Raw genomic sequence first — 56,404 nt, 5'->3', positions numbered from 1 at the left:
CTCGCTCAGCTCGATGTCGGAGACCTCGGTCCCGCCGTCGGCCGAGCGGAAGGTGCCCGTGCAGATCGTCGTGGACCCCGAGTTGGTGCCGCCCGTGCGCGTGCAGGAGTCGAGGGTGAACGTCCCCTCGACCCCGTTGGCCAGGACCTCCCGGGGTTCCAAGTAGTCGGTCCGGATCATCGTCCAGCTCAGAATCACCAGTACCGCGGCGCCGACCACCGCGGTGCCCAGCTTCGCGGTGTGCGTCTGCCGGGGCTCCGTCCGGGACCCGCTCATGAAATGTTCCCCGATCAGGTTCGTAACCCGCTGCCCCCATCAGGGGCTTTGCCGGGGGACATCGTAGCCGTGCGCTCGGCCGCGTCCCGATCGGTAGGGTGGCGGGTTCCCCGGCCCGGGCAGGCCCGGCCGGAGCCGCGCCACCGCCGGGGCCGTTAACCGGCCCCGGCAAACCCGCCGGCCCGGCGGGGCGGGACAGGCGCACCGGAGGAACCGGCACCTGCCGCGCCCGCGCCGGGAGGGAATTCGGCTCTTCCTCAGCCGCCGATGGCCGACATCGGTCGGGACGGCTGCAGGAAGCTGGGGTCGTTGATGCCGTGGCCGGGGAGTTTGGTGGCGACGGCGGCGCGCCAGCGTTCGGCGATCTCTTCGTCGGTGCCGCCGCCGCGCAGCAGCGGGCGCAGGTCGGATTCCTCGCGGGCGAACAGGCAGTTGCGGATTTCGCCTTCGGCGGTCAGCCGCACCCGGTCGCACGCGCCGCAGAAGGGGCGGGTGACCGAACCGATCACGCCGACGGTCTCGGGGCCGCCGTCGACGTAGAACAGTTCGGCCGGTGCGCTGCCGCGGGTGTGTTCGTCGGCGGGGGTGAGGTCGAAGGCGGTACCCAGGTTCTCCAGGATCTCGTCGGCGGTGATCATGGTGTCGCGGCGCCAGCCGTGCTGGGCGTCCAGCGGCATCTGCTCGATGAAACGCAGTTCGTAGCCGTGGTCGAGGCAGTAGCGCAGCAGGTCGCAGGCTTCGCCGTCGTTTATGTCGCGCATCAGCACGGTGTTGACCTTGACGGGGGTCAGCCCGGCTGCGGCGGCGCCGGCCAGGCCCTCAAGCACGTCGGGCAGCCTGCGGCGGCGGGCGAGCTGTTCAAAGACCTCGGGGTGCAGGGTGTCGAGGGAGACGTTGACCCGGTCCAGGCCGGCTTCGGCCAGGGCGGGCGCGATGCGGGCAAGTCCGATGCCGTTGGTGGTCAGGGCGGTCTTCGGGCGCGGCTGCAGGGCGGTACTGGCGGCGACGATGCCGGTGAGGCCGCGCCGCAGCAGCGGTTCGCCGCCGGTGAAGCGGATCTCCTCGATGCCGAGCATGGTGACACCGATGCGGATGAGCCGGTTCAGCTCGTCGTCGGTCAGGACTTCGTCCTTGGGCAGCCACTCCAGCCCTTCCGGCGGCATGCAGTAGGTGCAGCGCAGGTTGCAGCGGTCGGTGAGCGAGACCCTCAGGTCGGTGGCGACCCGTCCATAGGAATCGGCCAGCATGGGGCGTCACCTCTCAGTTTCGGCGGCTGTCCAACTTCAGCGGCACGGGTGCGTCCGCGGTGGCGTTCCTTGGATGGTTCCCGGCACGGCGCCACCTCAAAGATGCCCGATTGGCCGCATATGTAGAAGCTGTGGAGGTATCGGCGATTATTCCGTTCAATGGATCAGCGTCCGACTTGTGATATTACGCGGCAGCCGCTGTCCTGTATACGATCCGGCGTACAAGTGCGGCACTTCCGACACTTCCAGACCCGCCCGCGTCTCCGGAACATCCAGCACACAGGCGCATCGGCCGTCGCATGGCGCCTCGTTTGCGACCGACCGGCACCGCACGGCCGCCGACCGCTCCTTGTCCACCCCCGTACAGCACCCCGCACCCATCGAACAGGAGTGCACACTGTGCGTAACCGGCAACATCCGGGGGAACGTGTTCCGGCATGGATGTCACCGAAGTCCTGCTGCCCGGCGTGGGCATCCGCTACGAGTTCACCACCTCCCGCGGGGCGCGCATCGGCGTGGTCGCCCGCCGCAGCGGCGACGCCGAACTCCTCGTCTACGGCAGCGGCGACCCCGACACCCCGCGCCACCTGCTGCACCTGGACCGCGACGAATCCGAGGCGGTCGCCGAGATGCTCGGGGCACCGCGCATCGCCGAACGCTTCGCCGACCTCACCCGCGAGGTCCCCGGGCTGGTCTCCGGCCAGGTCGAGATCGGCGACCGGTCCCCCTACCGCGGCCGCACCCTCGGCGACACCCGGGCACGCACCCGCACCGGCGCCTCGATCGTGGCGATCGTGCGCGGCGAAACCGTCATCGCCTCCCCCACCCCCGCCCAGCCACTGCACTCCGGGGACGTCCTGGTGGTCGTGGGCACCGACGAGGGCATCGCCGGTGTCGAACGCATCGTCGGCACCTAGGCCGGCGGTCCGCCATGGAGGTCTCCGTCCCCCTGTTCCTCGAACTCGGCGCCGTCCTGGTGGTGCTCAGCCTGATCGCGGCGGGTGCGCGGCGCTGGGGGCTCTCGCCGGTTCCGCTGTACCTGCTGGCCGGCCTGGTCCTGGGCGAGGGCGGGGTGGCGCCGGTGCCCGCTGCGGGGGACTTCATCGGCACCGGGGCGGCGATCGGGATGGGGCTGCTGCTGTTGATGCTGGGGGTCTGGAGTTCTCCCCGGCGGAGTTCTCCCAGAGCCTGCGGCTGCACCTGCCCTCCTCGGTGCTGGATGCGCTGGCGGTGGCGGTCGCGCTGTTCGCCTCGCAGCGGCTGCACCGGCCGATCAACCGGCTCCTCGACACCGGCGACTCCGAGCAGTTCCTGCTGCGCATCCTGGGACTGACCATGCTGGTGGCCGGGGCCGCCGAGGCCGCCCACGCCTCGGCGGCCGTAGGGGCGTTCCTGGTCGGACTGGCGCTGAGCGGGCAGCTCGCCCAGCGCACGCGGTTGGCCGTCGAACCGCTGCGGGACCTGTTCTCGCTGGTTTTCTTCCTGGCCATCGGGCTGACCATCGACCCGCGCGAACTGGTCCCGATGCTGCCGGCGGCCGCCGCCCTGGCGGTGGCCACCGCGCTGACCAAGCTGGCGGTGGGCTGGTATGCGGCCCGCCGCGACGGTGTGGGCCGCCGCGGCCGCCTGCGCGCGGGCACGGTGCTCATCGCCCGCGGCGAGTTCTCCATCGTGATCGCCGGCCTCGCCGCGGGCGCAGCGCCGGAACTCGTGCCCTTCGCCGCCGCCTACGTGATCATCCTGGGGGTCGCCGGGCCGCTGATCACCTACCTGGCGGGCAGCCTGCCCACCCCGGCAGCCGACCCCGCCCGCGACGGCGCCGGCGCGTAGCGGGTAACCGGGTATGCGCCCCGGGTGCACGGAGGCGGGCCGGGCCGGGCGGGGTGCGGGAGAGAACCCGTAGTCTGCCCCCGGGCCGCCCCGGTGGGCGGCCCGTCACCCATCCGGCAGGTACCCGGCAAGAACAGGAGTCGCAGTGGTCATCTCGCGCGAATGGCGGCTGCCCGGCGGCAGCAACGGATCCGAGCGCCTTTACGCACGGGCGTGGGCGCCGCAGGACGCCGAGCCCACCTGGCTGGCGGTGCTGGTGCACGGCTACGGCGAGCACATCGGCCGCTACGAGCACACCGCCGATGCGCTGTGCAACAACGGGGTCGCGGTCTACGGGCTCGACCACCGCGGGCACGGCCGCTCCTCGGGCGAGCGGGTGCTCATCGACGACTTCGACGGCGCGGCCGAGGACCTGCACCGGCTCATCACCCAGGCCCGCACCGCCTACCGCACGCTGCCGCTGGTGCTCATCGGCCACTCCATGGGCGGCATGATCGCCGCACGCTATGCCCAGCTGCACCCGGACGAGCTCGCCGGACTGATACTTTCCGGCCCGGTGCTGGGCCGCTGGACCACGGCCGCACAGCTGCTGGCCGCACCGGAGATCCCCGACACCCCGCTGGACACCTCGACCCTCTCCCGCGATCCGCAGGTGGCCGCCGACTACGCCGCCGACGAACTGGTCTGGCACGGCCCCTTCAAGCGGGAACTGCTGCAGGCGCTCGACACCGGGCTGGCGCGCATCCGCGCGGGCGGCCGGCTGGGTGCAACGCCGCTGCTGTGGCTGCACGGCGCCCAGGACAGCCTGGTGCCGGTCTCCGACAGCCGGGTCGGCATCGAGGAGTTCGCCGGCGACGATGTCACGGTGCGGATCTTCCCCGGCGCCCGGCACGAGGTGTTCAACGAGACCAACCGCGACGAGGTGCTGGAGGAGGTCGCGCGCTTCGCCCAGCGGTGCGCGGACGCCCGAACCGACCGCGGCTGAGCCGGCGGACCTCGGGGGCACGGTGCGGGCGGAGTGCGGCCAGGGGCGCGGCAGGCTGCTGCGCGTTCGCCCGCGCGGACGGGAGCGGCACCCGCCCGGTCACACGTGGAGGCGGCCGCTCCGTTGGCCGGGCGAGGCTACGGTCTCGCGCCAGGCGCGCCCCAGCCGCTCGACGCCCTCGGCCAGCACCTCGGGCGGGTGCGCGTAGGCCAGCCGCACGCGGCGCTCCAGCGTGCCGTCGGCCCCGAACAGCGGCCCGGGCGCCAGGTGCACGCCGTGGCGCTCGGCCCGGTCGGCGAGCGTGCTGGCGGCAGCGCGGGGCAGGCCCGCCCACAGCACCAGCCCGCCCGAGGGGCGGGTGAACTCCCAGTCGGGCAGGTGCTCGCGCAGTGCGGTGACCAGCGCGTCGCGGTTGCGGCGCAGCTGGCGGCTGCGTTCGGCGCGGATGCGCAGGGTGTCGGCCAGCAGGTGGGTGACCGTGAGCTGGTCCAGCACCGAGCCGGCCAGGTCCAGGCGCTGGCGGGCGGCGGTCAACCGTTCGACCATGGGCGCGCTGGTGCGTACCCAGCCGATGCGCAGCCCGCCCCAGAACGGCTTGGCCGCCGATCCGACCGTGAAGACGCGGTCGTCGGTGTCGTGGGAGGCGAGCGGCGCGGGCAGGTCGCCGGAGTCGATGGCCAGTTCGGCGACCGCCTCGTCGACGATGAGGGCGCTGCCGGCGCGGCGGGCCTCGGCCACCACGGCGGCGCGCTCGTCGTCGTCCATCAGCACCCCGGTGGGATTCTGGAAGTCGGGGACGAGGTAGGCGGCTGCGGGCTTGACCCGGCGGAACGCGTCGAGCACGTGTTCCATGTCCCAGCCGGACGGGGTGACCCCGACGGTGCGCACCCGGGCGTCCAGGCGCCGGGCGGCGTCCAGGGCGTTGGGGTAGGTGGGCGATTCGACCAGCAGGCTGTCGCCGGGGTCGGTGAGCATGCCCATCAGCAGCGCGACGGCTTGCATTGCGCCGCCGGTGACGAAGATCTGTTCGGGGCCGGTGGGCAAGCCGCGTTCGACGTAGCGGCGGGCGATGGCGTGGCGCAGCTCGGGCAGCCCGCGCGGGCTGTAGCCGATTCCGCCGACGTGCACGGCCAACTGGTCCACCGCCAGCCGGGCGGCCTGCTGGATGCCGTCTACGGCGGCCGGGGCGGCCATACCCAGGTCGATGCACTCGGTACGCGGCATCAGCCCGGCGGCGCCCGAGCCGTTGTCGGGCAGCACGGTCCAGCTGCCCGCGCCCTGGCGGCTGTCCAGGAAACCGTTCTCGCGCAGCCAGGAGTAGGCGGCGGTGACGGTGTTGCGGCTGACACCCAGCGCCGCGGCAAGGTCGCGTTCGGCCGGCAGGCGGGTGAAGGTCGGCACCCGGCCGTCCAGGACGAGGCCGCTGACCGCCCGGCCGAGCGCGGCGTAGTAGGGCCGCCCCGCGGTCTCGGGGCCGACGAGCCGAGCCAGCAGATGGCCGTTGATCCGGCGCTCACCAACCACGAAGGGGCCACTTTCAAAAATTGGCACTGTATTTTCCAGATTGAGCAGGGCCAACATTACCTGGGCGGCCCAACCGGTTGCCACGATCCACCAAACGGGAAAGGCAGTCGCGTGTCGATTCTGCCCATGATGTCCGGCTTGCCGGTTATTCTCCGCAATGCGTTCATCTCCCCGTTACTGCCGCCGCCCCGGGGACGCCGCCTCGTGCAGTTGTACGCAGGCTTGTGCGTGTTCGGCCTGGGTTGCGCCCTGCTGATCGCCTCGGAGTTGGGCGCCATGCCGTGGGACGTGCTGCACCAGGGCCTGGCGCACCGCACCGGCCTGTCGGTGGGCACGTGCAGCATCCTCGCCGCGGGCGCGACAATGCTGCTGTGGGTGCCGCTGCGCCAACGGGTCGGACTGGGCACCGTCAGCAACGCCATCGTGGTGGGGTTGGCGGTCGACACCTCGCTGTGGCTGCTGCCCGAGGTACACGGCCTTGCCGCGCGCTGGGCGGTACTGGCGGCGGGCATCCTGCTGACCGGCCTGGCCACCGGATGCTACATCGGCGCCCAACTGGGTCCGGGCCCGCGCGACGGCGTCATGGTCGGACTGGCCGCACACACCCGCCTTTCGGTGCGCATGGCCCGCACCGCCATCGAGATCGCCGTGGTGATCGCCGGCACACTGCTCGGCGGGACACTGGGCGTGGGCACCGTGCTCTTCGCGGTCGCCATCGGCCCGCTGGCGCAGCTTTCCCTTCCGCTGCTGACCGTCCCCGCGCCACCGCCCGCCGCCGCCCGGACCGACGGGTAGAGCTCGCCCGGGTACCCCCCGGCGCCCTCTCGGGCGGCGCCGGCGGGGCCGCCGTACCGCAGCGGCCCGGTATCGGGTGCCCGGAAACCAACATCGGGATCGCCCTTGAGCAGCCCTCTCGCCGCGGGAGTGATCACGTCGCAATAACGGATTCCGAGTCGCAAACCCCCAGGTGCGGCCGGTGCAGACCGCTGCAGCGGACCGCACGCGGCCGCCGGGGGCGCCGCCGAGCACGCCGCTGCGGCCGCCGACCGCTTCCGGTCGGTATCTGCTACAGCACATTTACTCACCTTCCACCTGGGAAAGCGCTTCAACCGATACGGTGACGGCAACGGCACACAAAGGCGCGTGCAGCCGACCGGCCCACCGCGATACCGGCCTCCGGCACGAACACCGTCGCCGCGGCCCGAATGCGCGCCGCTCCCGCACGTCCGCGGGGCGACGCGGAGTTGGATACGGTACGTCCGCGTAGACGTGATCTTGGTTGAGAAGGGGGTGAGCCGCGTGTCCGGCTGGATTGAGGATTACGCGCTGATCGGCGACATGCAGACCGCTGCTCTCGTGGGGCGCGACGGCTCCATTGACTGGCTCTGCCTTCCCCATTTCGACTCTCCTGCCTGCTTCTCGGCGCTATTGGGCGACGAGCAGAACGGCAACTGGTGGATGCGCCCGGCCAACGGCGAACCCCGCGCCGCCCGGCGCCGCTACCGCCCCGAGACCCTTATCCTCGAATCCGAGTGGGACACCCCCGAAGGCTCCGTGCGCGTCATCGACTTCATGCCGCCGCGCGGCGGCGCACCCCACCTCGTGCGCATCGTCGAAGGCCTGGCGGGCACCGTGCGGATGCAGACCGCGATGCGGCTGCGGTTCGACTACGGCAACGTCGTGCCCTGGATCCACCGCAGCGGCACCGAATTGGTCGCCATCGCCGGACCCGACTCGGTGTGGATGAGCTCCCCGGTGCCCATGGAGGGCCACAACTTCGTCCACGACGCCACCTTCACCGTCAGTGCCGGACAGCGCGTCCCCTTCGTCATGACCTGGCACCCCTCCCAGGTCGAGGAATCCGACCACCTCGACGCCGAGAAAGCCCTCTCGCGCACCGAGCGGTTCTGGGCACAGTGGGTCGACCAGTGCACCTACGAGGGCGAGTACCGCGACGCCGTCGTGCGCTCGCTGATCACCCTCAAGGCGCTGACCTACCGCCCCAGCGGCGGCATCGTGGCCTCGCCCACCACTTCCCTGCCCGAGGACATCGGCGGGGTGCGCAACTGGGACTACCGCTACTGCTGGCTGCGCGACGCCACCATCACCCTCGAAGCGCTCATCCGCAGCGGCTACACCGACGAAGCCCAGGCCTGGCGCGAATGGCTGGTGCGCGCGGTGGCCGGCGAACCCCAGCACATGCAGATCATGTACGGCGTCCGCGGCGAACGGCGCCTCGCCGAATGGGAGGCCGACTGGCTGCCGGGCTACGAGGACTCCCGGCCCGTGCGCATCGGCAACGCGGCGGTGGGCCAATACCAACTCGACGTCTACGGCGAGGTCATGGACGTGCTGCACCTGGCCCGCCGCAGCGGATTGCACGGCGGCGAGCACGTGTGGGGCCTGCAGCGCTCCCTGGTCAACTACCTGGAGTGGTGCTGGGACGAACCCGACGAAGGGCTGTGGGAGGTCCGCGGGCCGCGCCAGCACTTCGTACACTCCAAGGTGATGGCGTGGGTGGCCGCCGACCGCGCGGTGCGCATGATCGAGGACTTCGGCAAGGAAGGGCCCATCGAGCGCTGGCGGGCCCTGCGCGACACCATCCATGCCGAGGTCTGCGAATACGGCTTCGACACCCGCCGCAACACGTTCACCCAGTACTACGGCAGCAAGGAACTCGACGCCGCACTGCTGCTGATGCCAGAGGTCGGGTTCCTGCCCTACGACGACCCCCGCATCGTCGGCACCATCGAGGCCATCCGCGACGACCTGATGGTCGACGGCTTCGTGATGCGCTACCGCACCGACCGCGAGGAAGCCGCCGACCACCTCCCCGGCGACGAAGGCGCCTTCCTCGCCTGCAGCTTCTGGATGGCCAACGCGCTGCTGTCCATCGGCCGCGAGAAAGAGGCCCGCGAGCTGTTCGACCGGCTGCTCGCGCTGCGCAACGACGTCGGGCTGCTGGCCGAGGAGTGGGACGCCGACCAGGGACGCCAGGTCGGCAACTTCCCGCAGGCCTTCAGCCACGTGCCGCTGGTCACCACCGCCCTGAACCTCTCCCACCAGAACGGCCACCGCCGCGGCTGAACCGCCGCGGCACGAGCGCCCGCCGGCGCAGGGCGGCGGCGGGCGCGGGGTGTTCGGACTGGGCGGGGCGGCCTGCCTGCCGGAGCCGCCCTGACCGACCGCACGGGAATGCCCGCCACGCAGCGGGTAGCGGTCGTCCATGGACGACTTCATCCCGAACCTGCAGGGCCAGGGCTGGCCCCAATTGGCGGCCCTGGCGGTCGCGCTCGTGCTGTGCACCCTCATCGGCCTGGAGCGCGAACTGCGCCAGAAGAACGCCGGCCTGCGCACCCACACCCTCGTGGGCGTCGGCGCGGCACTGTTCATGGTGGTCAGCAAGTACGCGTTCTTCGACGTCGTCACCGACGACAGCATCACGCTGGACCCCTCGCGCGTCGCCGCCCAGATCGCCTCGGGTGTCGGGTTCATCGGCGCGGGCGTCATCTTCGTGCGCCAGGACATCGTGCGCGGCCTGACCACCGCGGCGACCATCTGGGGGGCCGCGGCGGTGGGCACCGCCGCCGGAGCCGGGCTGTGGCTGGTGGCCACGGCCGTCACCGGTGCCCACTACCTGGTATCGCTGGGATACCCCCCGGTGCTGCGGCTGATCACCCGCCGGCGCCCCTCCGTCGCGCCCATCCGGCTGTCCTACGAGGACGGCCGCGGCGTGCTGCGCGCCATCCTGGCCGAGGTCACCAGCCGCGGGTTCGCCGTGCAGGAGGTGAACACCCAGCGCACCGAGGCGGGCGACCCCCGCGGCGCGCTCATCGACCTGAGCCTGCAGGTCCGCGGAACCGGCGCGGGCGGGCCCCGGATCCAGGAGTTGGCGACGGTGCTCTCGGAAACGCCGGGAGTGGTGTCGGTGCGGGCGGGCGAGCCCGGGGATGAGGAGTGAGCGGGGTGGCGTCTGCTGCGGGGGCGCGCGGAGTTGCGGGTGTGTTGCGGGCGGGTGCGGAAGGCCGCGCGAAAGCGCGCGCAAGCGCCCGTTCGGCCGCGTGCAACAGCCCGCCCGAGCAGGCTCGCGGACCCGGCCCGCACTGTCCCCGCGGGCCGCTAGTGTGCTGCCATGCCACGACCTTTGAACGAAATGATGGATGACCGCTGGGCGCAGGCGCTGGCTCCGGTGAGCGGTCAGATCGGCCGCATGGGCGAGTTCCTCCGCGAAGAGGTCGCCGCGGGCCGCACCTATCTCCCCTCGGGCGACAACGTGCTGCGCGCCTTCCAGCAGCCCTTTGACGACGTGCGGGTGCTCCTCGTCGGCCAGGACCCCTACCCCACGCCGGGCCACGCGGTGGGGCTCAGCTTCTCGGTGGCGCCCGAGGTCAAGCTGCCCGGCAGCCTGCGCAACATCTTCCAGGAGTACAGCGACGACCTCGGCCTGCCCAAGCCCACCACCGGCGACCTCACCCCCTGGACCAAGCAGGGCGTCCTGCTGCTCAACCGGTCGCTGACCGTCGCCCCCGGCAGCCCCGCCTCGCACCGCGGCAAGGGTTGGGAAGAGGTCACCGACCAGGCCATCCGCGCCCTTGCCGAACGCGAGGCCCCGCTGGTGGCCATCCTGTGGGGCCGCGACGCCCGCAACCTGCGCCCGCTCATGCCGGGGGTGCCGTGCGTGGAGTCCACCCACCCCAGCCCGATGTCGGCCAAGAACGGCTTCTTCGGTTCGCGGCCGTTCAGCCGGGCCAACAAGCTGCTGGAGGAGCAGGGCGCCGAGCCGGTGGACTGGCGGTTGCAGTAGCGCACGGGGTGCCCGCCAGACTGGAAGTGGCCGGCGGCCGGATCCGGCCGCCGCTGCCCGCCCGCACCGGCCGGGGTTGAGGGTGCGGGCACGCTGTACTTGAATCGCCCCTGCCGGGGCGTGAGCACCCGCGCACGACGACACGCGGCACAACTGGAAAGGGCCCCGCGGATGGCCAAGAGGCTCGGTTACGCCGACGCGCTGAAGATGCTCGGGCAGGACGATTCCGCCGTGGTGGGCTTCGCGGAGAAACTGTCCGAAGGGGCATTGGGTGCGCTGGGGATACCCGGGCTGTCGAGCCTGGGCGGACCGGTCGCCCAGGCGGGGCGCCGGGCCATCACCGGGCTCCGCGAGAAGGTCACCGGCATCAGCCGGATGGACCGCACCGAGCGCGTGATGGCGGCGCGCAAGATCCTGGTCGCGGTCGCCGCCTTCGAGGCGCTCGACGAGGTGCTGCAGGACTCCCCCGCCGACCTGACAGTGGCCGACCTGGAAATGGACGCGGAGGAGCAACTGGCGCTGTGCGAGAGGTTTCTCTTGGAGGACGCGGGCCACCTGTCCTTGCTGGTCGATGCAGACTTCAGGCCCGAATTACCAGTGGGTGCCCAGTCCGGCCTTTTCGCGCGCCACTTGATCGACTTCTTGCGCGGCCTTGCGATGTGGGAGCGGTTGGACGAGACCGCGCGCTCGGTCGCAGCCCAGGCGATCGTACAGCGGGTGGAGGACATCGCCGCCCGGCGCTTCACCGAGTCCTTCCGCCTGCTCGCCGCCGAGGTCCCCGAGTTCGGCGTATGGGCGAACCTCGCCGCCCACGGGACCACCCAGCAGCGAGTCGCGGATATCGACACGGGCCTCGCCAGGCTGCACGACCTGGTAACGGAGATGGCTCCGCACCACCAGCTCGACCGGCGCCGGAGCGAACTGGCCGCCCTCTACCAAGCCGCGCTGCGCCGCCCGCTGCTGCGCTCCGCCGACGCGCCGCCCGGCTTGGAACTGCCGACCCTCGAATCGGCCTACCTGGCACCGCGCGGACGCTACGAGCTGGCGGTTCCCGGCGCGGCCCCCTCCGCAGAGACGTGGTGGGAGAACGTCCCCACACGCGACGACCTCCAGTCCTTGCTGGCCGGGCTGCTGACGACCCCCAACGCCGTCGACAGGCCCATCGTCGTCCTCGGCCACCCCGGCGCGGGCAAGTCGGTGCTGACCGAGATGCTCGCCGCCCGGCTGTCGACCGCGGACTTCTTCGCGCTGCGGGTGGAGCTGCGCGCGGTCTCGCCCAACGCGCCGATCCACAAACAGATCGAAGAGGGTGTCGGCGCCACGCTGAACACCGCGGTGCAGTGGCGGGCACTTGCCGAATCGGCCGGCGGCGCCCTGCCCGTGGTCATCCTGGACGGTTTCGACGAGCTGCTGCAGGCCAGCGGCGTCAACCGCTCCGACTACCTGGAGCAGGTGCAGGAGTTCCAGCACCAGCAGGAGGCCCTGGGCCATCCGGTGGCGGTGATCGTGACCAGCCGGACGGTCGTCGCCGAACGCGCCAGGTTCCCCCAGGAGACCCCGGTCCTGCGCCTGGAGCCGCTGAATGAGCGGCAGATCGCCCGCATGGTCGACCTGTGGAACGCGTCCAACCGCACCGCCTACAGCTCGCGAGGGCTGGAGGCCCCGACCGCCGAGGCGCTGCTGCCCTTCCGCGAACTCGCCGAGCAGCCGCTGCTGCTGCTCATGCTGCTGGTCTACGACGCCGCCGACAACGCACTGCAGCGCTCCGGCGGCGAGCTGTCGCGCAGCGGCCTGTACGAGGAATTGCTGACCGGCTTCGCCGAACGGGAGGTCCGCAAACACCGGTCGTACCTCAGTGATGGGGAGCTGGCCAACGCCATCGAGGACGAACTGCACCGGCTGGAGGTCGCCGCCGTCGCGATGTTCGTCCGGCAGCGGCAGAGCGTGGCTGCCGACGAACTCAAGCAGGACCTCGCCGTGCTCATGCCCGACTCCGGGACCCGTCCCGCAGAGGCCGGCCTGCACGGAACCGTCAGCGACGCCCACCAGGTGCTGGGGCGGTTCTTCTTCGTACACGAGTCCCAGGCCCAGATCGAGTCGCGCACGGCGAGCGTGTTCGAGTTCCTGCACGCCACCTTCGGCGAGTACCTGGTGGCCCGCGCGGTCACCGCCGAGCTGGCCGAGCTGCTGGAGGCCCGGCGGTTCGCCGCGCGGCGGCCGCGCGCAGCGCCGCCCACCGACGACGGGCTGCTCTACGCGCTGACGTCGTTCTCGCTGCTGGCCGGCAGCGCCGCGACGGTCGAATTCACCGGGGACCTGCTCGACCGGCGGATCGCCGGCGATCCCGGCGAGCGCGCCGAGTACCGCGAACTGCTCATCGACCTGTTCCGCGAAGCGCCCTACCCGGCGGAGAACCGCGCCTACACCGCCTACCAGCCCCGCCGCCTGCCGATCACCGACCGCCAGGCCGCCTACACCGCCAACCTGGCCACGCTGCTCACCCGCGTGGCGCCGGAGGGCGTCGACATCGCCGAGCTGTTCGGCAACGAGCACGGCTGGCAGAACGTGTCGGACTGGCGGGCGCTGGCCGGACAGTGGCGCGGCCTGCCCAATACGCAGTGGCACGGGTTCCTGGAGGTCGTACGGCTCCGCCACATCGGCTACGGCGGCGACGCCCAGCCGCGCACCGTGCTGAGCGCGGACACGCAGACGAGCGTCGGCGAGTGCATCGGGTTCGAGATCACCTCCGGCACCCGGGCCGCACTGTCAGTGCTCGACCCCTACTCGATCGCCGTCCCGCCCGGAGTCACCGGCGGTCTGCTGCGCTCCACGGCGATGCGCATCAACGGCACGGCGGCGCGTATGGCGCTGATGATGCTTCCGTTGCTGGAGCATGTCGGCGGCAACCTGCTGGACTGGTTCGAGGACACCGACGAGGGAACGGCGTGGTCCCGGATGCACGACCTGCTGGAGCTGCGGCTGTCGCTTCCCGACCTCGAACCGGGCGGGTGGCGCACGCGGGTACTGCGTTATAGGCGGCTGTTGGACACGGACGTGCTCGGCACGGTCGAGGCGCTGGTGTTGCGGCAAGTGGCTGAGGATCTTTCCCATACCCCTCAGGCCGACTCCACCGAAACCCTATATTTCAGAGCGGAACTGCTGGACATTGTGGCGGGTTACCTGGGAGCGGTGCGCAGCTTCTCCGCCGCACTGTCGGCGTCGGCGGACGTGCTGACCGCTGTGTTTGACGAATTGGGCAGGCACAGCGCTCACCGCGGAGTTCCCGCGGGAACCTTCTCCTGGATCATGGACGCAGCCAGGGCCGGTCAGGCGGAAGATGACGGGCACGTGTCGCCCCCTGGGAGCACGGACGACCCCCAACCCCCATCCGACGGTGTCCCCCAGCCGACATCCCGCGAGACCTTCCCGCAGGCGCAGCGGCGGCGGCCCCGGCCGTCCGCAGCGCTTGCTCCCTACAGCCACGAGCACGGCGACCGCTCCTTCTGGGGCTCCGGGTGACCGCGGCCCAAGCTCCCAAGCCACTCGCCCCTACCGCACACCCAACGCGTACTCCACCAGCTCCGGCACCACCTCGCCGATCGGGTCGCGCAGCACGACTGCGGCACGCTCGTCGTAGGGTGTCGGCTCGGCGTTGGCGATGATCAGCGGCGCCCCGTTGTCCAGGGCGATGTCGCACAGCCCGGCCACCGGGTGCACCGCCAGCGACGTGCCCACCGCCATGAACACCGAGCCTTCGGCCGCCGCCTGGACCGCGGCATCGATGACGTCGGGCTTGAGGCGCTGGCCGAAGGAGATGGTGTCGGCCTTCTGGATGCCGCCGCAGACCAGGCAGCGCGGGTCGGACTCGTCCTCCAGCCGTTCCAGGACCTCCGGGGTGGGAGTGCGGGCGCCGCATTGCATGCACGCCACCTGCGTGATGGTGCCGTGCACCTCGATGATGTGTTCGGCGGCGATGCCCGCGGCCTGGTGCAGGCCGTCGATGTTCTGGGTGACCAGGGCGCGCAGCCGCCCGGCTGCGTCCAGGTCGGCCAGTGCGCGGTGGGCGGCGTTGGGGCGGGCGTGCCAGGCGGGGTGGTCGCGGCGCATCCGCCACACCTTGCGGCGAACGTTGGCGTCGGACATGTAGGTGTCGAAGTCGAACAGCGCAGCCGCGCCCGGATCCTTGGTCCACACGCCCTGCGGGCCGCGGAAGTCGGGGATGCCGGAGTCGGTGGAGATGCCGGCGCCGGTGAGTACGGTGATCCGGTCGGCTCCGGCGAGCAGGGGAGCGACGTCGGCGGGGCGGGCGGCTGCGGGCATGGACGGTCCTCGGCATCGGGGGCGGCGGCCGCGCGCGGGCCCATAAGCCCGCAGGCCCGCAGTGGGCGGGTTCGGGCTGGTGCCGCCGGGGGCGAAGGCGTCCGGCGCGGCCGTGGTGGTTCTGCGCCCATTGTGGCAGCGCTGCGGGCGAGCGGCGGGCGGGCTCCTCTGGCTGCTCCGCCGACCGCAGCGGTCCATCCCGCGCCGCCCCACCGGCGCAGTGGATCGCCCGCGGTTCCGGCGGTTCACGGCTAGATCACGTATCCGCCACTTCTCGCCGACGAGGGCGGCGGACAAACCGTTGCAACGCGCGCTTCGCGGTAATCTCGCATCAGAACGGGAACGCGGGAACGGCTCGCGGGCGCCCGGCCGAGGAGGTTCGGCGACGCGCCGAATCCCGCGAATACGGAGGTCACCCGAAGCCGATGGGGTTCGCTGGTAAGGGACGGCACCTGGCCGCACCAGGCCGACAGCACGATGAATCACCCGAACAGCGCTGAAGAGTGTAAAAATCTCCTTCGCCATGAAACAGCCGCCCTACATCCTCATCGTGAACGGGACGAAGGTCCGCCGGCCGGTCTTCGTACTGGGAGCGCCGCACTCCGGTGTGGACCTGGTCGCCCATGCGCTGGGCAAGGCACCGGGCTTTCACATCGGGGCGGGCAACGGCACGGTGCTCGACGCCGTGCACGCCCTGGCGCGCCGCCCGTCGATGGCCGAAGAGCGCGCCTCGGGCACCGCGGCGCTGCTGCGTGCGGCGTTCGCCGAGTCGTGGCAGCTCACTCCGCGCACCTGCCCGTACTGCCCGGGCGGGCCGGTGTCCGCTCGCGAGGCGGCTGAGCCGTGCCGGCACGCCGGCGGGGTCAGCAGGTTCGGCGACGCCAGCCCGGACCTGCTCTACAGCGCCACTGCGCTGCAGAACGCGTTCGACGACGCCGTGTTCGTGCAGATCATCCGGGACGGGCGCGATGTGGCATCCGAAATGCTCGCCGACGAGCAAGTGCTGGCCTGGTTCCGGCCCGGGATGTCCAACGTCGACGGCGAGATGCCCAACCCGTTCTTCGGGATTGAGACCGAGCAGGACCGCAAGCAGTACCCGAAGCTCTCCACGGCGGCCAAGTGCGCGCTGCGCTGGCGGGGCGCGGTGCGGCTGTCGGCGAAACTGCGCGGCTCGCTGGGCGCCGAGCAACTGATGACGCTGCGCTACGAGGACCTCTTCGGCAGCGAGGTCGAGACCGCCGAGCAGCTCCGCGAGTTCACCGGTGCGCGGGTGTCGGCGATGGAGCTGGTGCGCAGCGGATCCACCGGGATCGGGGCCTGGCGCAACCGGCTCAGCGCTGAGCAGCGCGACGACGTCCGCAACATCGCCGGGGCGGAGCTGAAACGGTTGGGCTATGCCAAGGACCGGGCGCGCTGAAGGCCTGGGGCGCTCTGGCGTGGTTGAGAAGACGCGGGAAGTGTGTTGTGAGGTCGGTGCCGATCATGCTGAAATGCCGGGCCCAGCTGTGAAATCCGGGCATTTCTGCAGGGTCGCCCGCCCGCCGGGTGGCCCGCCCCCGGCGGCCGGGGCCGGGGGCGGGCCACCCCGGCCGCCTGCGGGCGTCGATGCCGCTTTTCCCGTCCGGACCGCCCGCGGATCGGCCGCGGGCAAGGCCGCCGAGCGGACCCGTGTCCGACCCGGCCCCCTCTTGAGGGGCAGCGGTCGGCAGGGGCCCGCCCTTGCTGCGCGGCACGGGCCCTGCTCGGCGATGACGGCGGAGCCCACCGAGTAGGGCGGCCCTATCCCGCGCCCAAGGCTGAACGACGACCGAAGGGTCGCGGTCGGCCGTATCCGCCGCCGCACCGGCTCCACCGGCTACACAACCGCCCGCTGCAGCCACTCCCCCGCGGCGCGCCAGGCCGCGTGCCGCGGATCGATGGGGGCGAAGTGGTCGGCGCCGGCGATCTCGGTGTAGTCGACCGGGTCTCCGGCTGCGCGGGCGGCTGCTGCGTAGGCGCGGCTGTGTTCGACGGGCACCCGCTGGTCGGCGTCGCCGTGCACGATCAACTGGGGGACGCCGACCGGGACGCGGTGCAGCGGTGCGGCCTCGGCCCAGGTGCGATCGGCGGGCTCCGTGCCGAGGAAGTCGGGGACGGCGCCCTCGCCCAGTCCCGCCCGGGCCGCGGCGCGCAGGTCGGTGACCGGCGCCAGGCCGACGACCGCTGTCAGCGGTGAACCGGGCGCGGCCAGCAGTGCCAGGTGGCCGCCTGCAGAGTGGCCTATGGCGACCACCCGCCCGGGGTCACCGGGTTCGGCCCCTTCGCCGAGCCGGGCGCCGAGCACGTCCAGCCCAGCCCGCACATCGTCGAGCGTCTGCGGCCAGCCACCGCCGTCACCGCCGGTGCGCCGGTACTCCATGTTCCATACCAGCCAGCCGGCGTCTGCCAGCTCGGCGGCGAGCGGATCCATCAGACGCAGGTCGTGGGCGTCGCGCCACCATCCGCCGTGCAGCAGCACCGCAACGGGGAAAGGGGCGTCGCCGTCGGTGTCGGGCTGCCAGATCCCGACCACTCGGCTGGGGTGTGTGCCGTATGCGAATACGTGCTTGTTCGCCATAGCGCCTCCGCTCCCCGGCCGGCGGTGGCTCGCGGCTCATGGCCGGCGGTTCCGCCGACCGCGGCCGCCGCCCGCTGAACCATCCGGGCCTGCTGAACCGTCCGGGCCATTCGGCCGACCCGGATTTCGGTCGGGCCGCTTCGTGGTTGCCGTAGGCCGAGTCTGCCACGTCCGCGGCCCGTTGCTGCGGGCGACCTGGCGATCACGCTTCGCCGAGCTAGGACGGCGGGCGGGCGCGGGCGTCGGGGGTAGGGATCCACCGGGGACGGGCAGGCAGGATTCAGCCAGGCGGGAGACGGCGGCGGGCTGGACGCAGGGCAGGCGCATGCAGGGCGGGAGCGTGATCCACAACGCCTCCCCTGTCCGTCGCCGCACCGAGGCGGGCTCGCCTACGATGAGGCCATGGGAGAACTCGGAATCTTCGGCCTGATCGCGCTGATCGTCATGATGGCGGTGCCCGTTTCCATCTTCGTCGGCGGCGTCGTCTACGTCGTTCGGCTGGCTCGGCGCGGAACGCAGGCCACGCTCGCCGACGCCGCCAAGCGGCGCGAACTCGCCTGAACAACCGTCCGGCCGCGCCGCGGCATGTCGCGGGGCATGTCCGGCCGCCGGGCCGCCGAACCATCGGCTGACACGCCGCCGGACCGCCGATCGGCCGCCGACTGCGCCGACCGCTTACTGCGCCAACCGCACAACGCCCTACCGACGCACTGCGGCCGATCGCCCCTCGGCGGCAGGGGCGATCGGCCGCAGTGCGTGTCGATCCGATCGAGCCGAATCAGGCCGGGTCGGCCGAGTCGGCCGGATCGGTCAGGTCAGCCGAACCAGCCGGGTCAGGCCGCGTTCATCGTGTCCGGGTTGGGCCCGAAACGCTGGCCGTTGTTGAGCCCGGAGATGGTCTCGACGTCGCCGCTGGACAGCTCGAAGTCGAACACGTCGAAGTTGGCGCGGATGCGCTCCGGGGTCACCGACTTCGGGATGGCGATGTTGCCGACCTGCAGGTGCCAGCGCAGGATCACCTGCGCCGGGGACTTGCCGTAGGCCTCGGCGACCTTGCCGATGGTCGGGTCCTGCAGGACCTGGCCCTGGCCCAGCGGGCTCCAGGCCTCCGTGGCGATGTCGTGCTCGCGGTTGAAGCTGCGCAGCTCCTGCTGGGTCAGCCGCGGGTGCAGCTCGATCTGGTTGACCGTGGGCACGATCCCGCCTTCGTCCAGGACGCGGCGCAGGTGCTCGGCGTGGAAGTTGGAGACGCCGATGGCGCGGACCCTGCCCTCGGCGTAAAGCCGCTCCATCGCCTTCCAGCTGCTGAGGAAGGTATCGCGGGCGGGCATGGGCCAGTGGATCAGGTACAGGTCGAGGTGTTCCAGACCGAGCCGCTCCATCGTGGCGTCGAAGGCGCGCAGCGTGCTGTCGTAGCCCTGGTCGGTGTTCCAGAGCTTCGAGGTAACGAACAGCTCGTCGCGCGGCAGGCCGGAGCGCTGCAGGGCCTGGCCGACACCCTCCTCATTGCCGTAGGCGGCGGCGGTGTCGATGCTGCGGTATCCGGTCTCCAGAGCGGTACTGACGACATCGGCGGTGTCGCCGCTCTCCACCTGCCAAACGCCGAACCCCAGTTGCGGAATGCGGACGCCGTTGTTGAGCGTCACCTCGGGAACCGTGGTCATGGATCCTCCCCCATTGGTCAAGTGCATGATCTGTCTACCCAGAGCGGTAACCGCACGCTACCTGGGACACATTCCGCGAACGCGGGCGGTGTGCACAGTGCCACTTGCGCGCGGGGCGGGGGAGGCCGGCACTGTCGTGCGGGGCCGCGGCACGGCCGACGGCCGACTCACTCACCGAACCGGTAAACCACCCCGATGACCAGCAGGTTTTCTTCGGGAAGCTCCGGGTCGAGCCCGGGATAGTCGGCCGCGCAGCCCTGCTGGAGGACGTAGGGCTCGCCCGGGCGCAGCCGCTCGATCTCGCCGGCCACGGCAGTGCGGGCGGCAGCGGCGGCGACCTCCCGTTGAGAACCGCTTTCCGCGCCCTCGGAACCCTCGGCGCCCAGGGAACGGTAGACGATGTCGACGGGGCGCGCCTGCGCCGGGATGAGGTCGACCAGACCGCCGACCGCCTCAAGCCCGGAGCCCGGACCCTTCTCTCGCGTATTCCCTCTCACGGCCACCAGCTCCTTCGGTACTGAGGGGATACCTGCGCCCTTTGCCATCACCCAGTAACCTGCGAGCGAGTTCCGCAAACGGCCCCGAAGCGGATGGTCCATCCCAGACGGGCGCCGCCGGCGGGAGCCGCAGATCCGAAGAGGCCGCAGCCCATGGAAACCGCACCAGCCGCGCAGGGCCGGCAGCCCGCGGCGCGCATCCTCGTCAGCGCCTGCCTGCTCGGTAGCCGCGTGCGCTTCGACGGACGCGCCAAGACCGTCGACGACACGATCATCGACCGCTGGCGGGCGGAGCGGCGCATCGTCCCGCACTGCCCGGAGGTGGCCGGCGGCCTGCCGGTCCCCCGTCCCCCCGCCGAAATCGAGCCGGGATCCGACGCCCGCGCCGTCCTGGAGGGCCGCGGGCGCATCCTGACCCCGCAGGGCGAGGACGTCACCACCTACTTCCTCACCGGCGCCCACGCGTGCCTCACCGCCGCGCAATCCCACGGCGTGCGCGCGGCCCTACTCAAAGAATCCAGCCCGTCCTGCGGCCTGCACAAGGTCTACGACGGCACGTTCACCGGCAACACCGCGCCGGGCCCCGGGATCACCGCTCTACTCCTCCAAGACCACGGGATCGCCGTCTTCCCCGAAACAGCCCTCCCAGCCGCCGACACCCACCTACGCTCCCCCGCATCCGCATCCGCCCACCCCGGCAACCCGTCACAAGCAGGCCCGCAGATGCGGTAGAGTTTTACTCGTTCGCAGGGCAGAAGCCCACCGAACACCGGGACGTAGCGCAGTTTGGTAGCGCACTTGACTGGGGGTCAAGGGGTCGTGGGTTCAAATCCCGCCGTCCCGACAGCGAAAGAGCAGCTTAGCTGCAGGTCAGGAGCCCGATCACCGAGTCCGGTGGTCGGGCTCTTGGGCGTTTGGCCGTCAGTCGACCGTGGGATTGAACGTCATCCGGCGCCTCAAAATGTTCAAACGAGTTACTGAGCGACACTCAGCCGTCGTCAGGATCCACGCCCAGGACTCGCAGCAGATCGGCCGTCGTGACGCGGTAGCCCTCCCCGATCCGGATCACCTTGCACGGAAAATCGTCCGCCTTGGCCCGCTGATAGGCCTTCGTACGACCGATCCCCAGCATGCGCGCGGCGGCCATGAGACCGATGGTCGGCGGCAAGGGGCGTGGCTGCTCCAGCGTTATTGGCATTGCGTCTCCTCGATGTGTAGCGGCTCATCGTCTTGCACTAACTGGTGGTTCGGTACAGGACGCGACATCCCTGCTATCGACAGTGCGGTATCCCCGCGTCCGCCGAAGGCCACCGCGTCCTCGAAGGAGGCCGGGTCGGTGGCCTTCATCTCGGCCCAGGACTCCATTCGAGCGGAACGGGCACCCCACGCAGGCGGATTTGGGGTGTCGCCCAAGCCGTGGACAATGCGGAAGGCCAACGGCACTGGCTGGGCGTCCCCGATCTCCATAACCGGGTAGGCGGCGGCCGTCGGGCCGTTGAGACGCCAGGTCCGCGGAGACGTCCAACCAATCACCAGACGGCCGGGGCGTGGAACCCGATCCCGAATGCCGGTGGTGCCGGTTGTAGTAGTCGAAGAAATACCAGTCCACTGCCCGGCGGCGGAGGTCGCGAACGGCTCCGGTCCGCCAGCAGCCCCACCAGGCATCTTGGCAAGCCACCGGATGACGAAACCGGAAATTACAGAAAGTTTCCGGAAACTACTTGACGTCAAGAGCATTATCGCTCACATTCGGCGGCAAGGGCAGCAACGCCCCGACTTTTCCGGGCGGGCCTGTCGCGTAGGAGCCACGTTCAGGCATGCGCCAGACCGTCCGGAAATGTTAGCGCTAACATCCCCCAGTACAGGCCTAGAGCCCGCGTTAGCCCCCGCCGGGCGGAGCGCGCAGCTCCAGGCTTCGAGAGGAAGGACCGTGTCTACGTTGAGCAGGTTTCCGAGCGCACCGGCCTTGCGACTGCGAAGGGCCCTGCGAGCCGTCCTCGCCGGCGTGATGATCATGCTGGTCGGCAGCGCCGGCACCTTGGTCGGACCGACACCAGCCGCGGCCGCCGCAGTCGACACGAACGCGTACTACGTGCTGGTGAACCGCGAGAGCGGCAAAGCGCTGGATGTATACAACCGGGCCACCGACAACGGGGCGCGGATCACCCAGTGGCCCCGGAACGACCAGCACCAGCAGCAGTGGCGGTTCGTCGACTCCGGCGACGGTTACTACCGTTTGCAATCACGGATTTCCGGCAAGGTACTCGACGTCTACAACTGGTCGACCGCCAACGGTGCCGATATCGTTCAATGGACCGACTTCAACCAGGCCAACCAGCAGTTCCGGTTGGAAGACTCGCCTGGCGGCCACGTCCGGTTGATCAACCGGCACAGCGGCAAGGCCGTGGAGGTGCAGGGCGCTTCGCACGCTGACGGCGCCGACATTGTGCAGGCCGACGACTCGGGTGGCGGCCACCAGCAGTGGCGACTCGTCCGGGTCGGCGACGAGGGGGCGGACGACACGTGCGCGCTCCCCTCGACGTACAACTGGACATCGACCGGCCCGCTGGCGCAGCCGAGGCAGGGATGGGTTTCGCTCAAGGACTTCACCCACGCCCCCTACAACGGCCAGCACCTCGTCTATGCGACGAACCACGACACGGGATCGTCATGGGGCTCGCTGAACTTCGGCCTCTTCAACGATTGGGCCGGCATGGACTCGGCTACCCAGAACCCGATGCCCTTCTCCGCCGTCGCACCGACTCTCTTCTACTTCGCCCCCGAGGGCATCTGGGTGCTCGGCTACCAGTGGGGCGGATCCGCCTTCTCCTACCGGACGTCGACCGATCCCGCCGACGTGAACAGCTGGTCGCAGGAGCAGACCCTCTTCAGCGGAAGCATCTCCGACTCCCCCACGGGCCCCATCGATCAGGCGCTGATCGGTGACAGCACGGACATGTACCTGTTCTTCGCCGGAGACAACGGCAGGATCTACCGGGACAGCATGCCTATCGGCGACTTCCCGGGCAGCTTCGGTTCGAGCGCGACGACCATCATGTCCGACAGCACCAACGACCTGTTCGAAGCGGTCCAGGTCTACAACGTCGAGGGCCGGGACCAGTACCTCATGATCGTCGAAGCGATCGGCGCGCAAGGTGACCGCTACTTCCGCTCGTTCACAGCCGACAGGCTGGACGGCACGTGGACACCGCAGGCCACCACCGAAAGCAACCCGTTCGCCGGCCAGGCCAACAGCGGCGCCACCTGGACCGACGACATCAGCCACGGCGAGCTGATCCGCACCGACCCCGATCAGACCATGACCGTCGATCCCTGCAATATGCGGTTCCTCTACCAAGGGCGCTCGCCCGACTCCGGCGGCGACTACGGCCAACTGCCGTATCGGCCAGGTCTTTTGACACTGCAGCGCTGACACGGGCGGTGACGGACCGCGGGTTCCGACTCGTCGTACGTTGAATGCCCCCCAACACGAGAGGATGCGGTGGCGGAGGCCGGATCCGGAGCGGCGCCTTGCGAAAGCAGGGTCTCGGGCGATGCACCCGCGGGTGGAGCCGCCGTTCCCCAGCCGGTCCGACCTGCGCCGTCGCCACAGCTAGGCGGTGGCTCCGCTGGTTCACCTCCACGGTCGTGGACAGCGGAGGGCCCAACGCCAGACTTCGATCTGGATATGCGGTACTGCGGCCGACGAGTTCACGGTCTCCGTGGCAATGCTCACTTCGTGCTCGTCGGTCGCTTCGACCACGTGCAAGCGCGGTCGACCCTCGAGGCAGGACGATGCGGCCGGGGCCGAGGAGTACTACCGGCGGGCCATCGCGGCCGGCAACACCTACGCCCTGAACAACCTCGGCATCCTCCAGGCCGATCGGCGACAGTATGTCGAAGCCGAGTACCTGTATCGCCGCGAAGAACTGCGGTTCCAGCGGACGAACGTCGTAGCGGTCCGTGAAAAGGAACCGGTCTCGCAGCGGGCGATCGCGCCGTATGGTTGGTCCCGACGATGGCGTCGGCCCACAGGACGAAACTCACCTGCGCCCAAATCCTCGGGGACGCACAGAAGATCGGCGAGACCGAGAACGGTCTGAGCAAAATGGGATACTCGCCCAAGGCGATGTCGTTCTCGGACATATTCGGGTTCGCTTCTGGCCACGTGAGTCCGAGAGGCAGGTCGGTGGCGTTGCCGGCCAGCCACACCCCGGGCACGCCAGTCGGTCCGGCCATGCCGGACGCGAAGCGGCGACCCATGTCATCGGGCAGGTCCTCCATGGGCAACTCCAGCCCGTTCAGGCCCTCGGTGCGGGCCTGCATACGGGTGGCGACCGCGAGGACTCGGTGAGCCGTGAACGCGCCGTCGGCCAGGCCAACACCCGCAACATTGCGGGGCGTGCCGCTGTCGATCACGACCACGGAGCGGCTACGCAGTCTGCCTGCCGCTCCATGGTCCGAACTCGAACTTTAACCGCCCTTGACTTGGAAAGCGCTTTCTCTATGCTCTAGGAAAGCGCTTCCCAACCCCCATATCCCCCAACGAAGGGTAAGCAGTGAGACGACCAATGACGCGTCGACTCGTGTCGGCGCTGGCCACTGCGGCCGTGGTGGCGGCCGGTCTGGCCCTGCCGGTGTCCACGGCATCGGCGCAGACCGGTAGCGCAACGGGTTACGCGACCCAGAACGGCGGGACCACCGGCGGCGCGGGCGGAGAGACGGTCCGAGCCACCACCGGAACCCAGATCCACGAGGCCCTGTGCGATCGGCCCAGCACCAGCACCCCGGTCATCATCGAGGTGGAAGGGACCATCAACCACGGCAACACCTCCAAGGTGTCGGGCGACGGTTGCGACACTGCCGACGACGTGATCGAGCTCAAAAGGATCAGCAACGTCACGATCGTCGGCGTCGGCGGCGGAGCCGTGTTCGATCAGCTGGGCATCCACATCCGGGAGTCCAGCAACATCATCATCCAGAACGTGACCGTCCGGAACGTCAAGAAGTCCGGCTCGCCGACGTCCAACGGCGGTGACGCCATCGGGATGGAGAGCGACGTCCGCAACGTCTGGGCCGACCACCTCACCCTGGAGGCGTCGGGCGGGGAGTCGGAAGGCTACGACGGCCTCTTCGACATGAAGAACAACACCAAGTACGTCACCCTCTCCTACAGCACCCTGAGCAACTCCGGCCGCGGCGGCCTGGTCGGCTCCAGCGAGAGTGACCGCTCCAACGGCTTCATCACCTTCCACCACAACCTGTACGAGAACATCGACTCCCGGACACCGCTACTGCGCGGCGGCACAGCGCACATCTACAACAACCACTACGTGGACCTGCAAAAATCCGGCATCAACTCCCGGGCCGGGGCGAGCGCGAAGGTGGAGAACAACTACTTCAAGGACTCCAAGGACGTCCTGGGCACCTTCTACACCAATGAGAAGGGCTCCTGGGAGGTCAGCGGCAACATCTACGACAACGTGACCTGGTCCAGCGAGGGTGACGAGAACTACCCCGCCGGACCCGACCCGCAGTCCAACACGACGGTGAGCATTCCGTACCCCTACGAGCTCGACGACGCCGGCTGCGCGCCGGAGGTGCTGGAGCAGACCGCGGGTGCGGGCCAGGGCAATCGGATCTCGGACGGCAACTGCGAAGCGGAGGACCCGCCCGCACCGGATCCGAACGACCCCGATCCGAACGACCCGGACCCGGATGACCCGGACCCGAACGACCCGGACCCCACCGATCCTCCCGACGGGACCAACCTCAGCATCGGGGCCGGCGCCGACGGCTCCAGCAAGGCCGACGGGACCAGTTACGGAAACGTCATCGACGGCGACATGAGCACCTACTGGTCGCCGAGCGGCTCGACCGGCCGCATTTCGGTCAAGTGGGACTCCAACGCCACGGTGTCCACGATCAACATCCGCGAAGCCTCCGGCGCCGAAGGCAACATCGGCTCCTGGCGGGTCGTCGACCACGACACCGGCGCCGTCCTGACCACCGGCAGCGGCGCGGGTGTCATCACCTTCGACTCTACTGCGCTGCGTAAGATCGACTTCGAGATCACCGGCTCGAACGGCACACCGCGCGTCGCCGAGTTCGAGACCTACGCCGGCTCGCCTCCGGACGGCGGCGGCGACGACAACCCGGGCGGGACTCCGCCGCCTTCAGGTGACGAGTTCTTCGTGGCTCCGGGCGGTAGCGACGGCGCCGCCGGCACCGAGTCCGACCCGACGACGCTCACCTCGGCGATCGACCGGATCGAGCCCGGCGGGTCGATCTACATGCGCGGTGGTGACTACGACTTCTCCGAGACGGTTCACATCGAGCCGGGGAACGACGGTCTGTCGAGCGACCGCAACGAGCTGTTCGCCTACCCCGGTGAGACTCCCGTGCTGGACTTCTCCGGCCAGAGCGAGGACTCCTCCAACCGGGGACTCGCCATCGGCGGCGACTGGTGGCACGTGAACGGCATCATCGTCGAGCGGGCCGGGGACAACGGCATCCTGCTGGGCGGCAACGACAACGTCATCGAGCGGGTGACCACCCGGCACAACAGCGACACCGGGCTGCAACTGTCGCGGTACACCGCCGGTGCTCCCAGGTCGGAGTGGCCCTCGGACAACCTGGTCGTCAGCTCGGTGTCGCACGACAACGTCGACTCCGACGGCGAGGACGCCGACGGCTTCGCCCCGAAGCTCACCGTCGGGGAGGGGAACGTCCTCCGTTACACGGTGGCACACAACAACATCGATGACGGCTACGACCTCTTCACCAAGGACGACACTGGAGCCATCGGTGCAGTGACCATCGAGGACTCCCTCGCCTTCGAGAACGGGACCCTCAGCGACGGCTCCCAGGCCGGGGACGGCGACCGCAACGGCTACAAGCTCGGCGGCGAGGACATCGGGGTCGACCACGTCGTCCGGGGCAACGTCTCCTACGGCAACGGCAAGCACGGGTTCACCTACAACAGGAACACCGGCTCGATGACGGTCTCGGACAACGTCAGCATCGGCAATGAGGAGCGCAACTTCAACTTCGACGGCGGCTCCTCGCAGTTCCGGGACAACACCTCGTGCGACAGCGGGTCGAACGACAGGATCATCGGCGATGCTGACAGCTCGAACCAGTTCTGGTCCGGCTCGAACGGGTCCCGGTGCTCCTCCTACACCGGCGCCCTGGACTGGTCCTTCGACGCGGACGGCAGCCTCGCCGTGACCTTCGGCGGCAACGAGGCCGACCTGTAACCGATCCGGTCGGCAGTACCGCAGCCGACCGGAATACCGGCCGGCCCTTCCGAGCGAACCGGTTGGGCCGGCCGTTCCAGGCGTTGGCGGCGGGCCGCGGCCCATCGCCGCGCCGGCAGCGCCGCCATCGGCGCGCTTTCGCCTCCGGGCACGCAGAGGCGGTCGCCCTCTCCTGTGGCGTATCCGGCCGGTTGCCGCCCGTTTCACGGCTGCGGACGCGCAACGGCCGACCGGGTGGGATGTGGGCAGGCTCTCGTACTCAAAGAGTGATCCCGACCCTCACGTAACCGTAGGATTAGAGGGCGCCGAGTCGTACGCGGCTCGCGCCCTTTCTCTGCCTCGACACCCCGTCCCGCGGTGCGTCTGGCGCCACGGGCCTGCGGCAACGGCGCCGCCGGCAAGCGGGCGGCCCGCATGCGCATGCGGTCGGCCCGGGGTGGCCGGGGAGCCCGATCCATCGGCATCCGTCCGCCGTGTGCTGCGGCGTGCCCGGAGCAGGGGCACAACTCCCCCGCCCGGCCACGGTGTGTGCACGCGGCTCCTACGAGATTGGCCTCATGACCGCCCAGCAGACCCCCGCCCGCCGACGCCTGCGCATACCGCGCCTATCCCCGTCAGTACTGCGCTCCGAGGTCCTCGCCGGCCTCGTCGTCGCCCTCGCCCTCATTCCCGAAGCGATCTCCTTCTCCATCATCGCGGGCGTCGACCCCCGCGTCGGACTGTTCGCCTCGTTCACCATGGCCGTCTCCATCGCCTTCCTCGGCGGGCGCCCGGCCATGATCTCGGCGGCCACCGGCGCCATGGCGCTGGTCGTGGCGCCCCTGGCCCGGGAGTACGGCGTCGACTACCTGCTCGCCGCCACCATCCTGGCCGGCGCCTTCCAGGTGGTGCTGGGCCTGCTCGGCGTGGCCAAACTGATGCGGTTCGTACCGCCCAGCGTCATGACCGGGTTCGTCAACGCCCTGGCCATCCTCATTTTCCTGGCCCAGGTGCCGCACTTCGCCGGCGAAGGCTGGCCCGTCTACGCGCTCATCGCCGCCGGCCTGGCCATCATCTTCCTGCTGCCGCGCCTGACCAAGGCGGTGCCCGCACCGCTGGTGGCCATCATTGCGCTCACCGGCGTCACCGTCCTCGCCGGCATCAACGCCCCCACCGTGGGCGACATGGGCGAACTGCCCTCCAGCTTCCCCATCCCGTTTGTGCCCGGCGTCCCCCTCACCCTGGAGACGCTGACCGTCATCGCGCCCTACTCCGCGACGCTGGCGCTGGTCGGGCTGATGGAGTCGCTGATGACCGCCAAGCTCGTCGACGACCGTACCGAAACCCCCTCGCACAAGGGCCGCGAAGCCCGCGGGCAGGGCCTGGCCAACATCATCACCGGGTTCTTCGGCGGCATGGCCGGCTGCGCCATGATCGGCCAGACCATGATCAACGTCGGCTCGGGCGCCCGCACCCGCCTGTCGACCTTCCTGGCCGGTGTGTTCCTGCTCATCCTGGTGGTCGTGCTGGGCGATGTCGTGGCCGTGATCCCTATGGCCGCCCTGGTCGCCGTAATGATCTTCGTGTCGATCGCCACCCTGGACTGGCACAGCATCGCCCCCGCCACGCTGCGGCGGATGCCCTGGACCGAGACCGCCATCATGGTGGTCACCGTCGTGGTCGTGGTCGCCACGCACAACCTCGCCATCGGCGTGATCGTGGGCGTACTGGCCTCCACGGCCCTGTTCGCCCGCGGCGTGGCCCACCTCTCCGGTGTGACCAGCGTGCTCGACCCCGAGGGCGGGGTGCGGGTGTACTCGGTGCGCGGCGACCTGTTCTTCGCCTCCAGCAACGAACTGACCGCGGAGTTCAACTACGGCGAGCAGGGCATCGACAAGGTCGTCATCGACCTCTCCCGCGCACACATGTGGGACTCCTCGGCCGTCGCGGCGCTGGACCACGCCACCGACAAGTTCGCCAAACACGGCATCACCGCCGAGATCACCGGCCTGAACATTCCCAGCGAGGAACTGCACAAGGATCTCTCCGGCACCCTCAACACCGCACACTGACCGCCGCCTGTGGTCCTCCGCCCGGTTGCGGCCCTTCATCCGGGACCGCCGCAACCGGGCCGCTCTGCTGCGGACGGCGGGAGTTGTTCGCCATCACTGCCTTCCGAGCGTTTCGGCGAAGGGGTCGTCTTCAAAGCCCTGCTGCTCTTCGCCGGGGGCGAGCAGGCACGAGTCCAGCAGGTCTTCCAGGCGCCGGGCGTCCAGGTCCACTCCGGTGAACGCCAGATGCTGGCGGCGGTCGCCCACGGCCGGGTCCCAGTCCAGGCGGGCCGAAGCACGGCGGGCCGGCGGAACCAGATCGGCGGCCGATTCGGGCAGCGAGGCCAGCCACGGCCCCGCGCTGCCGACCACGAGCAGGTCGTCGTGGGAGTCCCACACCAACAGCGTGTCCGGTTGGCTGGCCAGCCAGATCCTTCCCCGACCGCGCAGGCAGCAGGACACGATCCCGGTCAGCGCATCGTGCAGCCGCTCGGGGTGCAGCGGCCGCACCCGGGTCCAAGTGAAGGTGCTGATACGCCCGTCGGTGTGCGCGGTGTACTGCGCCCAGGCCGGATTCAGCCGCGCCGCCGCCGAAGCGGTGTCGAAGATCCCGTGGGCCAGATCGGCGATCGATTCGCTGAGCGGGACCACGGCCGCGGCCGGGTTGAGCTGCTCCAGCAGGGCGGTCGCACGCTCACGATGCCGGGAGCCCGTCAAAACGAGCGCGGTCGGGTACTCGATCTGGTGCGCGAGCACCTCGGCGACGGTGCGGTCGTCGTTCGGGGCGATGTCCAACCCGCGGTCCGCCAGTCCATCGCGGCCGGCCAAGTCGGCGAAGAGGGATTCGGCGTCCACGGCCGTGACGACAGCGGAAAGGGCCAATCGCGCGTCCGCCGCAACCGCTTCCGAGACGGTGCGGGGCTCGACCGACTCCCAGCCTTCCACAACACACAGGTTGTAGGCGTTCTCGGCGGCCAGCCCCCGCAAGAGCGGGAGCAGATCCTCGCGCAGGGTACAGGACGCGCACGCGTGCGCCGGCTCGATCCGGGCCCGACCGTGCGGTCCCCACCTGTCCCGGATCGAACGGTGCACTATCCCTGCGCCGGCGTCTTCGAAGCCGTGGTGGACAGCGATGGACCTCGGCACTGCGGCGAGGAGAGCGTCGACAGCCTGCTGCCGGGATGCACGGTGCAATCCGGTGACGACGGCCACGCGCATGGGGGCGCGTTCCTCCATTGGCAACCTCCCAAGATGAAAACGATAATCATTATCGTATCCCGCTCGCACCGGGCACCGGTACCGGTGCTGCCTCCGGCGGCGCACTTGGAACAGAGACCCATCCGGTTCATGCTCGCCCTCGGGTTCCTCGTCGGGCTCGCGTTCGCGCCAAGGGTCGCTCTCTCAGTTGGCCACCACCGCGCGTGGCCGGTCCACCTGGTGTCCGCCCCCTACCTGCGGTGGAAGAGGCGCCTGCCGCAGCGGTTGATGATGTTGCTCGACGATGCCCACCGGCTCGGCCTGCTGCGTACCGTCGGTCCGATTTACCAGTTGCGTCGTGCGGAACTGCAGGACCACCTCGCCCGCACTTACCGGGCGGGTTCGCTCCATCGGCCGCCGCCGCGTCTGCTGTTGTGCGGTGACCGGGGAGATTCGCCACCGCAGCAAGGGCCCGGCCGCGCGGCCGGTGCGCGGTCCGGTGTGCGGGCAGGTTAGGCGGCGGCCGGACCTCCGATGAGGAGGGCGTCCCCAATGGGTGAAGGCGCGCCGGAACCGGTTGGTCTTGGGCCTGTGGTGGCAGGAGGACCGGTTGGGATCGCGGCTCACCCCTGAGAACGGACCAGTGGCAGGTAGACGGTGTTGAGGATGTCCTCGATCGCGGCGTCGGTGATCGGTGTCCCGCTGATCACGAACTCGCTGCGGAGCAGGTCGTGGGCGGCGGTCATGGCACGGGTGCCGCGTAGTTCGGGGCGCACCTCGCCGCGTTCGATTCCCCGCAGGTAGATCTCGTCGATCAGGTACGGCCCCGTCTCCAGGAACTGCCGGCGTGTCTCGGCGGCCAGTTCCGGGTTCCTTGCCACCTCTACGAGCACGCCGCGAAGCAGTTCGCCGTATTCGGAATCCATCAGGTCGGCGACGGAACGCAGCAGCGAGCGCATGTCAGCGGCGAACGACCCGGTGTCCGGTGCGGACACCAGCGAGCGGACCAGTTGGCCCTGCGCGTGCACCACGAGCTCGGCGCGGTTGCGCCACCTGCGGTACAGCGCGGCTTTGCTGGTACGTGCCCGGCCGGCGATCCAGTCCATGGTCAGGGCTGCGTAGCCGCGTTCGATGAGGCCTTCGCGCGCCGCGCGCAGGATCGCGTTTTCCAATTCGGCGCCGCGTCTTCGGGGCCCTTGGCGGTGATCGGTCGGGCTGCTCGTCATGGCTGCTTACGGTAACGCGTTGCGCTGACGGTTTCAGCCGCCTAGCATCCACGTTAGGGAACGACGCGTTCCCTAAATCCACGATGCTTGGGATGCCGCATGGAAGAGACGATCACCTACCCGCAGGCCCGTACCTGCCCGTACCGCCCGCCGCACGGCTACACCGAACTGACCGCGCAGGACCCGCTGCACCGCGTCGAACTCTTCGACGGCAAGCTCGGCTGGGTGGTCATGCGGCACGCGGAAGCCCGCGCGCTGCTCGGCGATTCCCGGCTCTCGTCCGACCGGACCGACCCGAACTTCCCGATGATCTCGCCGCGCGGGGCGGCCGTCCGCAGCCAGCCGCCCGCCTTCATCGGCATGGACGATCCCGAACACGGCCGCCACCGGCGCATGAGCATTCCCCAGTTCACCGTCAAGCGGATCAACGAACTGCGGCCGCGGATCGCAGAGATCGCGGAGAGGGCCGCCGAGCGGTTGCGGTCCGCAGGCCCGCCTGCGGACCTGGTCGCCAACTACGCGATACCGGTCCCGTCCCTGGTGATCTGCGAAATCCTCGGCGTGCCGTACTCCGACCACGAGTTCTTCGAAGACGCGAGTAGTCGGCTGATGCGTGCCGCCACCGAGGAGGAGGTCGCCGTACCCCGCACCGAGTTGCTGGAGTACCTGGATGCACTGATCGAAGCCTCGATCGGGAAGCCGCGGCCCGGCCTGATCGGCGAACTGGCCAACGGTGAACTCGCTCGGGGTGGAATGTCGCGGGCCGAACTCCTGGGTACCGCCATGTTGTTCCTGGTCGCGGGCCACGAGACCACCGCGGGCGTGATCGCCATGGGGACCGTGCTGCTGCTGGAACACCCCGATCAGCTCGCCGACTTCCGCACCGACCCGGATGTGGTGCCCGCCGCCGTCGAGGAAGTGTTGCGCTACACCTCCGTCGCCGACACCGCAGGGGTTCGGGTGGCCACTGCGGACATCGACATCGCCGGCCGGCGAATCCGTGCGGGTGAAGGGGTGCTGATCCCGAACGGGCCGGCGAACTTCGACCCTGCGGTGTTCCCCGATCCCGGAAAGTTCGACATTCACCGGGGCACGCGCAAACACAACGCTTTCGGCTACGGCGTGCACCAGTGCCTCGGGCAGAACCTCGCGCGGGTGGAACTGCAGATCGCGCTGCCGCTGCTGTTCGAACGCTTCCCTGGTCTGCGGCTCGCTGTTCCGGCAACGGAACTGCGGCCCAGCCGCGCCGATACGGTCCAGAACCTCACCGAACTGCCCGTCACCTGGTAAGAAAGGAACCTCCCATGCATGTGACCGTGGACCGCCGGGTCTGTATCGGGGCGGGGCAGTGCGCACTCGCCGCTCCCGATGTATTCGACCAGGACGACGATGAAGGCCTCGCCGTGGTGCTGCAAGAGGCCCCCGGTGAGGACCGGCGCGAGGCCGCCGAAATGGCGGCCGACACCTGCCCGTCGGGCGCTGTACGCATCGGCTGAAGCACCGGCGGCGGACGGTTTCGCGCCCGCCAGGTGCAGGTGGTCTCCGTTCGGGCCGGATGCAGCGGCGCGTCCGGCGCCTCCGCCCCGAACGGCCGTTGCGGTTCGGCTTCGACGGCGGTACATGCATTGCCAACAGGGCAGTAGGCCCGAAGGCGCGATCAGGTACACGCGGCAAGGCGCGGCTATTCGGACCGGCCTGTCACGATGCCGGTCCTAGCGCCGCTCGGGCACTCACCAGCCAGCAGGCGGCGGTGTACCGGACCCGGCCGCCGGCCACAAAGGGGTCGAACGCGGGGCGGACCGCCTCGACGACCCGCTCGCGGGTGCTCGCATCGGCCTGGTGCAGAACGGCGCCGAGCGGGCCCATCCGGGTGAAGTAGCGGGTCAGCTCGCTTTCGGGGAAGCCGCACGCCACGTCGATCGGCCGGATGTCGATCCCGCTCCAGCCGCTCTCCAGCAGGATGCGGCGCATCAATTCATGATCGGCGAAGGCGAATTGCCCCGGTGCGTCCGGTCGGTGGGCGGGTAAGTCGGGCAGCAGCGGCGCGGCGGTACGTGCGGCCGCCGTCATGAACGGGTTGTCCTCGGCGCCGCGCCAGGCGACGAACCGCAGCCCGCCGCCGTCGCGCGCGGCGCGGCGCAGGTTCCCGAAGGCGCGGACGGCGTCGCCGAAGAACATCACGCCGAAACGCGAGACGATCGCGTCCAGGCTGCCGGTCTCGAAGGGGCGGTCCTGGGCGTCTGCGCGAACGAAATCCGCCCGCGCGCCCTCCCGTTCGGCCCGCACCCGGGCCGCGTCGATCATCGGTGCGGAGACGTCGACGCCTACGCATCGGCTCTGCGGACCGAGCCGCCGAGCGAGGGCCACCGTCGTGCCGCCCGTGCCGCAGCCGACGTCCAGGACGCGGCTGCCGCTGCCGGCGGGCAGCGCCTAGGCGAGCAGGTCGGTGAACGGCGCGAACATTTCGTCCAGCACCGGCTGCATCTCCACCCATGCGTCGCCGGATGGGCCGTTCCACAGTGCCGCCTGGCCGCCGCTGCCGTGTGGATCGTCCATGAGTGCCTCCCGTGCTTGCGTCGTTGAAGCGGAGATGCCAGCGTGCTACTTCAAGTCGACTTGAGGTCAACATGGCACAGTTGGATATCGCCGAGGTGGCGCGCAGCGCCGGTGTCTCGGCCGCGACTTTGCGGTTCTACGAGGAAAAGGGGCTGATCGCCCCGGTCGGCAGGCGGGGGTTGCGCCGCCAGTACGATCCCGCCGTTCTGGAACGCCTGGCGCTGATCGCGCTTGGACGCTCCGCCGGATTCTCACTCGACGAGATCGCCCGCATGTTCGGCCCGGACGGGCAGCCGCGCATCGACCGGAGCCTGCTCGCCGACAGGGCGCAGGAGCTGGACAGGACCATCCGCGACCTCGGTGTCCTGCGCGACTCCCTGCGCCACGCCGCCGCCTGCCCGGCGCCGAGCCACATGGAGTGCCCCACCTTCCGCCGCCTCGTCCGCGCCGCAGCGGTCGGCACCATCGCGCCGCCGCGGCGGAGGACTCCGCGGCGGCCGGGCGAGCCGGGCGACCCGGAGTAGGCACCCTCGTCCGGCCTGCCCGGCCGCCCCTCCCTGGAGCGGCCGGGCCGGTGACGGGTGTTTGCCGGGCTTTCGGGCGGCTTCGGGCCGAGGGCGGGCTGCGGCTCGGGTACCCGCGCCTCTGCTGCGCGCAACGCCGACGGCTCCGCGAGCCGCCCTGCGCCATCGCTTCGCCCGTGCAGGTGTCCGGTGCCGCTCTGCCGCCGCGCGGAACGAGAGCGGGCGAGGCGGGCCCCTTGCGGGTGTTGACAAGGTCACATTCTCATCGATTAGAATCTTGCAATCCGCGATACGGAAAATCCAAACTGCATTACGAAAACTCGGAGACTTCGGCTGAGCCACCGCTCTCGGACGGCCGGAGCCGACCGGGTTCGGGAGACCAGATGCCCGAAACCACCCCGCAACGTCCGGGAACGGACCCCGACCCGGGGCTGTCCCGACTCAACGCACTACCGGCCGCGGCGCTGCGCTCCGAGCTCGCGCAGTGCCTCGACGTGGACCGCTGGGTCGGAGCGCTTGCAGCCGAGGCGCCCTTTGCCGACCGCGGCACGTTGCTGGCCCGTGCGGACGCCCACGCGCGCGATATCACCGCCGAGGAAGTGGCCACCGCGCTGGCCCGCCACCCGCGCATCGGCGAACAGGCCGCGGGCAAGGGAACCGAGGCCGCCTGGTCGCGCGGTGAGCAGTCGGCCTTCGCCGCCGAAACCGGCGACGCGGCCGCGCTCCAGCGGATCTTCCGTTTCGCCCAGCAGGAGTACGAGAACCGTTTCGGGCAGATATACCTCGTGTGCGCCAGCGGCCGCGGCCCGCGCGAGCTGCTGGCCGACCTGGTCGAACGCCTGGGCAACGACCCCGGCACCGAACTCTCCGTGGTCGGCGGCGAACTCCGCAAAATCGCCGGACTGCGCCTGGCCAAACTTCTGGAGACCGCATGAGCCACGTGACCACGCACATCCTCGACACCGCGCTCGGCCGGCCCGCAGGCGGCGTACCCGTCCGCCTGGATGCCGCCGCCGACCCCGATCGGACCGCCTGGAAACCGGTCGCCGCAGGCCGCACCGACGACGACGGGCGCGTGCCCGGCCTGGGGCCGGACCGGCTCCCGGCGGGTTACTACCGGATCGTGTTCGACACCGGCTCCTACTTCGCCGCAACCGGCCGGCGCGGGTTCTACCCCGAGGTCACCGTCGTCTTCGACCTCGCCGACGAGGACGCCCACCATCACGTGCCGCTGCTGCTGAGCCCGTTCTCCTACTCGACCTACCGCGGGTCCTAGGCAGGCACCTGCGACACCTGCCATCCGACCCGCCGCCTTACCGCCGCCCCCTGCCGAGGAGGAACCGCCAGGCCCCAGCCGACCAAGGTTTGACACCCGAATCTCCGAGTGCGTGACAGGTCCTTCCGCATGACCGCAGCGGTCCTCCCTCATACGCACCAGCGCAAGCGATGGATGGCACGTATCCTCACGGATGGAGCACACCCTGATGGGCATCCGGCTCGGAGACAACCTGTACGGCAAGGCCGAGGTCCGCCTCGTCCACATCAACCGCGGCACCGGCGTCCACCGGATCAAGGACGTCAACGTCGGCTCGCAGCTGCGCGGCGATTTCAACGACGTGCACACCGCTGGCGACAACGCCAAGTGCCTGCCGACCGACACCCAGAAGAACACCGTCTACGCCAAGGCCCGCGAATGGGGCGGCGTCGGCGCGATCGAGGAATTCGCCCTGCGCCTGGCCCGGCACTTCGTCGACGAGCACGAGTACGTGTCCGGCGCCCGCCAGGAGATCCGGGAATACTCCTGGAACCGCATCCCCACCGCCCGCGGACCGCACGACCACGCGTTCTACCGCAGCGGCGCCGAGACCCGCACCACCGTCGTCAACAAGGACGGCGCCCGGGAGTGGGTGGTGTCCGGTTTCGAGGGCCTGAGCGTGCTCAAGTCCACCGGCTCGGAGTTCCGCGGCTACCCGAAGACCGGGTACACCACCCTTTCCGAGACCACCGACCGGATTCTGGCCACAGACGTCACCGCCCGCTGGCGCTATGTCGGTGCCGAGCACGACTACGACTCGGCCTACTCCGCCATCCGCGACCGGTGCCTGTCCGTTTTCGCCGAGACGCACAGCCTCGCGCTCCAGCAGACCCTCTACGAGATGGGCAAGGCGGTCCTGCAGGCGCGGCCCGAGGTGGCCGAGATCCGCTTCTCCATGCCGAACAACCACCACTTCCCGGTTGATTTGAGCCCCTTCGGCCTGGATAACCCCAACGAGGTGTTCTTCGCCGCCGACCGCCCCTACGGCAAGATCGAGGCCGCGGTCGAACGCGACGACGCCCCCGCGGCCGGACGGGCGTGGCAGGACGTGCCCGGCTTCGTGTAGCAGCCGGCCCCGGCAGGCCCCAGCGGCCGCCACTTCCCCCGTTCGGGGACATCGAATCCCTGCACGGGGCCACTCCCCTGCCCCGGGCGGGTGCGGGCCGTTCCGCACCCGCCTGGAGGCCGGACGATCCGGTCTCCGGCGCGCCCGGAGGCGAGCACCGGTCCCCTGCGCACAACACGGGCCGCAGGCCCGAAAACCGGCCGCCGACTGCGGCCCGCCATCGCAAAGGCTGGAAACCGCCCATGCCGAACAGCCCCTCCGCGAAGGACCCGGACACACCGCACACCCGCGCCCCCGACCGCCCCGAGGACGAAAAGCTCCCTGCTCGGCTGCTGCTCGTCTACGGGTTGCAGCACATCCTGACCATGTACGCCGGCGCGGTCGCACCGGCCCTCGTCATCGGCGCCGCCGCCGGGATCGCCGACGACCCCGCCGCCATGGGCATCCTCGTCAGCGGCGCGCTCCTGGTCGCGGGAATCGCCACCCTCCTGCAGTCGATCGGCCACCGCCGCCTGGGCGCACAGATGCCGATCGTGGTCGCCTGCTCCTTCGTCCCGGTCAGCGCCATCACGGGGCTGGCCGCCGGACACGACGGCGAGAACCTGCCGGTGGCCTTCGGGGCGTCGCTGGCCGCCGGTGTGTTCGGCCTGTGCCTGACACCTTTTTTCGGGCAGCTCATCCGCTTCTTCCCGCCGGTGGTCACCGGCACGATCATCACCGTCATCGGGATCAGCCTCATGCCGGTGGCGGCCGACTGGATCATGGCCGACGATTCGGCCGAGCCCTCCGCCCCATTGGGCAACCTGGCCTTGGCCGGGCTGACCCTGGGCCTGATCCTGCTGGGGTCGCGGGTACTGCCCGGAGTCTGGAGCCGCCTGGCGATCCTTATCGGCCTGGTCGCGGGAACCCTGGTGGCAGTCCCCCTCGGCATGGCCGACTTCAGCCGCGTCGGCGAGGCCGACATCGTGTTCAACCCGGCCTCGTTGCTGTACTTCGGTGCGCCCCGGTTCGAACCCGCCGCTATCGCGACCATGTGCATCATCATGCTCGTGGTGCTGACCGAAGGCGCGTCCCACATCATCGCGGTAGGCGAGATCACCGGGTCCCGGGTGGACGCCAAACGCATCTCGGCCGGGCTGCGCGCCGACGTGAGCGGGTCGCTCATCGGCCCGCTGTTCAGCGCCACCCCCACCAGTTCCTTCGCGCAGAACATCGGCCTGCTCGCGCTCACCGGGGTACGCAGCCGCTACGTGGTCGCCACCGGCGCCGGGATCCTCCTGGTGCTGGGCATGTTCCCCGTGCTGGGCGGGGTGATGTCGGCCGTTCCCGGCCCGGTGCTGGGCGGGGCCGGGCTGGTGCTGTTCGGCAGCGTCGCGGCCAGCGGCATCAAGACCCTGGCCAAGGCCGATTTCAGCGACAACCTCAACCTGGTCCTGGTCTCCTCCGCCCTGGGGGTGGCGGTCCTGCCGCTGGCCTACCCGACCTTCTACGACCGCCTGCCCGAGCCGGTGGAACTCGTCGCCCACTCCGGCATCATCGGCGCGGCCGTCGTGGCGGTCGGCCTCAACGTCTGCTTCCACGTGATCGGCCGGCGCCCCGATCGCCGCTCAGCGCCGGAGGCCGGCGGAACATCCCGCGAAACGGTCCGAAACACCGACAACCCGGAGGCACCATGAGCCGGTCCCACTCCTTCGACCCCCGCGCCTACAACGCCCGGCCCTACTCCGGAGGCGACCCCTACTCCGACTACCGGCCCGCCCGGCTCGACACCGCCGGGCTCGTCGACCTCGCAGACCGGCGGCTGGGCGCGAGCGTGGTCGCCGCCAACGACGAGTCCTTCGCCGAACGGGAGAACCTCCTGCGCCCCGAGCGGGCCGCATTCGACCCGCACGCCTTCGGGCACAAGGGCAAGGCCATGGACGGCTGGGAGACCCGCCGGCGGCGCGGTCCCGATGCCCAACACCCCCACCCCGGCCCCGGCGACCACGACTGGGCGCTGATCCGCCTCGGTGTTGCTGGGACCGTGAGCTGCTTGACCGTCGACACCGCCCACTTCCGCGGGAACCACCCCACCGAGGTTTCGGTCGAGGCCGCGAACGTACCGGGTGCCCCCTCCCCCGATGAGCTGGCGGCCGCGGAATGGGCCGGGCTCGTGGCGCGTACACCCGTCTACGGGCACGCCGCCAACGACTTCGCGGTCTCAAGCGGGCGCCGCTGGACCCACCTGCGGCTCAAGCAGTTCCCCGACGGCGGCGTGGCCCGGCTGCGGGTGTACGGCGAGCCGGTCGCCGATCCCGCGTGGCTGGCGGCCCAGGGCGGAACCGACCTCGCCGCACTCGCCAACGGAGGGATGGTCGAGGACTCCTCCGGCCGGTTCTACTCCTCACCCGCCAACATCATCGCCCCCGGCCGGTCGCAGCAGATGGACCACGGGTGGGAGAACCGGCGGCGACGCGACAGCGGCCACGACTGGGTACGGTGCAGACTCGCCGCGCAGAGCACGGTGCGGGCGCTGGAGATCGAGACCTCCTACTTCAAGGGCAACGCCGCCGGGTGGGTGGAGGTCTGGGGACGCGACGCCCGCTCCGGCTCACCCGACACCTGGTTCGCGGTACTGGACCGCACCCGGCTGCAGCCCGACAGCGGGCACCGGTTCGTACTGCCCGCGGCGGTGACGGCCACCCACGTGCGCACCGACGTGTTCCCTGACGGCGGTATCGCGCGCCTGCACGTGTTCGGGTCCCCCACCTTCAGCGGCGCGGCCGATCTCGAAAGCCGCTGGAGCCGAACCGGCGGCTGAGGCCCCGGGGGCGGGTCGGCCGCCGGTCCGCCCCCGGCCGTCAGACCGCCGCGCCGCGTTCCAGCATCCGGCCGCCGGTGCTGTGCGGGCCGGTCTCGGCCCCCCGCAGGAAGGTGCGGCGCACCCGGCCGACCAGCTCGGCCCCGTCGTAGGCGCTCACCGGGTGCCGGTGCCCCAGCTCCGCGGCCCGCACCCGGAAACCCTCCTCGGGGGCGAAGACGACCAGGTCGGCGTCGTTGCCCGCGGCGATGGTGCCCTTGCCCGCCACTCCCGCGATGCGGGCGGGCGCGGCCGACATCCACCGCACCACCTCGGCAAGGGGTACTCCGCGCCGCCGGGCCTCGGTCCACATTGCCGCCAGCCCCACCTGGAGCCCGGACACCCCTCCCCAAGCGGTGCCGAAGTCGCCGGTACCGATGTCCTTCAGCTCGGGTGTGCTGGGCGAGTGGTCGCTGACCACGCAGTCGACGAGCCCGTCGCGCAAGGCCCGCCAGAGCAGGTCCCGGTTGGCGGAGTCGCGGATGGGCGGGCAGCACTTGAACCGGGTGGCCCCGGCCGGGATGGTCTCGGCCGCGAGGGTGAGGTAGTGCGGGCAGGTTTCGACGGTCAGCGGGACGCCCGCTGACCGGGCCTGCGCAATCAGCGGCAGGGCGGCGGCGCTGGACAGGTGCAGGATGTGTGCGCGTACCCCGGTACGGCGGGCCACGTCGATGACGCGGGCGATGGCCTCGTTCTCGGCCGTTGGGGGGCGCGACGCCAGGAATTCGGCGTAGTCGCGCCCGGAGCAGGCCGGGGCATCCGAGAGCACGTCGGGGTCCTCGGCGTGGACGATGAGGAGGCCGCCGAATGCGGCGATGGCCGAGCCCGCCGTCTCCAACTCCGCCGGCGAGAGGTGGCCGAACTCCGCCACGCCCGATGGCGACAGGAACGCCTTGAACCCGTAAACGCCCTGTGCGTGCAGAGCGGCGAGCTCGCCGGTCGCCCCGGGGCGGCTGTTTTCGGGCACCGCGCCGCCCCAGAACCCGACGTCGATGCCGAGCTTGCCTTCGGCGGCGGCGCGCTTGGCGGCCAGCCCCGCGGCGGTGGTGGTGGGGGGCACGCTGTTGAGGGGCATGTCGATCAGGGTGGTCACCCCGCCCAGTGCCGCGGCGCGGGTGGCGGTCGCGAACCCCTCCCATTCGGTGCGGCCGGGCTCGTTCACGTGCACGTGGCTGTCGACCAGGCCCGGCAGCAGCACCTCGTCGCCGGCGAGGGTGAGGACGCGGTCGGCGGGGGGATCCGGGTCGGCGCCGCGGGGCAGCACCTCGCGGATGGTGCCGCCGGCCGCCACGACCGTGCGGGGGTGCAGCCCTTCGGGGGTGAGGACCTGGTCGGCGCGGATGGCAAGGGAAGGGCTGGTCATGTGCTGGTGTGGGTGTCCGCGCCGGCGCTGCGGGCGGCGGGGCACCCGTCTCCTTTCTCTGGGCTGCCCGTTCTTATGGCTGCCGTCCTATGGCCGCCCGGCGCGGGCCGCCTGCCGGTAGGTCATGCGCCGGGCGCCGCAGGGACCGGAGTCAGTCCGCCTGCCCGCCGGCGCGGGGGTAAGCCATCGCGGTGAGTTCGGCGGTCCCGGTTCCGGTGGCGGCAACGACCTCGGACTCGTCGAGCGCCCCGCAGGCCAGCCCCGCCGCCAGGGAGGCGGCCAGCGCCTGTGCGGTGGCCGGTTCGTCGACCACGTTGCCCGAGACCTGGTCGAGGTAGGCGCGCAGCCGCTCGGCGGCCGGTGCGAAGGCTTCGCGGTAGAAGGCGTAGGTGGCCAGGTAGCGCGTGACCAGCTGGTGGGGGTGCAGGTCCCAGCCCTGGGGGTAACCGCGTTCCAGCGAGCGGCGCACCAGCCCCGCGTGCAGCCCCCACGCCTGCCGGACCTCCGCGGTCGGACCGGCGGGCATGACGTTGCTGCCGCCGTCGGACAGCCACACGCCCGTGCCCGCGGCGGCGACCTGCATGACCGCCTTGGCGTGGTCGGCGACCGGGTGGGCCAGGCTCTGGTAGGCGGCGGTGATCCCGCAGGCGGCGCTGTAGTCGTAGGTCCCGTAGTGCAGGGCGGTGATACGGCCCTGGCCCGCCCGGATCATGCGGGCGACCGCCGCGGTGCCGTCGCCGAGCAGGATCGACTGGGGAGTCTCGATCTGCAGCTCGAAACCCAACCGGCCCGCGGCCGCCCCCAGCCGGTGCTCCAGGCGCTCGCAGAGCCAGACCATCGCCTCGACCTGTTCGACGGAGGTGACTTTGGCGAGTGTGAGCACCAAACCGCCGGGCAGGCTGCCGTGGCCCTCCGCCAGCGCCTGCAGAAAGAGGGTCAGGCTGCGCACGCCCCGGTGCCGGCCGGCGGCCTCCATCCCCTTCATCCGGATACCGAAGCAGGCCGGTGCGGTCCCCTCGGCGAGGTCGGCGGCAAAGGCGTCGGCCGCTGCAACGGCGTGGGCGTCCTCGACTTCGTCGCCGGGATTGCCGTAGCCGTCCTCGAGGTCCGCGCGCAGGTCCTCGACCGGTTCGCGGGCGAGCTTGCGGCGCACCCTGGGCAGGATCGCGGCGACCGCGTCCGCGCCCAGTCCGGTTGCGGCGGCGAGATCGGCGGGGTCGGGGGCGTGTTCGTCGATCGCGGTCAGTGCCAGGCGCCCCCAATCAGCGGCCAGACCGGCGTGTACCCGGTCGGCGGGCACGTAGACGCTGTGCACCGGTTGGCGGCCCGGCCGGGCGCCGGGGTATTCGCGCGCCAGCCGGGCGTCGGCGCCACCGAGCCGGTCATCGAGCCCGCGCGCCAGTTCGGCCACGCCGTGCAGGCTGTCCCTCGCCACGCGGGCTGCCCTCCTCCGTCGGTGGGGGTCTCGGTCTTCTGCGCGAAGATCGGCAACGTTTTTCCTTTATGTGGTCGGTAACTTCTGCAATCCGGAACAACAAGGATCCTGTTGGGGTCGGCTACTCGCCGGAGCGCATGGCGTCGGCCATCCAGGCGTAGAGCACGGGGCCGTGATCCTCCTCGGGTGCGGTCCCGTTGATCTGCGCCACCAGCGACAGGTACCGGCCGTGGGTGGTGTCGTACACGGGACCTTCGGAAACGGCGTCCTCTGCGGCGATCTGGCGCAATAGGTCCGGCAGCTGATTGAATCCCGCGGCCATGCGGTCGCGGACTTCGGGCGTCAGCGGTGTGTCCGACACCGCCGCGGCGGCTTCCATGAACCGGGCGGCCGCCTGCTGGGCCCTGGGCGACCGGGGCGGCTCGCCGTCGCGGTGCGCGGCAACGAGCTCCTCCATCAGCGGGGTTCCGCTTTCGTATATGAAGTCCTGGAACGGCGGGCTCGCCACGGCCCGGCCTTCTGCCGTGGAGTAGGTCTCCTGCAGGTAGGTGCGGACCGCTTCGCGAAACGCCGGGTCGCCCACCAGGTCGCCCAGCTCGATCCACGCCTCCAGTTGGGCGGCCGAGGGCTCCGCGGGCAGGACCGGCCGCACCGTGCGCAGCCGGTCGACGAAACCGCCGGGGACGTCGAGGCCCTCGCCGACGTCGTCCCAGAAGTCGTCGATGATCTGCTCGCGCTGCTCGTCGGTCATCGAGACGAGCTTGTGCATCAGGTCGGCCTGAGCGGTCGTGGCGCCCTGTTTGATCAGGGTTCGCAGCACCGCCCGCCTGGCCCGCAGGGTGCGTTCGTGGCGCTCGACGGTCTCCAGGTGCGTGGTAAGCAGCTCGTGCAGGGTGGTGCCGCCGGCGATCAGCCGGCCGATCTCCGCCAGGTCGGTGTCCAGCTCGCGCAGGGTGCGGATGAGTTCCAGCCGGGCGATGGCGTGGATGTCGTACATCCGGTGTCCGGCCGCGTTCAGCGCCGTCGGCTCGGCGATCCCGGCGTCGGCGTAGAACCGGACCGCGCTGACGCTCAGCCCGCTGCGGCGGGCGGCGTCTGAGATGGGGTACAGCTGGTGCTCGTTCATGGGGCCACTCTGGCGCCTCAAGCCGCTTGAGGCGCAAGCCGCGATCCGGGGCGGGGCGGTCCCAATCGCGGCACCGGCGGGTCGGCACGGACGTTCGCCCGCCCGCTGCCCCCTTGGCCGGGGTGGCCCTGCCGGGCTACCGGCGGGGCCGGGGCAGCACGATCGGTGTTCCGGTGAGGGGGTCGCTGATCACCATGCACGGCAGCGAGAACACGGCTTCCACGGTCTCGGCGGTGACGACCTCCGCCGGGCGCCCCTGGGCGACGATTCCGCCGTCCTTCATCACGATGAGATGGTCGGCGTAGCGGCCGGCGAGGTCGAGGTCGTGCAGCACCAGCACCATCGTGCGCCCGGATCGCGTGTTGGGGTCGGTCAGCAGCTCCAGCACGTCGACCTGGTGGGCCAGGTCCAAGTAGGTCGTCGGCTCGTCGAGGAGCATGATGCCGGGGTCCTGCGCGAGCGCCAACGCGATCCACACCCGCTGCCGCTGGCCTCCGGAGAGCTCGTCGAGCGGCCGGTGTGCGAGGTCGGTGACGCCGGTCGCCGCCATCGCCGCCGATACCGCCTCGGCGTCGGCGTCGCTGAACTGCCGGAACCAGCGCTGGTGGGGGTGGCGCCCCCGGGCGATGAGGTCGGCGGCGGTGATCCCGTCCGGGGCGGCGGGCTGCTGCGGGAGCAGCCCGAGCCGCTGGGCCACGCGTCCGGCCGGCAACCGGGAGATGTCGGTGCCTTCCAGCAGCACGGCTCCGCCGCGCGGCTTCAGCAGCCGGGCGAGGCCGCGCAGCAGCGTCGACTTGCCGCATCCGTTCGGTCCGACGATCACGGTGACCTGCTCGGGCGGCAGTGTCACCGAGACCTGGTCGACGACGGTGCCCGAGCGGTAGCCGAGGCTGAGGTCGGCGGCGGTCAGCGTGACCGCCCCGGTTGGCGAGCTGGTCATCCGGTGTGTCCGATCCGGTTGGCGCGGGCGAGGAGGTACAGCAGCACCGGTGCTCCCAGCACCCCGGTCATCACGCCGACGGGCAACTCGGCCGGGGCGAACAGCAGCCGGGCGGCAAGGTCGGCGGCGACCACGATCAGGGCGCCGAGCGCCGCGGCGGGGGCAAGGGCGGCGCCGCGGCCGGGCAGCAGCCGGCGGACGATCTGCGGCGCCACGAGGGCGACGAACCCGATGGGACCGGCCGCCGCCGTCGCCATCGCGGCGAGCACCACGGCGACGGCCACCAGGGCGATCCTGTCGGCGACCGCGTTGCCGGACAGCACGGCGGCCAGGTCGTCGCCGAGTTCGAGCAGCCGCAGCCGGCGCGCCAGGACGACCAGCACGGGCACGGCGACCGCGAGCGTTGCGGCGATGATCACGGCGTGCGGGCCGCCGCGGTTCGCGAGGCTGCCGGTCAGCCACGAGGCCGCTGCGAGCACGCTGCGGTAGTCCGCCCGGGTGAGCAGGAAGGAGACTGCCGAGGTCAGCATGGCCGCGACACCGATACCGACCAGTACGAGCCGGTAGCCGCTCACACCGCGCCGGGCCGACAGCGCGAAGATCACCGCGGCGGTCACCGCCGCCCCCGCGAGCGCGCCGGCGGCGGTGTGCAATCCCGTACCGCCGAACACGGTGATCACCGCCAGCGCGCCGAAGGCGGCTCCGGAGTTCACGCCGATCACGTCCGGGCTGACCAGCGGGTTGGCCGCGATCCGCTGCAGGACCGCCCCCGAAAGCGCGAAAGCCGCCCCCGCGCCCAGACCGGTGAGGGCGCGCGGCAGCCGGTTGCGCACGACGACGTCGTACTCGATGAGGGTGCCGCCCCCGGCCAGCACCCGCAGGACACCGCCGGGGCCGATCTCGAACCGGCCCAGGGTCAGCGACAGCACGGCCACGCTGCCGGCGAGCAGCCACACGATCACCGACAGGGCGGTCGAGCGGCGCCCGAGCAGGAACACCACGGCCGACCGCGGGCTGCGCAGCAGGAACGTGTCGCGGTCCGCAGGGATCACAGCTGCGCCAGCTTCCGCTTGCGGATCAGGTGGATGAAGCAGGGGGCGCCGATCAGCCCTGTCACAATGCCCACCTGCAGCTGTTCGGGACGGATCAGCACCCGGCCCAGCACGTCGGCCGCCAGCAGCAGGGCCGGGGCCAGCACCGCGCACCAGGGCGTGATCCAGCGGTGGTCCGGCCCGGTGAGCGCCCGTGCGATATGGGGCACGACCAGGCCGACGAAGGTGATCGGCCCGGCGATCGCCGTGGCGGTCCCGGCCAGCAGCACGACCGCGAGGGCGGCCAGCACCCGGGTCGCCGCCAACCGCGTGCCGAGGCTGCGCGCCATGTCCTCGCCGAGGGCGAGCGCGTTGAGGTCGCGGCCGACCAGCACCGCCAGGCACAGGCCGGCCGCCAGGGCGGGGGCGACGGCGACCAGGTCTGCGGTATCGGCGCGGGTGAGCGAACCGACGGTCCAGAACCGGAAGTCGTTGAGCGCGGAAGCGTCGAGGAGAGTGATGGCCGTGGTCACCGAACCCGCCATGGCGCTGAACGCTGCACCGGCCAGGGCGAGCTTGACCGGTGTCGCGCCGCCGCCACCCAGCGAGCCGAGGACGTAGACGAACGCCGCCGCCAGCGCGGCACCGGCAAAGGCGAACCACAGGTAACCGGTCAGGGTGGCCACGTGCAGGACGGTCATCGCGGCCACGACCGCGCACGCGGCCCCGGCGTTGACGCCGAGGATGCCCGGCCCCGCCAGCGGGTTGCGGGTCAGCCCCTGCATGAGGGCGCCCGCGACACCCAGTCCGATCCCGGCGAGCACCCCGGTGGCGGTCCTGGGCACGCGCACGTGCCACACGATCCGGTCGGCTTCGCTGCCGGCGGGCGCGGTCAGCGCCGCGACCGTGTCGGCGGCGGAGACGGCGTAGTTGCCCGTGAGCAGCGACAGGGCGCACACGCCCGCCAGGAGCAGCCCGGCCAGCACCAGCCCGGCCGATCTGCCGGCCGCTCCGGAGAACACACCCGTCCCGCAGAGCCCGCCCGCGCCGGTCCCGATCCGCGGGATGCCGCCGCTTTGGTGCCCGGGCCCCGCTGCAGCGGTCGCACCTGCCACGGCTAGCTCTCGACCAGGTCCGGGTGGATGCGCGACGCAACGAGTTCGATGCTGTGCGCCGCCCGGACCCCGGCCGCGCGGTCGGCGAACAGGAACGGGTGTACCTCGTCCGCGGCGACGGCCGCCACCCCCGCAAGCGCCGGGTCCGACGTGATCGCCCGGACGTCGCTTTGGGCGTCCTGCTCGGTCATTGCGGCATCGCAGCAGGAGCTGGTGAGGATGACGTCGGGGTCGCGTGCGACGAGTTCCTCGGCGCCGACTTCGATGTTGCGCTTGCCGGTCAGGTCGGCGAAGGCGTTGGTGCCGCCCGCGTGCTCGATGATCCGGGTGCTGAAGTCGATTCCGCCCGCCACCCGGTAGCCGCCGTCGTCGCCGGGCGACACGATCGCCACGGACGGCCGTTCGGCGCCCTCGACCTGCTCCTCGACGGCGGCGATGCGCTCCTGCAGCCCGCTGATCACCTGTTCTGCCCGGTCCTCGACGTTGAAGAGCGCACCGAGGTCGCGCAGGTCCCGGTAGACGCTGTCCACCGTGACCGATTCCGGGTCGATCGCCCGGTCGGTGAGCCCGTCCTCGCTCGGGCACAGCGGACTCAGTATCCAGCTCTGCACGCCGAGTTCGCGCAAGCTCTCCCGGGTGCCGACCGAGCGGTCGGCGCCGTTCTCGGCGAAGAACCCGTTGAACCCGGAGATCACGAAGTCGGGCTCGGTCGCCAGTAGCCCTTCCCTGCTCGGGAGGGTGGGCTCGTAGTCGGCTAGGGCCTGCTCGTCGGCGTATTCGGGCAGCACCTCGGCGTCCAGGAACGCGGTCCCGACCAGCCGGTCGCTGAGGCCGAGGGCATGGGCGACCTCGATGCCGGGCTGGTAGGCGGCGTAGACCCGCTCGGGGGGCGTGTCCGCGGCGACTTCGATGCCGCAGTTGGTTCGGGTGACGGCGTCCTCCCCCGCCGGTTGCGCGGGGGAAGCGGGTGCGGGAGCCCCGCAGCCGGCGAGTAACAAGACGCCGGCGAGCGCGGACGCGGCGCGGGGCAAGCATGACAATGCGCGGGCCATGGACGAGACCGCCTTTTCCAAGTCCTCGTGGAATCAGGTCGTGCAGTGCCGTGGCCGGTCTCCTGGCTGACGGGTGGTAACGCGCCGTGTCCGGCCTTCCCAGGGCTGTTGCCCCAGTGGCCCGTCCGGCTCGTTAGCCGAACGAACGACACAGCGCTCCCGATCACAGTGGCGAGGGCCGCATCCGGTTTCCCACCGGATTCCCGTACACCACGGCGCCGCCGACGCTAGCACGCCGCCCTCCCACCGCCCGGAACCGGGTCGGGGGCGGGGCGGGCGGCCTACGCGCGGGTGAATGGTGATCAGCAGAAATGCCCATATGCGGCCATGATTATCGGCATTTCTGCACTATTGTCGTGTCGGATGACACGTTGGCCTCAGGCCGCCGAGCCGCGCATCGCCAGGGCCGCCGGCACCGCCGCCGAGGCCGTCGCGAGCAACCCGCACACCGCCGTCATGCCGAGCAGCTGCCACCACGGAAACGCGAGCAGCGCCGTTGCGGCTTCCCCGCCCACGGCGAAGTTGAGCGGCACCAGGCAGGCGGCCGTGACCGCCGCCCCCAGCACGGCGCCCATCGCGACCACGGCCAGGGCCTCGGCCACCACCAGGCCGAGTACCTGGCGGCGGGTCGCCCCCGCCAGGCGCAGGGCGGCGAAGTCGCGCACCCGGTCGGAGGTGGACATGACCAGGGTGTTGGCGATAGACACGCAGGAACACAGCAGCGCCATGCCCAGCAGCAGCGCGCCGAACGCGAACACCATGCGGTTGTTCTCCTCGCGCCCCGGCTCGATGGAGCCGGCCGGGTCGGCGCGTGCCGTCTCCGCGTCGACCGCGGCCCGCACCTGGTCCTGTACCGCCGCCGGGTCGGCGCCGGGCCGGGCGGCGACGTAGGCGTAGGGCGCGGGCGGGTTGCCGCGGCCTTCCAGCAACGGCGCCGCAACGTAGGTGGCCGGCTGGTAGACGCCGTCGGCCAGCACGGCCGCCACGCGCGCCCGTGCCCGGCCCCCGTCCGGCAGCCGCAGCGCTACCTCGTCGCCGACCCGCCAACCGTGCGATCGGGCGGCCGACCGCGCCAGGGCGATCCCCTCGGCGCCCAGCTCGGAAAAGGCCCCCTGGTCGGCAGGTGGATCCACGGCCGCGGTGATCGCCTGCGGATCGGCGACGCGCACCTGCGCGGCCTCGCCGTCCAGGCCGATCTCGGCGGTGCGCACCACGGCCACCCGTGCGCCGGGGATCTCCCGCAGCCGCCGTACCTGGGCGTCGGACAGCCCGCGGCCCTGCGTCGCCGTCACGACCGTCTCGGCATCGGTCCACTCGGCCATCTGGCGCGCGGCCACCGTGTTCGTCGTGGCGACCATGCCCACCGCGATGCCGAGCAGCCCGGTCGTCAGCAGCACCGGCGCGCACAGTGCCGCGGTGCGCCGCACCCCGGCGGCCATACCCGCGCGCACGACCATCGCGCCCGCTCCGCGCAACCCCGCCAGCGGCGAGGTCAGCGCCGCCGACAGCGGCGGTACCACCACCGGGCTGAGGAAGGCCATGGCCACGATCGCGGACATGCCCAACCCCATGGTCACCGGCACGATGCCTTCACGGCTGGTGCCCGGCAGCGCCGAACCCGCCAGCAGGGTCAAGGCGGCGAAGCCGATCCCCAGTACCCAGCGCCCAGCGGTCATGGTGCGACTGTCCACCGATGCCTCGCGCAGCGCCTCGATCGGCCGGATCCGGCGGATGCGCCGCGCCGGCCCAAACACACCCGCCGACGCCACCACCGCACCCGCGCCAAAGGCGATCACCGCAGCGCCGGGTTCGTAGCGCACCTCGGGCCGGCCGGGCACCATTCCCATGGCGTGCATGGCGGTGAACAGCGCCTCGGCCACCGCCGCGCCCAGCACGCACCCGAGTGCGCCGCCGGCGGCGGCCACCAGCAGCGCCTCGGCGTAGACCGAGGCGGCGATCCGCGCCGGCGGCGCGCCCAACGTCCGCAGCAGCGCGAACTCCCGCTGGCGCTGGGCGACAGAGAACGCGAACGCCGACGAGACAACGAAAACCGATACGAACACGGTGATCGCCATCATCATGGCGAGCAGGCTGATCACCATCTCATAGCCCGGCCGCTCGCCTGCGGTGGCCATGGCCAGCACGATTGCGCAGACCAGCGTGGTCCCCAGCGTGATGATGACGAAGGTGCCCAGGAAGGACACCCACCGTTCGCGCAGCGAGTACAGCGAGATCCCGATCATCGCGCCATCACCGGGTCCGATTCCAGGGCGGTCAACCGGGCGGCGACCAGTTGCGGGGTGGGGTCCGCCATGGCGTCGGCGATCCGCCCGTCGGAGAGGAACAGTACGCGGTCGGCGTAGGAGGCGGTCAGCGGGTCGTGCGTCACCATGACGATGGTGCACGGAGCGGGGCCGCCGGTCCCGGCCAGGTCGCGCAGCAACTCCAGCACCATCCGCGAGGACCCGCTGTCCAGCGCGCCGGTCGGCTCGTCGGCGAACAGCACTTCGGGCCGGGTGATCAGGGAGCGTGCGATGGCCACGCGCTGCTGCTGGCCGCCGGACAGCTCCGCGGGGCGGTGCCGTTCGCGGCCGGCCAGCCCGACGTCCTCCAGCACCCTGCGCACCGCGGCCCGGCTGGGCCGCCGCCGGGCCAGCCGCAGCGGCAGCGCGACGTTCTGCTCCGCGCTCAGCGCCGAGACCAGGTTGAACGCTTGGAATACGAACCCGATGCGCTCGCGCCGCAGCACGGTCAGCCGCTTCTCCGGTAACGCGGCCAGGTCGGTGCCGAGGACCGCCGCGCGCCCCGACGTCGGCTTGTCCAGCCCTGCCGCGCAGTGCAGCAGGGTGGACTTGCCCGAGCCGGAAGGGCCCATGACGGCGGTGAACGACCCTGCGGGGAAGGCGTTGGTGACCCCGTCCAGTGCTGTCACCCGACTGCCCCGAGAGCCGTAGGCCCGCGTCAGCTCCTGAAGTTCGACCGCGTATGTCCCGTTCATACGGCCGATTCCAGCACCGGCGCCCGCCCGCGGGCACTGGTGGACAACGGACGTTCCGGGTAGGGCGGGCCCTACCCCGCACGGTCGCGCCTGCCCGATCCCGGGATTGCGGTGCGCTGCGTATGGTTCAAGGGTGTCCACGACGCGACCCCGGCACGTCCTCGCCGCACTCGGGTCACGGCGCTTCCTGCTCACGCCGTGGCCGTGGCGATCGCTGCTGCACAACGCGCTGACACCGGTGGCGGCGCTGCTGTTCGCGCCGCCCGTCCTCCTCTTGGCACTGCCGTGGATCCTGCTGGTCGTCTGGCTCCGCACGGCCGCGGATCCGGCGCGGCTGCCGTTGGCGGCGGGCGCAGTCCTGGTCGTGGTGGGGGCGGTGCTGCTTGCGGGGGCCGGCCCGCTGGTCAGCCTGCCGCTGGCCGCGCTGGAACGGGCCCGGCTGCGCCTGGTCGACGCCCGGCCGATCGCCTCCGGGCACCGCGCCCCCGACCGGCCGGGCCTGTGGGCGTGGCTGCGGACACGCTACGCCGAACCCGCCACCTGGCGGGAGTTCGGCTACCTGTTACTCGCCGCGGTGCTGTTCGCACCCGCCGCCCTGGCGGGGGCGCTGGTGCTGGCCACCGGCCTGCTCTCGTTGACCGTCCCCTACCTGACCGGGGCGCTGGGCGAGACCGTGGCCCTCGGTCCGGCCTCGGTGACCGATCCGGCGGAGAGCTGGGCGGCCGCGGGTGCCGGCGCGGCGATCGTCGTCGCCGCGCTCCACCTCAACGCGCTGATCGCCGGGGCGCACTCGGCGCTGGCACGGCCGATGCTGCGCGCCGACGCCACCGGAGAGCTGCGCGCGGAACTGACCGAGGTCAGCCGCTCCCGGGCGCGGCTGGTCGACGCGTTCGAGGCCGAGCAGCGCCGCATCGAGCGCGACCTGCACGACGGCGCCCAGCAGCAGCTGCTGGCACTGACCATGGAACTGGGGCTTGCCCGGCTGGAGGTGCCGCCGGACTCGGCCGCCGCGCTCCGGGTGGAGTCGGCGCACCGCCAGGCCAAGGAGGTCATCGCCGAGCTGCGCGAGCTGATCCACGGCATCCACCCGCAGATCCTCACCGACCGCGGGCTGGCTGCGGCACTGCCGGCGCTGGCCGACCGGTGCACCGTGCCGGTACAGGTACGCACCGGGCCGGCACACCGCTGCCCGGCCCACATCGAGGGCACCGCCTACTTTGTCGTCTCCGAAGCGCTGGCCAACGTCGCCAAACACAGCGGCGCCGCCGCGGCGGCGGTGAGCGCCAAGTGCGGCGGCGGCCGGCTGGTGGTTGAGGTGACCGACGACGGCGCCGGGGGCGCGGACCCGGAATCCGGTACGGGACTGACCGGCCTCGCCGATCGTGTGGCGGTAATGGACGGAAGAATGCTGCTTTCGAGCCCGATCGGCGGGCCGACCCGGCTACGTGTGGAGTTGCCATGCCAGACCGAGTGACGGGGCCCGGCGCTGGACCTGGTGCTGGGGACCGCGGTGCGCCGGGTGGTTCGTCCGGTGGTGGGGACGGCCGCTCAGCCGGGCGCCGCCAGGCCGATCCGGCGCCGGAAGCCCGACCCGAGAAACCCGCGCCCGCCGCCGCGGCACCGGTACGCACGGTGCTCGCCGAGGACGGCGTCCTGCTGCGCGAAGGGCTGTCGGAGCTGCTGGAACGCTTCGGCTTCGAGGTGGCGGCGGCCGTGGGCAACGCCGTGGAGCTGGCCGCAGCCGTCCGCGAGCACGCGCCCGACCTGGTCGTCACCGACATCCGCATGCCGCCGGGTTTCACCGACGAGGGCCTGCGCGCCGCCGTTGAACTGCGCCGCACGCGCCCGGACCTGGCGGTGGCCGCGCTGAGCCAGTACGTGGAGCAGAGCTATGCCTTCGACCTACTGGACTCCCACGGCGGGCGCGGCGTGGGTTACCTGCTCAAGGAGCGGGTGGCCGACGTGGCCGAGTTCGCCGGGATGCTGCGCCAGGTGGTCGGGGGAGGGACCGTCGTGGACCCGGAGGTCGTACGCCAACTACTGCGCCGCAGCCGCGACCCGTTGTCCCGGCTCTCCGATCGCGAACGCGAGGTCCTGGCCCGAATGGCCGAGGGCCACTCCAACGCGGCGATCGCCCGCCTGCTGGTGGTCAGCGATGCGGCGGTGGGCAAACACATAAGCAGCATCCTGGCCAAACTCGACCTGCCACCCGAGAGCCAAGAGGTCCACCGCCGCGTGATGGCTGTGCTGGCCTATCTGCGAAGCACAACCGATTCCCGGTGACCGCGGGCACCGGTCTCAATTACGCAAACCTATCCGCACCGGCCACCCCGGGTTGAGATAATGTCCGCGGCCGATGCCCCGCGAGTACGGCCGATGACGACCACCGAAAACTGAAAATATGGAGAGATACCTTGCCGCCCATCGGACTCGGTAGCATACTTTCCCTCTCCGGAATAGTCATATCCATAGCCATCGCCGTCATATCATATTACCTCGGGCGCCATCAGAGGCGCCGCCCGCGGATTCATTACGCAACCGATTTCGACGTAATAATGAGCCCGGGCGACCAGCTTTCTGCGGCGGACTTTCTGCAAACGCGTTCGGGAGCCCCCGTAACCCAGCTGAGCCGCACCTACATCGCGGTCTGGAACCATAACGGGGACACAATCAAGGAGAGCGACATATCGCCCAGCGACCCGCTTCGGGTTGAGGTTCCGGAAGGCGATTACATACTGAAGGCGGAAGTAGCAGCGTTGAGCCGGACGGCAACCCTCGTCCGGACACAGGCGGAGAGCGGCGGCCGCTCCGCACAGATCCACTTCGATTTCCTGGATTCCGGAGACGGGGCCGTCCTTGAGGTCGTCCACCAGGGATCGTCAGGTGCCCACCTATCGGGGACGGTGCGCGGAGCGAGGATCTCCTACAAGGGACGGTCGAGGCTCAGCCCGCACTACATCCGCCTTTTCACCAAGAAGTCCCGGGCAACTCGGTTCATACAGACACTGAGTTCGGTGGAAAAGATCGCATTTGCGGCATTGGCAACAATCGGGGGTTTTTCGGCAATAACGCTCGTCAATTTATTCAATTTTCTCATGGAGACCCCAGTACTAGTCGACCCGGATCTCTACAATTTAGAAACACTTGAAGGGCAAGCCGACTTTGCCGCCAATGTCCACGGCTTCGAAAGAACAGACTTCTGGACGAGCGCAGTATTTGTGGTTCCTTTGTATGTTTCGTTGACAATAATCCCGATTCTATACTTTTTCTCCAAGACAAAAAGTATCGTCCCCAAACACATCGTCAACAGCCGCAACCTGGTCTAGACAGAGCATTTCTGCCCCAAGAAACCGCCGGGCCTCAAACAACTACCGAACCATGCTGTAGGTGACCAATACACAGTGTTTCGACGCCGCTGGATCCGCGCGGCGTCCGGCTGGTGCCGGAGGCTCGGGCAGCCGACCGGTCTTCAGCACCAGCCGAGCGCAGAACGCCGGGTCAGAACTTCGCGCTGCGGCCCCGCTCCGTCACGCTGACGGCTCCGGTTCCTCAAGGAGCACCAGGGGGATCTCCCGTTCCGTCTTGGCCTGGTAGCCCGCGTAGGGCTTGAACGCGGTCACCGCCCGCGGCCACAGGCGGCTGCGCTCGTCGGCCGTGGCCACCCTGGCCTGCATCGTCCGTGTGGGGCCGCCCTGGTACGAAACCGCTACTTCGGGGTTGGCGCGCAGGTTGAGAAACCACGCGGGATGCCTGTCGTCCCCGCCGCGGGAGGCGACGATGACGAGCGTCGTGCCTTCCTGCACCGGCGAGGTGAGCAGCACCGAGCGCGGCTCGCCTGATTTGCGGCCGGTCGTGGTGAGCCGGATCGCCGGCATGCCGGACAGCCGCCACCCGGCCCTGCCGCCGCTGACCGCGAGGACACTGCGGTGGACGGCGTTCATCGTCTTCAGGATGAAGTCACTGGGCATTGCATCTCGTCCGTTCCGGTCGGTCGTGCACTCGGCCGTGCAATCCGTCGTCCACGCCGGTCGGCGTTTGCCGTGCCGGCCCCGTGCCGTCCTCCCCCGGCCGCCGCGGCTGCGAACCGGCCTTCGGCGGCTGCCCTACAGCAGGCGCCCCGCGGCGTCGAGCAGTTGGGGGCGGTAGCTGCGACCGAACAGGCACACGTGGGCGAGCAGCGGGTGCAACTGGTGCAGCGGGACGCGGTCGCGCCAGCCGTCGGCCAAGGGGAAGGTCTCGCGGTAGGCGGCGAGTATCCGTTCCAAATGCGGGGCGCCGAACAGTTGCAGCATGGCGAGGTCGGTTTCGCGGTGCCCGCCGTGGGCGGCGGGATCGATGAGCACGGCCCTGCTGCGGCTCCACAACACGTTTCCGCCCCACAGGTCGCCGTGGATGCGGGCGGGGGGTTCGTGCGGGCCGGCGAGGCCGGCGATGCGGGCGAGCACCCGTTCCAGTCGGGCAACGTCGCCGGAGTCGAGGAATCCCCGGTCGCGGGCATCGCGCAGGTAAGGCAGCACCCGGCGTTGGGCATACCACTGCGGCCACCGGTCGCCCGGCGTGTTGTCCAAGGGCAGGGTTGCCAGCCAACCCCGCTCAGGCCCGCCGAAGGACGGCTCCCCGGCCCCATGGGTGGCCGCCAGGCGCCGCCCCAGGTCGTCGGCTGCCGCCGCGCTCGCGCCGTACTCGTGCACCCATTCCAGCACCAGCACGCCGCCATCGCCGGCGGCCAGCACCCCGGGCACGGCCGCCCCGCCGGACGCCGCAGCGAGCCGGCGCAACCCGGCGCCCTCGGCGGCCAACGCCTCGGCGTGGCGGTCGGCAACCTTGGCAAAGAAGCGCCGCCCGTCACCGAGCTCACCGCGGTGCAGCGTCCACGCGTGCGAGGAACCCAGCGCCGTACAGGAGCGCACCTCACCACCCACGGCCGCAGAGACGGCCGCCGCTGCATCGGCAGTTCCGTGGGGCATGGGCCTGCTCAATGGATGGTCGGGGACGCGGTCCCGACTACGATACTGGCGCTTCCGGCATTTTCAGGCCTGCTGGGGCGGGGTGGCGACTGAAGCGAGGTAGGCGTCGGCTGACTCCGGGTCCATGAGCCAGTGCTGGAAGTCGGCGGGCTCGGCGTAGCCCTTGGCGAAGCGGTTGGCGACCTCGGGGTTTTGCGCGGCGGTTGCCAGGATGCGTTGCACGTGGTCGGGCAGCGGGCCCAGCATCATGTTGGTGTAGGCGGTGACGTGGCGGGCGTAGTCCCAGTACGCCTCGAACGTCTGCTGCATCCATTCCGGGTCGAAGGGCCGGTCGCCGCGTTCGAGGATGGACCGGAAGTAGATGTCGGCGCAGTGCGCGGCGTTGTTGGAGCCCTGGCCGGTGACCGGGTCGTTGGCGACGACCACGTCGGCCATGCCCAGCACGTGCGAGTTCGCCGACAGCTCCGCGACGGGGTGGCGCACCACCGGCGCGTAGCCGCCGAAGAGGGTGCAGCGCGCGTCGGTGGGCTCGGCGCCGGCGCAGAGTTCGTACTCCCAGGGCACGTAGCGCCGCAGGAGGTCCAGGGTGCGTTCCCAGTGTTCGTCGGGGCCGGGGCGGTCC

The 56,404-nt window shown here is 70.9% G+C and carries 51 protein-coding genes, 1 tRNA gene and 1 riboswitch (2 of these 53 only partly in view); of the genes, 28 read left to right on the top strand and 24 right to left on the bottom strand.

Annotated elements, in window-relative coordinates; all coding sequences use genetic code 11:
- Positions 1–276: the beginning of a hypothetical protein gene (locus tag ACYVD5_RS03440; protein WP_460999401.1), read on the bottom strand. It extends 303 nt beyond the left edge of the window; the window shows 276 of its 579 coding nt (coding positions 1–276); the start codon lies at positions 274–276; its stop codon lies beyond the left edge, outside the window.
- A gap of 257 nt (positions 277–533) precedes the next feature.
- On the bottom strand, positions 534–1,523 hold the full coding sequence (moaA, locus tag ACYVD5_RS03435) for a GTP 3',8-cyclase MoaA (RefSeq protein ID WP_460999400.1): 990 nt from the start codon (positions 1,521–1,523) through the stop codon (positions 534–536).
- A 437-nt stretch (positions 1,524–1,960) separates the two neighbouring features.
- On the opposite strand from moaA, the gene ACYVD5_RS03430 reads away from it, so the two are divergent.
- The 4 genes from ACYVD5_RS03430 to ACYVD5_RS03415 all read left to right on the top strand — a co-directional run bounded on the left by ACYVD5_RS03430 (position 1,961) and on the right by ACYVD5_RS03415 (position 4,338).
- On the top strand, positions 1,961–2,440 hold the full coding sequence (locus ACYVD5_RS03430; protein WP_460999399.1) for a cation:proton antiporter regulatory subunit: 480 nt from the start codon (positions 1,961–1,963) through the stop codon (positions 2,438–2,440).
- 14 nt (positions 2,441–2,454) lie between these two features.
- Positions 2,455–2,856 carry a hypothetical protein gene (locus tag ACYVD5_RS03425; RefSeq protein ID WP_460999398.1) on the top strand — a complete coding sequence of 134 codons (402 nt, stop codon included), beginning with the start codon at positions 2,455–2,457 and terminating at the stop codon, positions 2,854–2,856.
- Positions 2,754–3,353 (top strand): cation:proton antiporter domain-containing protein, encoded by a 600-nt coding sequence (locus ACYVD5_RS03420; protein ID WP_460999397.1) that lies wholly within the window; start codon positions 2,754–2,756, stop codon positions 3,351–3,353. Before ACYVD5_RS03425 ends, ACYVD5_RS03420 begins: the two co-directional genes overlap by 103 nt.
- Positions 3,354–3,498: 145 nt before the next feature.
- On the top strand, positions 3,499–4,338 hold the full coding sequence (locus ACYVD5_RS03415) for a lysophospholipase (RefSeq protein ID WP_460999396.1): 840 nt from the start codon (positions 3,499–3,501) through the stop codon (positions 4,336–4,338).
- Positions 4,339–4,437: 99 nt separating this feature from the next.
- Here the strand turns inward: ACYVD5_RS03415 and yczR are convergent, their stop codons facing one another.
- The gene (yczR, locus tag ACYVD5_RS03410) at positions 4,438–5,862 is read right to left on the bottom strand and encodes a MocR-like transcription factor YczR (RefSeq protein WP_460999395.1); all 1,425 of its coding nucleotides are present in this window, start codon (positions 5,860–5,862) and stop codon (positions 4,438–4,440) included.
- 204 nt (positions 5,863–6,066) lie between these two features.
- Between yczR and yczE the strand changes: the two genes are divergently transcribed.
- The 5 genes from yczE to ACYVD5_RS03385 all read left to right on the top strand — a co-directional run bounded on the left by yczE (position 6,067) and on the right by ACYVD5_RS03385 (position 14,185).
- Positions 6,067–6,657, top strand: a complete 591-nt coding sequence (yczE, locus tag ACYVD5_RS03405) for a membrane protein YczE (RefSeq protein WP_460999394.1) — start codon at positions 6,067–6,069, stop codon at positions 6,655–6,657.
- A gap of 504 nt (positions 6,658–7,161) precedes the next feature.
- On the top strand, positions 7,162–8,949 hold the full coding sequence (locus tag ACYVD5_RS03400) for a glycoside hydrolase family 15 protein (protein WP_460999393.1): 1,788 nt from the start codon (positions 7,162–7,164) through the stop codon (positions 8,947–8,949).
- 139 nt (positions 8,950–9,088) lie between these two features.
- Positions 9,089–9,823, top strand: coding sequence for an MgtC/SapB family protein (locus ACYVD5_RS03395; protein WP_460999392.1), 735 nt, complete (start codon positions 9,089–9,091; stop codon positions 9,821–9,823).
- Positions 9,824–9,994: 171 nt separating this feature from the next.
- Entirely contained in the window at positions 9,995–10,666 is a 672-nt protein-coding gene (locus ACYVD5_RS03390; RefSeq protein WP_460999391.1) for a uracil-DNA glycosylase, read from the top strand.
- Between the two features lie 171 nt (positions 10,667–10,837).
- Positions 10,838–14,185 carry an NACHT domain-containing protein gene (locus ACYVD5_RS03385; protein WP_460999390.1) on the top strand — a complete coding sequence of 1,116 codons (3,348 nt, stop codon included), beginning with the start codon at positions 10,838–10,840 and terminating at the stop codon, positions 14,183–14,185.
- Positions 14,186–14,215: 30 nt separating this feature from the next.
- Here ACYVD5_RS03385 and ACYVD5_RS03380 read toward each other — a convergent pair whose 3' ends face one another.
- A complete protein-coding gene (locus ACYVD5_RS03380; protein WP_460999389.1) occupies positions 14,216–14,986 on the bottom strand; it encodes an SIR2 family NAD-dependent protein deacylase in 771 nt (256 codons plus the stop codon).
- A 523-nt stretch (positions 14,987–15,509) separates the two neighbouring features.
- Here ACYVD5_RS03380 and ACYVD5_RS03375 point away from each other — a divergent pair.
- Positions 15,510–16,403: a sulfotransferase gene (locus ACYVD5_RS03375; RefSeq protein WP_460999388.1), complete on the top strand. Its 894-nt coding sequence runs from the start codon at positions 15,510–15,512 to the stop codon at positions 16,401–16,403.
- A 438-nt stretch (positions 16,404–16,841) separates the two neighbouring features.
- Here the strand turns inward: ACYVD5_RS03375 and ACYVD5_RS03370 are convergent, their stop codons facing one another.
- Positions 16,842–17,582 carry an alpha/beta hydrolase family protein gene (locus tag ACYVD5_RS03370; protein ID WP_460999387.1) on the bottom strand — a complete coding sequence of 247 codons (741 nt, stop codon included), beginning with the start codon at positions 17,580–17,582 and terminating at the stop codon, positions 16,842–16,844.
- Between the two features lie 402 nt (positions 17,583–17,984).
- Between ACYVD5_RS03370 and ACYVD5_RS03365 the strand changes: the two genes are divergently transcribed.
- Positions 17,985–18,143 carry a hypothetical protein gene (locus tag ACYVD5_RS03365; RefSeq protein WP_460999386.1) on the top strand — a complete coding sequence of 53 codons (159 nt, stop codon included), beginning with the start codon at positions 17,985–17,987 and terminating at the stop codon, positions 18,141–18,143.
- A gap of 272 nt (positions 18,144–18,415) precedes the next feature.
- On the opposite strand, the gene ACYVD5_RS03360 is transcribed toward ACYVD5_RS03365, so the two are convergent.
- Together ACYVD5_RS03360 and ACYVD5_RS03355 are read right to left on the bottom strand one after the other, a co-directional pair.
- The gene (locus ACYVD5_RS03360; RefSeq protein WP_460999385.1) at positions 18,416–19,246 is read right to left on the bottom strand and encodes an aldo/keto reductase; all 831 of its coding nucleotides are present in this window, start codon (positions 19,244–19,246) and stop codon (positions 18,416–18,418) included.
- Positions 19,247–19,413: 167 nt separating this feature from the next.
- Positions 19,414–19,743, bottom strand: a complete 330-nt coding sequence (locus ACYVD5_RS03355; protein ID WP_460999384.1) for a hypothetical protein — start codon at positions 19,741–19,743, stop codon at positions 19,414–19,416.
- Positions 19,744–19,896: 153 nt separating this feature from the next.
- Here ACYVD5_RS03355 and ACYVD5_RS03350 point away from each other — a divergent pair, with 153 nt between their 5' ends.
- Both ACYVD5_RS03350 and ACYVD5_RS03345 read left to right on the top strand, forming a co-directional pair.
- A complete protein-coding gene (locus ACYVD5_RS03350) occupies positions 19,897–20,475 on the top strand; it encodes a 2-thiouracil desulfurase family protein (protein ID WP_460999383.1) in 579 nt (192 codons plus the stop codon).
- 38 nt (positions 20,476–20,513) lie between these two features.
- Positions 20,514–20,587 (top strand) — tRNA-Pro (locus ACYVD5_RS03345).
- A 144-nt stretch (positions 20,588–20,731) separates the two neighbouring features.
- On the opposite strand, the gene ACYVD5_RS03340 is transcribed toward ACYVD5_RS03345, so the two are convergent.
- Entirely contained in the window at positions 20,732–20,941 is a 210-nt protein-coding gene (locus ACYVD5_RS03340) for a DNA-binding protein (RefSeq protein ID WP_460999382.1), read from the bottom strand.
- Positions 20,942–21,751: 810 nt separating this feature from the next.
- On the opposite strand from ACYVD5_RS03340, the gene ACYVD5_RS03335 reads away from it, so the two are divergent.
- From ACYVD5_RS03335 to ACYVD5_RS03325, 3 genes are all read left to right on the top strand, one after another.
- Positions 21,752–23,176: a non-reducing end alpha-L-arabinofuranosidase family hydrolase gene (locus ACYVD5_RS03335; RefSeq protein WP_460999420.1), complete on the top strand. Its 1,425-nt coding sequence runs from the start codon at positions 21,752–21,754 to the stop codon at positions 23,174–23,176.
- A 1,138-nt stretch (positions 23,177–24,314) separates the two neighbouring features.
- Entirely contained in the window at positions 24,315–27,002 is a 2,688-nt protein-coding gene (locus tag ACYVD5_RS03330; RefSeq protein WP_460999381.1) for a pectate lyase family protein, read from the top strand.
- A gap of 557 nt (positions 27,003–27,559) precedes the next feature.
- Positions 27,560–29,053, top strand: a complete 1,494-nt coding sequence (locus ACYVD5_RS03325; protein WP_460999380.1) for a SulP family inorganic anion transporter — start codon at positions 27,560–27,562, stop codon at positions 29,051–29,053.
- 93 nt (positions 29,054–29,146) lie between these two features.
- Here the strand turns inward: ACYVD5_RS03325 and ACYVD5_RS03320 are convergent, their stop codons facing one another.
- Positions 29,147–30,019 carry a GTP-binding protein gene (locus tag ACYVD5_RS03320; RefSeq protein ID WP_460999379.1) on the bottom strand — a complete coding sequence of 291 codons (873 nt, stop codon included), beginning with the start codon at positions 30,017–30,019 and terminating at the stop codon, positions 29,147–29,149.
- Between the two features lie 99 nt (positions 30,020–30,118).
- On the opposite strand from ACYVD5_RS03320, the gene ACYVD5_RS03315 reads away from it, so the two are divergent.
- The gene (locus tag ACYVD5_RS03315; protein WP_460999378.1) at positions 30,119–30,745 is read left to right on the top strand and encodes a hypothetical protein; all 627 of its coding nucleotides are present in this window, start codon (positions 30,119–30,121) and stop codon (positions 30,743–30,745) included.
- 107 nt (positions 30,746–30,852) lie between these two features.
- Here the strand turns inward: ACYVD5_RS03315 and ACYVD5_RS03310 are convergent, their stop codons facing one another.
- On the bottom strand, positions 30,853–31,455 hold the full coding sequence (locus tag ACYVD5_RS03310) for a TetR/AcrR family transcriptional regulator (protein ID WP_460999377.1): 603 nt from the start codon (positions 31,453–31,455) through the stop codon (positions 30,853–30,855).
- 99 nt (positions 31,456–31,554) lie between these two features.
- Here ACYVD5_RS03310 and ACYVD5_RS03305 point away from each other — a divergent pair, with 99 nt between their 5' ends.
- On the top strand, positions 31,555–32,745 hold the full coding sequence (locus tag ACYVD5_RS03305; RefSeq protein WP_460999376.1) for a cytochrome P450: 1,191 nt from the start codon (positions 31,555–31,557) through the stop codon (positions 32,743–32,745).
- 14 nt (positions 32,746–32,759) lie between these two features.
- Positions 32,760–32,951 (top strand): ferredoxin, encoded by a 192-nt coding sequence (locus tag ACYVD5_RS03300; RefSeq protein WP_460999375.1) that lies wholly within the window; start codon positions 32,760–32,762, stop codon positions 32,949–32,951.
- 202 nt (positions 32,952–33,153) lie between these two features.
- Here ACYVD5_RS03300 and ACYVD5_RS03295 read toward each other — a convergent pair whose 3' ends face one another.
- Both ACYVD5_RS03295 and ACYVD5_RS03290 read right to left on the bottom strand, forming a co-directional pair.
- Positions 33,154–33,882, bottom strand: a complete 729-nt coding sequence (locus tag ACYVD5_RS03295; protein ID WP_460999419.1) for a class I SAM-dependent methyltransferase — start codon at positions 33,880–33,882, stop codon at positions 33,154–33,156.
- 3 nt (positions 33,883–33,885) lie between these two features.
- Positions 33,886–34,011: a hypothetical protein gene (locus ACYVD5_RS03290; protein ID WP_460999374.1), complete on the bottom strand. Its 126-nt coding sequence runs from the start codon at positions 34,009–34,011 to the stop codon at positions 33,886–33,888.
- A 71-nt stretch (positions 34,012–34,082) separates the two neighbouring features.
- Between ACYVD5_RS03290 and ACYVD5_RS03285 the strand changes: the two genes are divergently transcribed.
- The 6 genes from ACYVD5_RS03285 to alc all read left to right on the top strand — a co-directional run bounded on the left by ACYVD5_RS03285 (position 34,083) and on the right by alc (position 39,716).
- The gene (locus ACYVD5_RS03285) at positions 34,083–34,535 is read left to right on the top strand and encodes a helix-turn-helix domain-containing protein (RefSeq protein WP_460999373.1); all 453 of its coding nucleotides are present in this window, start codon (positions 34,083–34,085) and stop codon (positions 34,533–34,535) included.
- Between the two features lie 383 nt (positions 34,536–34,918).
- Positions 34,919–35,470, top strand: coding sequence for a 2-oxo-4-hydroxy-4-carboxy-5-ureidoimidazoline decarboxylase (locus ACYVD5_RS03280; protein ID WP_460999372.1), 552 nt, complete (start codon positions 34,919–34,921; stop codon positions 35,468–35,470).
- Positions 35,467–35,811: a hydroxyisourate hydrolase gene (gene uraH, locus ACYVD5_RS03275; RefSeq protein WP_460999371.1), complete on the top strand. Its 345-nt coding sequence runs from the start codon at positions 35,467–35,469 to the stop codon at positions 35,809–35,811. Before ACYVD5_RS03280 ends, uraH begins: the two co-directional genes overlap by 4 nt.
- Before the next feature lie 208 nt (positions 35,812–36,019).
- Entirely contained in the window at positions 36,020–36,916 is an 897-nt protein-coding gene (gene pucL, locus ACYVD5_RS03270) for a factor-independent urate hydroxylase (RefSeq protein ID WP_460999370.1), read from the top strand.
- A gap of 242 nt (positions 36,917–37,158) precedes the next feature.
- Positions 37,159–38,592, top strand: coding sequence for a nucleobase:cation symporter-2 family protein (locus ACYVD5_RS03265; protein ID WP_460999369.1), 1,434 nt, complete (start codon positions 37,159–37,161; stop codon positions 38,590–38,592).
- The gene (alc, locus tag ACYVD5_RS03260; RefSeq protein WP_460999368.1) at positions 38,589–39,716 is read left to right on the top strand and encodes an allantoicase; all 1,128 of its coding nucleotides are present in this window, start codon (positions 38,589–38,591) and stop codon (positions 39,714–39,716) included. Before ACYVD5_RS03265 ends, alc begins: the two co-directional genes overlap by 4 nt.
- 40 nt (positions 39,717–39,756) lie before the next feature.
- Here the strand turns inward: alc and allB are convergent, their stop codons facing one another.
- The 9 genes from allB to ACYVD5_RS03215 form a co-directional block, all read right to left on the bottom strand.
- Positions 39,757–41,118 carry an allantoinase AllB gene (gene allB, locus ACYVD5_RS03255; protein WP_460999367.1) on the bottom strand — a complete coding sequence of 454 codons (1,362 nt, stop codon included), beginning with the start codon at positions 41,116–41,118 and terminating at the stop codon, positions 39,757–39,759.
- 151 nt (positions 41,119–41,269) lie between these two features.
- Positions 41,270–42,553, bottom strand: a complete 1,284-nt coding sequence (locus tag ACYVD5_RS03250) for a DUF6986 family protein (protein WP_460999366.1) — start codon at positions 42,551–42,553, stop codon at positions 41,270–41,272.
- Between the two features lie 121 nt (positions 42,554–42,674).
- Positions 42,675–43,679, bottom strand: a complete 1,005-nt coding sequence (locus tag ACYVD5_RS03245) for a MerR family transcriptional regulator (protein WP_460999365.1) — start codon at positions 43,677–43,679, stop codon at positions 42,675–42,677.
- A gap of 136 nt (positions 43,680–43,815) precedes the next feature.
- Positions 43,816–44,619, bottom strand: a complete 804-nt coding sequence (locus ACYVD5_RS03240; RefSeq protein WP_460999364.1) for an ABC transporter ATP-binding protein — start codon at positions 44,617–44,619, stop codon at positions 43,816–43,818.
- A complete protein-coding gene (locus tag ACYVD5_RS03235; protein WP_460999363.1) occupies positions 44,616–45,671 on the bottom strand; it encodes a FecCD family ABC transporter permease in 1,056 nt (351 codons plus the stop codon). Before ACYVD5_RS03235 ends, ACYVD5_RS03240 begins: the two co-directional genes overlap by 4 nt.
- Positions 45,668–46,765 carry a FecCD family ABC transporter permease gene (locus ACYVD5_RS03230; protein WP_460999362.1) on the bottom strand — a complete coding sequence of 366 codons (1,098 nt, stop codon included), beginning with the start codon at positions 46,763–46,765 and terminating at the stop codon, positions 45,668–45,670. The genes ACYVD5_RS03235 and ACYVD5_RS03230 overlap by 4 nt, the downstream gene beginning before the upstream one ends.
- Positions 46,766–46,767: 2 nt before the next feature.
- On the bottom strand, positions 46,768–47,796 hold the full coding sequence (locus tag ACYVD5_RS03225; protein ID WP_460999361.1) for an ABC transporter substrate-binding protein: 1,029 nt from the start codon (positions 47,794–47,796) through the stop codon (positions 46,768–46,770).
- Positions 47,797–47,852: 56 nt separating this feature from the next.
- Positions 47,853–48,047: riboswitch (cobalamin riboswitch) on the bottom strand.
- A 147-nt stretch (positions 48,048–48,194) separates the two neighbouring features.
- On the bottom strand, positions 48,195–50,060 hold the full coding sequence (locus tag ACYVD5_RS03220) for an FtsX-like permease family protein (protein ID WP_460999360.1): 1,866 nt from the start codon (positions 50,058–50,060) through the stop codon (positions 48,195–48,197).
- On the bottom strand, positions 50,057–50,815 hold the full coding sequence (locus ACYVD5_RS03215) for an ABC transporter ATP-binding protein (protein ID WP_460999359.1): 759 nt from the start codon (positions 50,813–50,815) through the stop codon (positions 50,057–50,059). Before ACYVD5_RS03215 ends, ACYVD5_RS03220 begins: the two co-directional genes overlap by 4 nt.
- 133 nt (positions 50,816–50,948) lie before the next feature.
- Between ACYVD5_RS03215 and ACYVD5_RS03210 the strand changes: the two genes are divergently transcribed.
- The 3 genes from ACYVD5_RS03210 to ACYVD5_RS03200 all read left to right on the top strand — a co-directional run bounded on the left by ACYVD5_RS03210 (position 50,949) and on the right by ACYVD5_RS03200 (position 54,141).
- Entirely contained in the window at positions 50,949–52,289 is a 1,341-nt protein-coding gene (locus tag ACYVD5_RS03210) for a sensor histidine kinase (RefSeq protein WP_460999358.1), read from the top strand.
- Between the two features lie 158 nt (positions 52,290–52,447).
- Positions 52,448–53,098: a response regulator gene (locus tag ACYVD5_RS03205; RefSeq protein ID WP_460999357.1), complete on the top strand. Its 651-nt coding sequence runs from the start codon at positions 52,448–52,450 to the stop codon at positions 53,096–53,098.
- A gap of 131 nt (positions 53,099–53,229) precedes the next feature.
- Positions 53,230–54,141: a hypothetical protein gene (locus ACYVD5_RS03200; protein WP_460999356.1), complete on the top strand. Its 912-nt coding sequence runs from the start codon at positions 53,230–53,232 to the stop codon at positions 54,139–54,141.
- 201 nt (positions 54,142–54,342) lie between these two features.
- On the opposite strand, the gene ACYVD5_RS03195 is transcribed toward ACYVD5_RS03200, so the two are convergent.
- The 3 genes from ACYVD5_RS03195 to ACYVD5_RS03185 all read right to left on the bottom strand — a co-directional run.
- Positions 54,343–54,783 carry a nitroreductase/quinone reductase family protein gene (locus ACYVD5_RS03195; RefSeq protein WP_460999355.1) on the bottom strand — a complete coding sequence of 147 codons (441 nt, stop codon included), beginning with the start codon at positions 54,781–54,783 and terminating at the stop codon, positions 54,343–54,345.
- A gap of 135 nt (positions 54,784–54,918) precedes the next feature.
- Positions 54,919–55,782 (bottom strand): fructosamine kinase family protein, encoded by an 864-nt coding sequence (locus tag ACYVD5_RS03190; protein ID WP_460999354.1) that lies wholly within the window; start codon positions 55,780–55,782, stop codon positions 54,919–54,921.
- A gap of 63 nt (positions 55,783–55,845) precedes the next feature.
- Positions 55,846–56,404: the final stretch of a styrene monooxygenase/indole monooxygenase family protein gene (locus ACYVD5_RS03185; RefSeq protein ID WP_460999353.1), read on the bottom strand. Its footprint extends 689 nt past the window's final position; 559 of the gene's 1,248 nt are visible here — the last part of the coding sequence; its start codon lies off the right edge, out of view; it ends in the stop codon at positions 55,846–55,848.

This window comes from Streptomonospora sediminis, from assembly GCF_054778995.1.
Note: the sequence above shows the minus strand (reverse complement) of the source record. Positions and strands in the feature narration are given on the sequence as shown.

What these genes read in the sequence shown, in the direction of transcription:
- moaA (WP_460999400.1), bottom strand. Translation starts at nt 1,523, where the DNA reads ATGCTGGCCGATTCCTATGGACGGGTCGCCACCGACCTGAGGGTCTCG.
- ACYVD5_RS03195 (WP_460999355.1), bottom strand. Translation starts at nt 54,783, where the DNA reads ATGCCCAGTGACTTCATCCTGAAGACGATGAACGCCGTCCACCGCAGT.
- allB (WP_460999367.1), bottom strand. Translation starts at nt 41,118, where the DNA reads ATGACCAGCCCTTCCCTTGCCATCCGCGCCGACCAGGTCCTCACCCCC.
- ACYVD5_RS03350 (WP_460999383.1), top strand. Translation starts at nt 19,897, where the DNA reads ATGGAAACCGCACCAGCCGCGCAGGGCCGGCAGCCCGCGGCGCGCATC.
- ACYVD5_RS03375 (WP_460999388.1), top strand. Translation starts at nt 15,510, where the DNA reads ATGAAACAGCCGCCCTACATCCTCATCGTGAACGGGACGAAGGTCCGC.
- ACYVD5_RS03425 (WP_460999398.1), top strand. Translation starts at nt 2,455, where the DNA reads ATGGAGGTCTCCGTCCCCCTGTTCCTCGAACTCGGCGCCGTCCTGGTG.
- ACYVD5_RS03325 (WP_460999380.1), top strand. Translation starts at nt 27,560, where the DNA reads ATGACCGCCCAGCAGACCCCCGCCCGCCGACGCCTGCGCATACCGCGC.
- ACYVD5_RS03285 (WP_460999373.1), top strand. Translation starts at nt 34,083, where the DNA reads ATGGCACAGTTGGATATCGCCGAGGTGGCGCGCAGCGCCGGTGTCTCG.
- ACYVD5_RS03330 (WP_460999381.1), top strand. Translation starts at nt 24,315, where the DNA reads ATGACGCGTCGACTCGTGTCGGCGCTGGCCACTGCGGCCGTGGTGGCG.
- ACYVD5_RS03370 (WP_460999387.1), bottom strand. Translation starts at nt 17,582, where the DNA reads ATGGCGAACAAGCACGTATTCGCATACGGCACACACCCCAGCCGAGTG.
- ACYVD5_RS03290 (WP_460999374.1), bottom strand. Translation starts at nt 34,011, where the DNA reads ATGGACGATCCACACGGCAGCGGCGGCCAGGCGGCACTGTGGAACGGC.
- ACYVD5_RS03395 (WP_460999392.1), top strand. Translation starts at nt 9,089, where the DNA reads ATGGACGACTTCATCCCGAACCTGCAGGGCCAGGGCTGGCCCCAATTG.
- ACYVD5_RS03335 (WP_460999420.1), top strand. Translation starts at nt 21,752, where the DNA reads ATGATCATGCTGGTCGGCAGCGCCGGCACCTTGGTCGGACCGACACCA.
- ACYVD5_RS03385 (WP_460999390.1), top strand. Translation starts at nt 10,838, where the DNA reads ATGGCCAAGAGGCTCGGTTACGCCGACGCGCTGAAGATGCTCGGGCAG.
- ACYVD5_RS03220 (WP_460999360.1), bottom strand. Translation starts at nt 50,060, where the DNA reads ATGATCGGGATCTCGCTGTACTCGCTGCGCGAACGGTGGGTGTCCTTC.
- ACYVD5_RS03310 (WP_460999377.1), bottom strand. Translation starts at nt 31,455, where the DNA reads ATGACGAGCAGCCCGACCGATCACCGCCAAGGGCCCCGAAGACGCGGC.
- ACYVD5_RS03300 (WP_460999375.1), top strand. Translation starts at nt 32,760, where the DNA reads ATGCATGTGACCGTGGACCGCCGGGTCTGTATCGGGGCGGGGCAGTGC.
- ACYVD5_RS03215 (WP_460999359.1), bottom strand. Translation starts at nt 50,815, where the DNA reads ATGAACGGGACATACGCGGTCGAACTTCAGGAGCTGACGCGGGCCTAC.
- ACYVD5_RS03305 (WP_460999376.1), top strand. Translation starts at nt 31,555, where the DNA reads ATGGAAGAGACGATCACCTACCCGCAGGCCCGTACCTGCCCGTACCGC.
- ACYVD5_RS03245 (WP_460999365.1), bottom strand. Translation starts at nt 43,679, where the DNA reads ATGAACGAGCACCAGCTGTACCCCATCTCAGACGCCGCCCGCCGCAGC.
- ACYVD5_RS03365 (WP_460999386.1), top strand. Translation starts at nt 17,985, where the DNA reads ATGGGAGAACTCGGAATCTTCGGCCTGATCGCGCTGATCGTCATGATG.
- ACYVD5_RS03190 (WP_460999354.1), bottom strand. Translation starts at nt 55,782, where the DNA reads ATGCCCCACGGAACTGCCGATGCAGCGGCGGCCGTCTCTGCGGCCGTG.
- ACYVD5_RS03360 (WP_460999385.1), bottom strand. Translation starts at nt 19,246, where the DNA reads ATGACCACGGTTCCCGAGGTGACGCTCAACAACGGCGTCCGCATTCCG.
- ACYVD5_RS03430 (WP_460999399.1), top strand. Translation starts at nt 1,961, where the DNA reads ATGGATGTCACCGAAGTCCTGCTGCCCGGCGTGGGCATCCGCTACGAG.
- ACYVD5_RS03280 (WP_460999372.1), top strand. Translation starts at nt 34,919, where the DNA reads ATGCCCGAAACCACCCCGCAACGTCCGGGAACGGACCCCGACCCGGGG.
- ACYVD5_RS03340 (WP_460999382.1), bottom strand. Translation starts at nt 20,941, where the DNA reads ATGCCAATAACGCTGGAGCAGCCACGCCCCTTGCCGCCGACCATCGGT.
- pucL (WP_460999370.1), top strand. Translation starts at nt 36,020, where the DNA reads ATGGGCATCCGGCTCGGAGACAACCTGTACGGCAAGGCCGAGGTCCGC.
- alc (WP_460999368.1), top strand. Translation starts at nt 38,589, where the DNA reads ATGAGCCGGTCCCACTCCTTCGACCCCCGCGCCTACAACGCCCGGCCC.
- ACYVD5_RS03265 (WP_460999369.1), top strand. Translation starts at nt 37,159, where the DNA reads ATGCCGAACAGCCCCTCCGCGAAGGACCCGGACACACCGCACACCCGC.
- uraH (WP_460999371.1), top strand. Translation starts at nt 35,467, where the DNA reads ATGAGCCACGTGACCACGCACATCCTCGACACCGCGCTCGGCCGGCCC.
- ACYVD5_RS03390 (WP_460999391.1), top strand. Translation starts at nt 9,995, where the DNA reads ATGCCACGACCTTTGAACGAAATGATGGATGACCGCTGGGCGCAGGCG.
- ACYVD5_RS03380 (WP_460999389.1), bottom strand. Translation starts at nt 14,986, where the DNA reads ATGCCCGCAGCCGCCCGCCCCGCCGACGTCGCTCCCCTGCTCGCCGGA.
- ACYVD5_RS03240 (WP_460999364.1), bottom strand. Translation starts at nt 44,619, where the DNA reads ATGACCAGCTCGCCAACCGGGGCGGTCACGCTGACCGCCGCCGACCTC.